This is a genomic window from Candidatus Agathobaculum pullicola, assembly GCF_052117205.1.
Classification (GTDB): Bacteria; Bacillota; Clostridia; order Oscillospirales; family Butyricicoccaceae; genus Agathobaculum; species Agathobaculum pullicola.
Map to the genome: position 1 here is coordinate 1 of NZ_JBQKJP010000017.1, position 52,844 is coordinate 52,844.

General features: G+C 55.7%; 50 protein-coding genes. 27 read left to right on the forward strand and 23 right to left on the reverse strand.

The features are described from left to right. Window positions 1-365: 365 nt before the first annotated feature. The 9 genes from ACTQ3V_RS07590 to ACTQ3V_RS07630 all read right to left on the reverse strand — a co-directional run bounded on the left by ACTQ3V_RS07590 (window position 366) and on the right by ACTQ3V_RS07630 (window position 8,662). Window positions 366-1,235, reverse strand: a complete 870-nt coding sequence (locus tag ACTQ3V_RS07590; protein ID WP_441467038.1) for a 3-hydroxyacyl-CoA dehydrogenase NAD-binding domain-containing protein — start codon at window positions 1,233-1,235, stop codon at window positions 366-368. Between the two features lie 41 nt (window positions 1,236-1,276). Continuing rightward, window positions 1,277-2,092: an enoyl-CoA hydratase-related protein gene (locus tag ACTQ3V_RS07595; RefSeq protein WP_441466992.1), complete on the reverse strand. Its 816-nt coding sequence runs from the start codon at window positions 2,090-2,092 to the stop codon at window positions 1,277-1,279. Between the two features lie 124 nt (window positions 2,093-2,216). After that, window positions 2,217-3,404: an acetyl-CoA C-acetyltransferase gene (locus ACTQ3V_RS07600; RefSeq protein ID WP_441466993.1), complete on the reverse strand. Its 1,188-nt coding sequence runs from the start codon at window positions 3,402-3,404 to the stop codon at window positions 2,217-2,219. Window positions 3,405-3,584: 180 nt separating this feature from the next. After that, window positions 3,585-3,839 carry a hypothetical protein gene (locus ACTQ3V_RS07605; RefSeq protein WP_441466994.1) on the reverse strand — a complete coding sequence of 85 codons (255 nt, stop codon included), beginning with the start codon at window positions 3,837-3,839 and terminating at the stop codon, window positions 3,585-3,587. 39 nt (window positions 3,840-3,878) lie between these two features. Continuing rightward, window positions 3,879-4,145, reverse strand: a complete 267-nt coding sequence (locus tag ACTQ3V_RS07610; RefSeq protein ID WP_441466995.1) for a hypothetical protein — start codon at window positions 4,143-4,145, stop codon at window positions 3,879-3,881. A gap of 85 nt (window positions 4,146-4,230) precedes the next feature. Then, window positions 4,231-5,676 carry a 4-hydroxyphenylacetate 3-hydroxylase family protein gene (locus ACTQ3V_RS07615; protein ID WP_441466996.1) on the reverse strand — a complete coding sequence of 482 codons (1,446 nt, stop codon included), beginning with the start codon at window positions 5,674-5,676 and terminating at the stop codon, window positions 4,231-4,233. A gap of 538 nt (window positions 5,677-6,214) precedes the next feature. Then, complete coding sequence (locus ACTQ3V_RS07620) at window positions 6,215-7,003, reverse strand: amino acid ABC transporter ATP-binding protein (protein ID WP_441466997.1); 789 nt, start codon at window positions 7,001-7,003, stop codon at window positions 6,215-6,217. Window positions 7,004-7,015: 12 nt separating this feature from the next. After that, the gene (locus tag ACTQ3V_RS07625) at window positions 7,016-7,732 is read right to left on the reverse strand and encodes an amino acid ABC transporter permease (protein WP_441466998.1); all 717 of its coding nucleotides are present in this window, start codon (window positions 7,730-7,732) and stop codon (window positions 7,016-7,018) included. Between the two features lie 84 nt (window positions 7,733-7,816). Further along, the gene (locus ACTQ3V_RS07630; protein ID WP_441466999.1) at window positions 7,817-8,662 is read right to left on the reverse strand and encodes a transporter substrate-binding domain-containing protein; all 846 of its coding nucleotides are present in this window, start codon (window positions 8,660-8,662) and stop codon (window positions 7,817-7,819) included. 206 nt (window positions 8,663-8,868) lie between these two features. On the opposite strand from ACTQ3V_RS07630, the gene ACTQ3V_RS07635 reads away from it, so the two are divergent. Together ACTQ3V_RS07635 and ACTQ3V_RS07640 are read left to right on the forward strand one after the other, a co-directional pair. Continuing rightward, window positions 8,869-10,209 carry a butyryl-CoA:acetate CoA-transferase gene (locus ACTQ3V_RS07635; protein WP_441467000.1) on the forward strand — a complete coding sequence of 447 codons (1,341 nt, stop codon included), beginning with the start codon at window positions 8,869-8,871 and terminating at the stop codon, window positions 10,207-10,209. A 165-nt stretch (window positions 10,210-10,374) separates the two neighbouring features. Then, window positions 10,375-10,929, forward strand: a complete 555-nt coding sequence (locus ACTQ3V_RS07640; RefSeq protein ID WP_441467001.1) for an ECF transporter S component — start codon at window positions 10,375-10,377, stop codon at window positions 10,927-10,929. A 50-nt stretch (window positions 10,930-10,979) separates the two neighbouring features. On the opposite strand, the gene ACTQ3V_RS07645 is transcribed toward ACTQ3V_RS07640, so the two are convergent. The 7 genes from ACTQ3V_RS07645 to ACTQ3V_RS07675 all read right to left on the reverse strand — a co-directional run bounded on the left by ACTQ3V_RS07645 (window position 10,980) and on the right by ACTQ3V_RS07675 (window position 19,048). After that, complete coding sequence (locus ACTQ3V_RS07645; protein WP_441467002.1) at window positions 10,980-12,278, reverse strand: peptidoglycan DD-metalloendopeptidase family protein; 1,299 nt, start codon at window positions 12,276-12,278, stop codon at window positions 10,980-10,982. Between the two features lie 135 nt (window positions 12,279-12,413). Then, window positions 12,414-13,316 (reverse strand): hypothetical protein, encoded by a 903-nt coding sequence (locus ACTQ3V_RS07650; RefSeq protein ID WP_441467003.1) that lies wholly within the window; start codon window positions 13,314-13,316, stop codon window positions 12,414-12,416. A gap of 223 nt (window positions 13,317-13,539) precedes the next feature. Beyond that, window positions 13,540-15,531, reverse strand: coding sequence for a carbohydrate-binding domain-containing protein (locus tag ACTQ3V_RS07655; RefSeq protein WP_441467004.1), 1,992 nt, complete (start codon window positions 15,529-15,531; stop codon window positions 13,540-13,542). Window positions 15,532-15,546: 15 nt separating this feature from the next. Continuing rightward, on the reverse strand, window positions 15,547-16,242 hold the full coding sequence (locus ACTQ3V_RS07660; protein ID WP_441467005.1) for a DUF4956 domain-containing protein: 696 nt from the start codon (window positions 16,240-16,242) through the stop codon (window positions 15,547-15,549). Continuing rightward, window positions 16,235-16,954, reverse strand: coding sequence for a polyphosphate polymerase domain-containing protein (locus tag ACTQ3V_RS07665; RefSeq protein WP_441467006.1), 720 nt, complete (start codon window positions 16,952-16,954; stop codon window positions 16,235-16,237). The genes ACTQ3V_RS07660 and ACTQ3V_RS07665 overlap by 8 nt, the downstream gene beginning before the upstream one ends. A 184-nt stretch (window positions 16,955-17,138) precedes the next feature. Then, window positions 17,139-18,377: a sensor histidine kinase gene (locus ACTQ3V_RS07670; protein ID WP_441467007.1), complete on the reverse strand. Its 1,239-nt coding sequence runs from the start codon at window positions 18,375-18,377 to the stop codon at window positions 17,139-17,141. After that, window positions 18,374-19,048: a response regulator transcription factor gene (locus tag ACTQ3V_RS07675; RefSeq protein WP_441467008.1), complete on the reverse strand. Its 675-nt coding sequence runs from the start codon at window positions 19,046-19,048 to the stop codon at window positions 18,374-18,376. The genes ACTQ3V_RS07670 and ACTQ3V_RS07675 overlap by 4 nt, the downstream gene beginning before the upstream one ends. Before the next feature lie 188 nt (window positions 19,049-19,236). Between ACTQ3V_RS07675 and ACTQ3V_RS07680 the strand changes: the two genes are divergently transcribed. Together ACTQ3V_RS07680 and ACTQ3V_RS07685 are read left to right on the forward strand one after the other, a co-directional pair. Continuing rightward, window positions 19,237-19,902: a GTP pyrophosphokinase gene (locus ACTQ3V_RS07680; protein ID WP_441467009.1), complete on the forward strand. Its 666-nt coding sequence runs from the start codon at window positions 19,237-19,239 to the stop codon at window positions 19,900-19,902. Window positions 19,903-19,922: 20 nt separating this feature from the next. Beyond that, a complete protein-coding gene (locus ACTQ3V_RS07685; protein WP_441467010.1) occupies window positions 19,923-21,191 on the forward strand; it encodes a DNA recombination protein RmuC in 1,269 nt (422 codons plus the stop codon). A gap of 292 nt (window positions 21,192-21,483) precedes the next feature. Here ACTQ3V_RS07685 and ACTQ3V_RS07690 read toward each other — a convergent pair whose 3' ends face one another. Beyond that, on the reverse strand, window positions 21,484-22,158 hold the full coding sequence (locus ACTQ3V_RS07690) for a winged helix-turn-helix domain-containing protein (protein ID WP_441467011.1): 675 nt from the start codon (window positions 22,156-22,158) through the stop codon (window positions 21,484-21,486). 170 nt (window positions 22,159-22,328) lie between these two features. Here ACTQ3V_RS07690 and ACTQ3V_RS07695 point away from each other — a divergent pair, with 170 nt between their 5' ends. The 5 genes from ACTQ3V_RS07695 to ybaK all read left to right on the forward strand — a co-directional run bounded on the left by ACTQ3V_RS07695 (window position 22,329) and on the right by ybaK (window position 28,520). Continuing rightward, window positions 22,329-24,161 carry a beta-barrel domain-containing protein gene (locus ACTQ3V_RS07695; protein ID WP_441467012.1) on the forward strand — a complete coding sequence of 611 codons (1,833 nt, stop codon included), beginning with the start codon at window positions 22,329-22,331 and terminating at the stop codon, window positions 24,159-24,161. After that, a complete protein-coding gene (locus ACTQ3V_RS07700; protein WP_441467013.1) occupies window positions 24,158-24,892 on the forward strand; it encodes an ABC transporter ATP-binding protein in 735 nt (244 codons plus the stop codon). Before ACTQ3V_RS07695 ends, ACTQ3V_RS07700 begins: the two co-directional genes overlap by 4 nt. Before the next feature lie 3 nt (window positions 24,893-24,895). Then, window positions 24,896-26,071, forward strand: coding sequence for an ABC transporter permease (locus ACTQ3V_RS07705; RefSeq protein ID WP_441467014.1), 1,176 nt, complete (start codon window positions 24,896-24,898; stop codon window positions 26,069-26,071). A gap of 13 nt (window positions 26,072-26,084) precedes the next feature. Next, a complete protein-coding gene (locus ACTQ3V_RS07710) occupies window positions 26,085-27,932 on the forward strand; it encodes an S-layer homology domain-containing protein (RefSeq protein ID WP_441467015.1) in 1,848 nt (615 codons plus the stop codon). Window positions 27,933-28,040: 108 nt separating this feature from the next. Then, window positions 28,041-28,520: a Cys-tRNA(Pro) deacylase gene (ybaK, locus tag ACTQ3V_RS07715; protein WP_441467016.1), complete on the forward strand. Its 480-nt coding sequence runs from the start codon at window positions 28,041-28,043 to the stop codon at window positions 28,518-28,520. On the opposite strand, the gene ACTQ3V_RS07720 is transcribed toward ybaK, so the two are convergent. After that, window positions 28,507-29,277, reverse strand: a complete 771-nt coding sequence (locus ACTQ3V_RS07720; protein ID WP_441467017.1) for a glycoside hydrolase family 18 protein — start codon at window positions 29,275-29,277, stop codon at window positions 28,507-28,509. The two genes, ybaK and ACTQ3V_RS07720, sit on opposite strands and share 14 nt — an antisense overlap. 128 nt (window positions 29,278-29,405) lie before the next feature. Here ACTQ3V_RS07720 and ACTQ3V_RS07725 point away from each other — a divergent pair, with 128 nt between their 5' ends. Genes ACTQ3V_RS07725 through ACTQ3V_RS07740 form a run of 4 tightly spaced genes read left to right on the forward strand, consistent with a single transcriptional unit; the run spans window position 29,406 to window position 32,277 of the window. Next, window positions 29,406-29,918 (forward strand): YqeG family HAD IIIA-type phosphatase, encoded by a 513-nt coding sequence (locus ACTQ3V_RS07725; protein WP_441467018.1) that lies wholly within the window; start codon window positions 29,406-29,408, stop codon window positions 29,916-29,918. Beyond that, window positions 29,911-30,771, forward strand: coding sequence for a TIM barrel protein (locus ACTQ3V_RS07730; protein WP_441467019.1), 861 nt, complete (start codon window positions 29,911-29,913; stop codon window positions 30,769-30,771). Before ACTQ3V_RS07725 ends, ACTQ3V_RS07730 begins: the two co-directional genes overlap by 8 nt. Continuing rightward, on the forward strand, window positions 30,768-31,202 hold the full coding sequence (gene aroQ, locus ACTQ3V_RS07735) for a type II 3-dehydroquinate dehydratase (protein ID WP_373163661.1): 435 nt from the start codon (window positions 30,768-30,770) through the stop codon (window positions 31,200-31,202). The genes ACTQ3V_RS07730 and aroQ overlap by 4 nt, the downstream gene beginning before the upstream one ends. A 10-nt stretch (window positions 31,203-31,212) precedes the next feature. After that, complete coding sequence (locus ACTQ3V_RS07740; RefSeq protein WP_441467020.1) at window positions 31,213-32,277, forward strand: aminopeptidase P family protein; 1,065 nt, start codon at window positions 31,213-31,215, stop codon at window positions 32,275-32,277. A 249-nt stretch (window positions 32,278-32,526) separates the two neighbouring features. Here ACTQ3V_RS07740 and ACTQ3V_RS07745 read toward each other — a convergent pair whose 3' ends face one another. The 5 genes from ACTQ3V_RS07745 to ACTQ3V_RS07765 form a co-directional block, all read right to left on the reverse strand. Further along, window positions 32,527-32,769: an HPr family phosphocarrier protein gene (locus ACTQ3V_RS07745; RefSeq protein ID WP_297274437.1), complete on the reverse strand. Its 243-nt coding sequence runs from the start codon at window positions 32,767-32,769 to the stop codon at window positions 32,527-32,529. Window positions 32,770-33,067: 298 nt separating this feature from the next. Then, window positions 33,068-34,477 (reverse strand): hypothetical protein, encoded by a 1,410-nt coding sequence (locus ACTQ3V_RS07750; RefSeq protein WP_441467021.1) that lies wholly within the window; start codon window positions 34,475-34,477, stop codon window positions 33,068-33,070. After that, window positions 34,458-34,994 carry an RNA polymerase sigma factor gene (locus tag ACTQ3V_RS07755; protein ID WP_441467022.1) on the reverse strand — a complete coding sequence of 179 codons (537 nt, stop codon included), beginning with the start codon at window positions 34,992-34,994 and terminating at the stop codon, window positions 34,458-34,460. The genes ACTQ3V_RS07750 and ACTQ3V_RS07755 overlap by 20 nt, the downstream gene beginning before the upstream one ends. A 187-nt stretch (window positions 34,995-35,181) precedes the next feature. Continuing rightward, the gene (gene aspS, locus ACTQ3V_RS07760) at window positions 35,182-36,507 is read right to left on the reverse strand and encodes an aspartate--tRNA(Asn) ligase (RefSeq protein ID WP_441467023.1); all 1,326 of its coding nucleotides are present in this window, start codon (window positions 36,505-36,507) and stop codon (window positions 35,182-35,184) included. Window positions 36,508-36,624: 117 nt separating this feature from the next. Further along, entirely contained in the window at window positions 36,625-38,070 is a 1,446-nt protein-coding gene (locus ACTQ3V_RS07765) for a lipopolysaccharide biosynthesis protein (RefSeq protein WP_441467024.1), read from the reverse strand. A 171-nt stretch (window positions 38,071-38,241) separates the two neighbouring features. On the opposite strand from ACTQ3V_RS07765, the gene csaB reads away from it, so the two are divergent. The 14 genes from csaB to ACTQ3V_RS07835 all read left to right on the forward strand — a co-directional run bounded on the left by csaB (window position 38,242) and on the right by ACTQ3V_RS07835 (window position 52,687). Then, window positions 38,242-40,482 (forward strand): polysaccharide pyruvyl transferase CsaB, encoded by a 2,241-nt coding sequence (gene csaB / locus ACTQ3V_RS07770; RefSeq protein WP_441467039.1) that lies wholly within the window; start codon window positions 38,242-38,244, stop codon window positions 40,480-40,482. Further along, a complete protein-coding gene (locus ACTQ3V_RS07775; RefSeq protein WP_441467025.1) occupies window positions 40,479-41,657 on the forward strand; it encodes a glycosyltransferase in 1,179 nt (392 codons plus the stop codon). The genes csaB and ACTQ3V_RS07775 overlap by 4 nt, the downstream gene beginning before the upstream one ends. Before the next feature lie 274 nt (window positions 41,658-41,931). Then, on the forward strand, window positions 41,932-42,423 hold the full coding sequence (gene purE / locus ACTQ3V_RS07780; protein ID WP_441467026.1) for a 5-(carboxyamino)imidazole ribonucleotide mutase: 492 nt from the start codon (window positions 41,932-41,934) through the stop codon (window positions 42,421-42,423). A 102-nt stretch (window positions 42,424-42,525) separates the two neighbouring features. Continuing rightward, entirely contained in the window at window positions 42,526-43,236 is a 711-nt protein-coding gene (gene purC / locus ACTQ3V_RS07785; protein ID WP_441467027.1) for a phosphoribosylaminoimidazolesuccinocarboxamide synthase, read from the forward strand. 25 nt (window positions 43,237-43,261) lie between these two features. After that, on the forward strand, window positions 43,262-44,737 hold the full coding sequence (purF, locus tag ACTQ3V_RS07790) for an amidophosphoribosyltransferase (RefSeq protein ID WP_441467028.1): 1,476 nt from the start codon (window positions 43,262-43,264) through the stop codon (window positions 44,735-44,737). A gap of 3 nt (window positions 44,738-44,740) precedes the next feature. Beyond that, window positions 44,741-46,162 carry an amidophosphoribosyltransferase gene (locus ACTQ3V_RS07795; RefSeq protein ID WP_441467029.1) on the forward strand — a complete coding sequence of 474 codons (1,422 nt, stop codon included), beginning with the start codon at window positions 44,741-44,743 and terminating at the stop codon, window positions 46,160-46,162. A gap of 36 nt (window positions 46,163-46,198) precedes the next feature. Further along, complete coding sequence (purM, locus tag ACTQ3V_RS07800) at window positions 46,199-47,236, forward strand: phosphoribosylformylglycinamidine cyclo-ligase (protein ID WP_441467030.1); 1,038 nt, start codon at window positions 46,199-46,201, stop codon at window positions 47,234-47,236. Between the two features lie 18 nt (window positions 47,237-47,254). Then, the gene (gene purN / locus ACTQ3V_RS07805) at window positions 47,255-47,878 is read left to right on the forward strand and encodes a phosphoribosylglycinamide formyltransferase (RefSeq protein ID WP_441467031.1); all 624 of its coding nucleotides are present in this window, start codon (window positions 47,255-47,257) and stop codon (window positions 47,876-47,878) included. 17 nt (window positions 47,879-47,895) lie between these two features. Further along, on the forward strand, window positions 47,896-48,621 hold the full coding sequence (locus ACTQ3V_RS07810; protein ID WP_441467032.1) for an IMP cyclohydrolase: 726 nt from the start codon (window positions 47,896-47,898) through the stop codon (window positions 48,619-48,621). Continuing rightward, window positions 48,618-49,793, forward strand: coding sequence for a phosphoribosylaminoimidazolecarboxamide formyltransferase (locus ACTQ3V_RS07815; RefSeq protein ID WP_441467033.1), 1,176 nt, complete (start codon window positions 48,618-48,620; stop codon window positions 49,791-49,793). The genes ACTQ3V_RS07810 and ACTQ3V_RS07815 overlap by 4 nt, the downstream gene beginning before the upstream one ends. Beyond that, window positions 49,790-50,377 (forward strand): hypothetical protein, encoded by a 588-nt coding sequence (locus tag ACTQ3V_RS07820; protein WP_441467034.1) that lies wholly within the window; start codon window positions 49,790-49,792, stop codon window positions 50,375-50,377. Before ACTQ3V_RS07815 ends, ACTQ3V_RS07820 begins: the two co-directional genes overlap by 4 nt. After that, window positions 50,374-50,913, forward strand: coding sequence for a hypothetical protein (locus ACTQ3V_RS07825; protein ID WP_441467035.1), 540 nt, complete (start codon window positions 50,374-50,376; stop codon window positions 50,911-50,913). The genes ACTQ3V_RS07820 and ACTQ3V_RS07825 overlap by 4 nt, the downstream gene beginning before the upstream one ends. Further along, entirely contained in the window at window positions 50,910-52,166 is a 1,257-nt protein-coding gene (gene purD / locus ACTQ3V_RS07830) for a phosphoribosylamine--glycine ligase (protein WP_441467036.1), read from the forward strand. Before ACTQ3V_RS07825 ends, purD begins: the two co-directional genes overlap by 4 nt. Further along, window positions 52,163-52,687, forward strand: a complete 525-nt coding sequence (locus ACTQ3V_RS07835; RefSeq protein ID WP_441467037.1) for a type III secretion system chaperone family protein — start codon at window positions 52,163-52,165, stop codon at window positions 52,685-52,687. The genes purD and ACTQ3V_RS07835 overlap by 4 nt, the downstream gene beginning before the upstream one ends. Window positions 52,688-52,844 lie beyond the last annotated feature (157 nt).

Below are 52,844 nucleotides of genomic sequence, written 5' to 3' on the forward strand. Positions count from 1 at the left end.
GTTCGTTCAGCGTCTCTTCTACGCTGCCTCGGACCAGTTCTTTTAGTTGGCCCTTGATTACTTCCTCGTTTAGCTGTACAATTTTCTCAGACATGGTTTACAGACTCCTTTCAGAATGGTGTGTGGTAACTTCATTCTACCAGAGATCTGCAAACCATGTCTCTTTTTATCCTCTATTCAATTTGCGCAACTTATCTTACATTATCCTGTTTGTTCGAGAAATGCCATAGATTAGCGTAAAATTTGTTGATTTTGCCAAACAAATGTTAGAAGAACAGAGTAAATGTGGATAAAGACACAAAAAATACGGAAAAAAAGGAGGCTACTGTGCGTTTTGCACAGTAGCCTTCTTTGGTGTGGATGAATTACTTCACAATTTCCTTGCCGTATTCGTCGTACTCAAAGAAGCCCTTGCCGGTTTTTACGCCCAGCCAGCCTGCACGAACCATCTTACGCATCAGCGGATGCGGACGATACTTCGGATCGCCAGTCTCGCGGTACAGGGTTTCCATGATTGCCAGGTTGACGTCATGACCAACCAGATCAGCGGTGTGGAGCGGGCCGGACTTCATGCCGGCACCCAGCTGCATTGCGATATCAATGTCCGCCGGGGAAGCGATGCCATCGGCAACGATACCCATAGCCTCGTTCATCATCGGGATCAGGATGCGGTTTACCACAAAGCCCGGGCCTTCCTGTACGGTAACCGGGGTTTTGCCCAGAGAAGCCATCAGCTCAAACGCGGTCTTGAAGGTTTCATCCGAGGTCTGGATTGCACGGGTTACCTCAACCAGCTTCATGATCTGAGCCGGGTTGAAGAAGTGGCAGCCGATAACCTTGTCCGAACGCTTAACGGAAGCGGCCAGCTCGGTCGGGGACAGGGCAGAGGTGTTGGTTGCAAAGATCGTGTGTGCCGGGCAGATATCGTCCAGCTCCGCAAGCAGTTCTTTCTTCAGATCCATACGCTCGAGGATAACTTCCATTACGAAGTCAGCATCCGCAGCGGCCTTGCGGTCGACCGAAGTCTTCAGACCAGCCAGCAGCTCATTCTTGTGCTCCTCAGTGATCTTTTCCTTCTTTACCATGAAGGACAGATCGTTGGTGATGGTCTTAACACCGCGATCGAGGAACTCCTGCTTGATATCGATCATGGTTACGTCATGGCCGTTGCTCAAAAATACTTCTGCGATGCGTGCACCCATGTTACCGGCGCCGAATACACAAACTTTCATGATAATATAACCTCTCTCTCACTCTTAACAATGCAAAAAACGGCTTACTTATTCTTAAATTCCTTAGAGGGCTTTTCCTTGTTCTTGTCGAGGAAGTATGCCATGCCGTACTTCTGATCTTCGGTAGCAAAGCACTGACCGAATACGTTGCCTTCAAACTTCAGGGCGGAATTCAGGTCGGTCTGCATGCCGACATTGATGGCTTCCTTGCACAGTGCAACCGCAATCGGAGCCTGCGCTGCAATCTCTTCCGCGAGCTTCATGGCTTCGTCCATCAGGTTTTCCAGCGGATATACGTAGTTGACCAGACCCATTTCCAGCGCCTGCTGTGCGGTGTAGTTGCCGCGGGCCGTATAGATCAATTCCTTAGCCTTGCCCAGACCCACAATGCGAGCCAGACGCTGCGTGCCGCCGCAGCCCGGCGTGATACCCAGACCGACTTCCGGCTGACCGAACAGTGCGTTGTCGGATGCCAGACGGATGTCACAGCTCATGGCAAGCTCGCAGCCGCCGCCCAGGCAGAAACCGTTGATAGCCGCGATAACCGGACGCTTAAAGTTTTCGATCTTCCAGCAGACACGGTTGGCGTCGTTGCCAAAGAACTTGCCTTCTTCCACGGTCATGGTAGACATCTGCGAAATGTCGGCGCCGGCAACAAAGGAGTTGACCGTCTTGCCCTTCTTGTTGACCATAGAGGAGCCGGTCAGGACAACGCAGTATACGTCGTCCATCTTGCCGACTTCATCAAACGCTTCTTCCAACTGGGCATACATATCGGTGGAAAGCGCGTTCATGGCCTGCATATGCTCGATCTTGACGACCGCTACATGGCCCTTTTTCTCAACTACTACATCAGTCATTGATAAAGACTTCCTTTCAATCGTTCTGACGAACCGGTATCCGTCAGAGCGAAAGAACTGACGGATACCCATTCAAATTACAGGAATCTATGCGGGGAGGACGCGAAAAGCTGTCTACCGGTTTTTACTTGCAGAGCTCGTCGCGCTCTACGATCAGGGCTTCGCCCATGCCGCCGCCGATGCACATAGTGGCAAGGCCGATGGTCAGGTCGCGCTTGATCATCTCGTGAAGCAGGGTGGTGGTGATACGGCAGCCTGCTGCACCGATCGGGTGGCCGAGTGCAATCGCACCACCGTTGACGTTCACCTTGTCCATATCAAAGCCCAGCTCACGGTTTACAGCAGCCGCCTGTGCCGCAAATGCCTCGTTGGACTCGATCAGATCCAGGTCTGCAACGGTCAGGCCGGCACGCGCCAGTGCCTGACGGGTGGATTCGATCGGGCCGATACCCATGATGGACGGATCACAGCCAACCGAGCCGAATGCGCGAATCTTGGCCAGCGGCTTGAGGCCGTGTGCCTTAACGAAATCCTCGGACGCGATAATCATGGCTGCGCCTGCGTCGTTGATGCCGGAAGCGTTGCCTGCGGTAACCGTGCCGTCCTTCTTGAAGGCCGGGCGCAGCTTTGCCAGACCCTCGAGCGTGGTCTGGGGACGGCAGTGCTCGTCGGTATCGAAGATAATGGTTTCCTTCTTCTTCTTGACCTCGATCGGAACGATCTCGTCCTTGAACTTGCCGTCAGCGATTGCCTTGGCAGCCTTCATCTGGGACTCATAGCCGATCTGATCCTGCATCTCGCGGGTAATGCCGTACTTCTCGGCAACATTTTCCGCAGTAACGCCCATGTGGTACTGGTTGAATACGTCGAATACACCGTCATAAACCATCAAGTCCACAAACTTCACGTCGTTCATACGAGCGCCCCAGCGCATGTTGCGGGAGATATACGGTGCGCCGGACATGGACTCGCAGCCGCCGACCAGCATCATCTGATCCTCGCCGGAGCGGATGATCTGAGAGCCCAGAGAGATAGCGCGCATGGAGGATGCGCAAACCTTATTCAGGGTCATGGCAGGAGTCTCAAGCGGCATACCGACGCCGAGAGATACCTGACGGGCTACGTTCTGGCCGACGCCGCCCTGCAAAACCTGACCAAACAGGCATTCGTCGATAGCAGCTTTGTCAACGCCAGCGCGTTCAATGGCAGCGTTGGCAGCAGCGATGCCGAGCTGAGCGGCAGGTACGTCGCGAAGGGTGCCGCCATAAGTGCCGATAGCGGTACGGGCAGCGGAACAGATGTAAACGTTCATTTGGCTGTTACTCCTTTTCTTCTCTGGCACCGGATGCACCGGTGCAGTTTATTGTCTCTTTCGAGTTCGTTAATATTTTATCAAAAGTGTGGAGAATTGCAAGAGGTTTTGCGAAAGTTTGTGGAGCGGTTGGCAATATACCCAACATCTGTACAATACACACACAGAAAAAAACGGAATTTAATCGTTCGCCAGACCCATCCATGCGTCACGAAAGATGTGGGCATCCATCCGCTTGATCGAGCCGTCCTCGACAGTCAAAGTCATCTTGTCTGAGATACCCTCTGCCGCCGCGACGTTAGCGATTTTCTCCGGTGCGCCGATGCTGTCGCGGTGGCCCTGACCGGCTGCGAAAAACAGAGTCACGTTGTTTGGATGACCGGTCTTGCGGCCTCTTCCGCTGCGATAATGCTTACTTTTTTCATGTTCTATCATACTCCCTTGCATGACGGACGCTTGGCGCGGCCGCCCAATTTACGCCAATTGCCGGATTGTCCGAATGGCTTCCGGGATGCCGTCTGCGGAGTCCATAATGACGCGATGATCAGCGTCAATTTCTTCATACAGATAGGGGCAACCGGTGCAGCCGCGGATAATCAGCAGTACGTCGTAATGGACGCCGTCCTCCGGATAGGAAAACGAAGCGGCATCCACAAGGGAGGTGCGCACGGTTTGATAGGCTTCTCCGCGGTCGTAGCGCGGATTGCAGCCGCCGCAGAATTTGACAGTGCAGCACAGCATGGTGCGGTGAGCCTCCTTTGGCTGAGTGAAATTGCAAACATAGGCACTCACAGTGCGCCATGAATGCCTATGCGATGCCCAGAGATTACTGGATACGAGCAATCTTCTTTGCCAGTTCCTTCTTCATTTCCAGATTGGACTGACGGGCAATCATGATGCGCTGCGCCTGAGGCGAGCCTGCGCCGTGCATGGATTCCGGCAGATAGCCGACAGCAGCAGTGCCCATCGTCATATTTTCAATCAAACGCAGTACGCGCATACGGTCCTCGGTGGGAACGGAAGCGACTCCCTTGAGATACTTCTCAATGTAGGGTTTCAGGGCCGGGTTGCGGTAGTCAGCCTCGGAGGGCTGTGTGACCATCAGGCCGCCGGCGAGATCCTGTGCCAGACGCGCGATTTCGTACGGGAAGCGGGTGACGTTCTGCTTGCAGACGTTGGCCAGCAGCAGATCGATGAGGTAGTTGCCCGCTTTGGTCTTGGTGCCATGGCTGGAGCATGCGATACCGCAGCAATACAGCGTCTCGTTCAGGTGGGTCATTTCGATGAGCTTATCCTTGACATGGGAAGCCTTGGCAGAACCAGCCATGTCGCCTGCCAGCGCGGTCGCGCCGATCAGAACGTCGCCCACGCCTACCTTGCAGCCGCCGTAGGACTGACGATGGTAGCCTGCAAAACGCTCTACGATCATGCCGGCAAACTTCACTTCGCCGTTGAGGAAAATGCGGTCGTTCGGCACGAACACGTGGTCAAAGATGACCAGCACTTCGTGGCCGCCGTAAATCTTGTTGCCCACGTCGATATCGTTGTATTCCTCAGTCTTGCGGGTGTCGCAGGACTGACGGCCGTAAATCAGCGTGATGCCTTCGGAATCGGTCGGAATCGCGAAGGAAATCACGTAATCCTCGTCGCCTTCACGCATGGAGATGGTCGGCATGACCAGCACTTCGTGGCTGTTTACAAAACCGGTCTGGTGCGCCTTTGCGCCGGTGACATATACACCGTCCGCGGTGCGCTCGACAACATGGAGGAACAGGTCGGGGTCGGCCTGCTTGGAGGGGGCCAGAGAGCGGTCGCCCTTAACGTCAGTCATAGCGCCGTCAACAGCCAGATCCTCGTCCTGTACGCGGGTGAGGAACTTGACAAAGTTCTCATGATACTTGGTGCCGCAGGCCTCGTCGATCTCGTAGGTGGAGGAAAATACCGCGTTCATTGCGTCCATACCAACGCAGCGCTGGAAGCAGGCAGCGGTCTTCTGACCAAGCAGGCGCTGCATCTTGACCTTTTTTATCAGGTCGTCGGTGGACTGGTGCATGTGGGTGAAGCGGTTGATCTTCTTGCCCGAGATGTGGCTGGTTGCGGTCATCAGGTCTTCATACTGGGGATCCTCTGCCAGCTCATAGGTAGCGGCAAAGGAGTTGAGGGAGGGGCGGATGATCGGGTTATCCACCGGATTGTCTACCTTTTCACCGAACATGTACAGGTTGAGCTTCAGCCCCCGCAGGGACGCGATGTACTGGTCTTTGGTCATCATAGCGATTAAGTATCCTTTCTTTTTCAAACTTTCTGAGCAACTTACCTTCTAAGAAAAACTGGGCGGGGAACGCGGGAGTTCCCGCCCTATTCAGGCGAAACGCTTACAGAAATCACAAGCACTCGCGATATATGCGCTCGCCAAATTTGAACTTTGCGGCAAAGTCACCGAAGTTTGAAAACTTGTAAATAGTCGGGGCGATTATGCTCGCTCTCTTGTCCTGCATCAGGGAGGCGATGAAAGCATCCATAGCCATAAATTGATATATCTCTACTCGATCATTTCATGAAAGGCCGTGCGAGCTTTAACATCTTTGGCAGATCAGAATCGTCCTGTGCTTTTATTGTAGCAAATTCATGCCACAACTTCAACACAAACAAACAAAAAATCATCAAAAAATAACCAGCGATTGCTATGTAAAAGACAATATAAAATCCCGTATTTTTAAGTACGGGATTGTCATATTGTATCTGAAAAGGGTTTATAAATGGGAAGATTGGTCGAAACGCTGAAAATCTCTTGTCGCAGCTGTTGTTCTTTAGTTGTTTTGTGAAAACCGGCTTAAAAATGCCTTGGTGCGCTCGTTTTGGGTATTTTCAAACAACTCGGTTGGGCTGCCCTCCTCGACGATCACACCGCCGTCCATGAACAGAATGTGGTCGGCGACATCACGGGCAAAGGCCATCTCATGTGTGACAATGATCATCGTGGTGTGCTGATCGGCCAGTGAGCGAATGACCTTGAGTACCTCTCCAGTCAGTTCGGGGTCGAGTGCGGAGGTCGGCTCGTCGAAGCACAGGATGTCCGGATGCAGCGCCAGTGCGCGCGCAATCGCCACGCGCTGCTGCTGACCGCCGGAAAGCTGGTGCGGATAATGGCTCATACGCCCCTCCAGACTCATCTGGCTAAGCAGTTCAATGGCGTGGCGTTCAATCTCTTCGTGGATGGCGCGCTTGTTCTGCTTATAGTCCGGCCGCTCCTTGGCAAGCAGCAGGCTGGCCAGCATAACGTTTTCCAGCGCGGTATACTGCGGGAACAGGTTGAATGACTGGAACACCATGCCGAAATGCAGACGACGCTTGCGGATTTCTTCATCGCTTTTGGAGGAGTGGTCCGCGGCATCAAACAGCGTATTGCCGTTGACAATGATGCGCCCTGCGTTGGGCGTTTCCAGAAAGTTGAGGCAGCGCAGCAGAGTGGTTTTTCCCGAACCACTCGAACCAATGATAGCCAGCGCCTTGCCGCGTTCGAGCGAAAAGCTGATATCGTCGAGCACCTTGGTGGCGCCGAAACTCTTGTTGATGTTTTGTACTTCCAGAATGGGCATTTCGGCACCTCCTTATACGCGGAAATAATCCATTTTCTTTTCCAGCCAGTTAAACAGCAGCGTAAGTATGCCGCAGAACAACAGAAAGAACAAAGCGGTGGAAAACAGCGGCCAGATCAGTCCCTTGGCGGCATACTCCTTGCTCATCATGATGATTTCCTTGGTGGCGATGACGTTGGCCAGCGCGGTATCCTTGATAAGCGTCATGAACTCGTTGCCCATGGGCGGGATCACACGTTTAATGACCTGCAAAAGTGTGACCTTGAAAAAAATCTGGCTTTTGGTCATGCCGAGCACCTGCCCTGCCTCATACTGACCGCGCGGAATGGATTGAATACCACCGCGGAAGATTTCGGAAAAATAGCAGGCGTAGTTGACGATAAAGGCCACGCAAGCGGCAGTGACACGGGGCAGCAGCTGGCCGTTCCACAGCAGGCCCGGACCGTAGAAAATGACGATGATTTGCAGCATCAGCGGTGTGCCGCGGATAATCCAGACAAATACCTTGACGATAAACGAAATAGGCCGCAGCTCCGCCAGCACCACGGCCCATTTCTTTTGAGCCAGCCGGGTGTTTTTCAGACGATGGAACGGCGCCCATTTGCTCATCGAGCCGAAGGAGATGATAAGCCCCAACGGCAGCGCGAACAGCAGCGTGACAAAAAAGATCTGGCAGTTGATGCCGAAGGTTTTTGTCAGGCTGGAAAAAATGACGGACATTGAAGTCATTGCAATTTCCTCTCCCCAAACAAAGGCAGGCGGGGCAGCATAAAAATGCTGTCCCGTCAGCGCTATCTTTCTTATTGTAATAGATTACTCGGCAAGACTCAGACCGTATTTCTCAGCCAGCGCGGGGAGCGTGCCATCCTGGACCAGCTCCGCCATGATCTTGTTGACTTCCGTGCAAAGGTCGCTGCCCTTGCGGAAGCCGATGCCGTACTCCTCAACCGACAGCTCCGCGCCCTCAATCATCATCAGGTCGGCAAAGTCGGTGCCTTCTCCGATCATGCTCTTGGCGAGCGTCCAGTCAAGCACCGCGGCGTCAGAGGCGCCGGACTCGATCTCCAGCAGCGCATCGGTCTGCTTGGTCACGGTGGTCAGATTGGCCTGCGACAGATTCTCGTCCGCCTCGATTGCCGACTGACCGGCCGAACCGGCCTCAGCTACCAGATTGGCGCCCGACAGGGAAGCGGTGTCGGTAAACTTATCCTTGTTGCTGTCCTTGATGACAACGACCTGCATGTTCTTGACATACGGATCGGAAATTGCAATATTTGCCTTTAACTCGTCCGTGATGGTCATACCGTTCCAGATGCAGTCGATGCTCTTGGCATCCAGCTCAACGACCTTGGTATCCCAGTTGATCTCAACAAACTCAGGTGTAACACCCAGCTTTTCGCAGACTGCCTTGGCAAATTCGGTATCAAAGCCGGTGAACTCGCCATTTTCATCGGTGTAGTTCATCGGCTCGTATACGGTGTAGCCGATTACCATTTTGCCGTTATCCTGCACATAGGCCAGATCGCTGGTGGTTTCCGTACCCGTATCGCCGTTGTTATCCGTGCCCGCATCCTCGGTTTTTTGGCCGCCGCAACCGGCTAACAGAGCAAGGCTCATCGCACCGGCGAGCATCAGCGCCAGCAGCTTTTTGGTTTTCATAAGGATCCTCCTAAATTCACTTTATCATACTGCGTTGTGAAAGTCATTTATCATTGTACCACTTTATTTCAGAAAATCAAGGAAAAGTTTTGGGATTATTATGGGGATGTTTTGGCATAAGGCAAACCTTTGCTTGACCTGCATGTGCAAATATAATATAATGGATAAAAATTGTTGAAGATAGACAATATGGAGGTTGTGGTAAAATGGATTATACAGCACTTTATCAAAGCAAACTGACAACAGCGGAAGAGGCTGTGCAGGTAGTGAAATCGGGAGACTGGGTAGATTATGGCTGGTGTGTCGGCACGCCGGACGTGCTGGATCAGGCGATGGCAAAGCGTCTGCCGGAGCTGACGGACGTCAATTTCCGCGGCGGTGTTTTGATGCGTGTACCGGAAATCTATAAGATTGAAGATCCCGCAGCGCATATGACATGGAATTCGTGGCATATGTCCGGCGCTGAGCGCAAGTTTGTGGCCACTGGCGCAGGCTTTTATTCGGCTATGCGTTATTCCGAGCTGCCGCGTTTTTACCGTGAGAGCATCGGTCACGTTGATGTAGCCATGATGCAGGTGGCACCGATGGACAGCCACGGCTTTTTCAGCTTTGGCCCGCAGGCGTCGCATCTGCGCGCGGTGTGCGATGTGGCGGATAAGATTATTGTAGAAGTAAACGAAAATATGCCGCGCTGCCTGGGCGGCATGGAGGATTGCATCCATGTCTCCGAGGTAGATATGATTGTCCAGGGAAATAATGCGCCCATGCCGGAGATGGGTGCGGCAGCAGCAACCGAGGTGGACAAAAAGGTTGCGGAGCTGATTGTGCCTGAGATCCCGAACGGCGCTTGCCTGCAGCTGGGTATCGGCGGCATGCCGAATACCATCGGCGCTATGATTGCGGAATCCGATTTGAAGGATCTGGGCGTACATACGGAAATGTATGTCGATGCGTTTGTTGACATCGCCAAGGCGGGCAAGGTCACAGGCCGCAACAAGAACATTGACCGTGGCCGTCAGGCGTACGCCTTCGCTGCCGGCACCAAGAAGCTGTACGATTATCTGGATAACAACCCGGAGTGCGCTTCCATGCCGGTCGATTACACCAATGACGTGCATGTGATCGCGGGTATTGATAATTTTATTTCCATCAACAATGCGGTTGACATTGATCTGTATGGTCAGGTCAACGCCGAGTCCGCCGGTACCAAGCAGATTTCCGGCACGGGCGGCCAGCTGGACTTTGTAATGGGTGCATACCTGTCCAAGGGTGGTAAGAGCTTTATCTGCCTGTCCTCCACTTTCAAGCAGAAGGACGGCACGATGGCATCCCGTATCCGCCCGACACTGGCAAACGGATCGACCGTAACCGATACGCGTTCGACCACACACTACGTTGTGACCGAGTATGGTATGGTCAATCTCAAGGGTAAGGCCGCATGGCAGCGCGCCGAAGCGCTGATTTCAATAGCGCATCCGGATTTCCGTGAGCAGTTGATTGCAGATGCGGAGAAAATGTGCATCTGGAAGCGCTCCAACAAGCGTTAAAGCAAACCATATATGCAGAAGGGCAGCCGTCCATAAGACGGCTGCCCTTTTATATGTACTTATCTGGCATTATATAAAATGCAAAAACTGGCGCTTTTTTAAATGCCACAATCGGATTATAATGGAGCCATCGGAACAGAAAAGCAGAAAGAAGGCGCTGATAACATGACCAATCATAAAACCAAAACCATCATCATCGCGGCGTTACTCGCGGCGTTGACTGCTGTTGCTACGATGATTATTAAAATTCCGACACCCACCCAAGGTTATATTCATCTCGGCGACGGTATGGTGCTCATTTGCGGTATCCTACTCGGACCGGGCATAGGCGCGGTGGCCGCAGGCCTTGGTTCCATGCTGGCCGACCTGTTTGGCGGTTATATGGCATGGGTGCCGGGCACCTTCGTCATCAAGGCGCTGACCGCATTGGTTGGCGGTTGGCTGTATCATCATATGGTGAAGCGGGAACACATGTCCACACCGGTGCGTGTGGCGATCTGCGGCATTCCGGCGGAACTGGTCATGGTTGCAGGGTACTATGTCTATGAAACCGGTATGGAACTGTTGATGGGCAGCACGGCTCAGGCGGCGGCGACCGCAGTGCTGGCAGGGGTGCCGTTCAACGCGGTGCAGGGGCTTGCAGGCGTGATTGTATGCGCGGTGCTGCTGCCGGTACTGAGCCATGCCAGTGCGGAAATGGGTGCGCGCATCCGCACCTGAAAGGTCGATAAGGACAAAAAACGAGCCGTTTTTACGGCTCGTTTTTTTGTTTAAGCAAGAGAGATATACTGCTGGGGATCGACCTTTTCATCACCTACATGGACTTCAAAATGCAGGTGCGGCCCGGTGGAGTTACCGGTATTGCCGGAAAGTGCGATTTTATCGCCCTTGGCAACGATATCGCCGACCGAAACCAGCAGCTGGGAGTTGTGTCCATAGAGGGTCTTATAACCGTTCTGATGGTCGAGGATGATATATTTGCCGTAGCCATTGCCTGAATCCTCGGCTACAATCACCTTGCCATTGTCCGCGGCATAAACCGGTGTGCCTTCGCTGGCCGCCAGATCAACGCCGCTGTGCAGTTTACCCCAGCGCCATTTAAAGCCCGAGGTGAAGGTGTAGTCGCTGATGGGCACCATAAATTCGCCCGTGCCGATGCCGATGTTGCGTGTGCCGACCTCAATAATCTCGTCGGTTGCATTGCTGAGTACGGTGCGCTCCAGAATGGTACGTCCGTGCTCCTGTCCGTCTACGGTCTGGATTTCAGCGGTGACCACCGCTTCGCCTTCGCTGCCCTCCTGAATGGTGGCGCAGTAGGTTTGATCCAGTTGGTCGTTTTCGCGGGTGATGGTTTCATAGGGAATGGACTCGGTATAAGTCACCGCGCGTGTGGAGGTCACATCCAGTCGAGGAGACAACTGCTCATAAAGTGCGGACAGGTCAGAGACTCGATCGGTCTCCGCGACTACCTCATCCACCCGCACGGTTTGTAGAAAATCCGTGTTTTCGTCCGCGGCGGTGGTGTATTGGGCTTTTACCCGGTCGAGCAGCGCCTGCGCATCCTCGGCAGAGCGGCATACGCCGGCGCGTTCGCCGTCAACCGAGATGACCGCCAGCGTGTCCAGTTCCCCGCTGGCATCGATAAGGTCGCTTTTCAACTCCTCCTCGGTTAGAAATTGGGATGCAGGTGCACGCAGGGTACAGGTTTCAATCGAGACCGGTAGGGTATATGCCCCGTCCGACAGTGTCGAAGCACTTTGCTCGATTTCCGCTACCGCTGCGGATAGCGTGTCCGAGTTTTCCACCAGACCGAGCGGACGATCGTTGGCATAGATCATCGTACCGCTTTGCGTGAGCAGTGTGCCGGGGACGAAAAATAGAGGCACAAACACAGCAAGCGCACAGACCGCACGCTGCCGTCCGACAGAGCGCACAGCGCGGCCGATGGCAGGCCACAGCGGCAGATCATACAGCAGGCAGATCAGTCGGTCCAGCAGCAGAACAGCATGGACCAGCCCGTACAGCAGTCGGGAAAACAAGCCGAAAATAACAGATAACAGGTTTCGCATGATGGTAGTATGGAGAAAAAGTACTCCCCATATTCCCTCCTTTCGCAATCCAAAGGTTACAGTTTGGTAACAATGGATAGCTTACGCAAACAGGAGGGCGAAGTCATACGAAACCTGTCGGAAGGTTTAAATATTTTATTTTTTTGGCACGTTACCGGTGAAATCAGTGGGGAAAAAGCGCGGATCGAGTGGTTTTTGCTGATAATATCGGTCGAGTACAGCGCGCTGCAACGAGACGGCCAGCGGCACGGCCGCATCGAACAAATCGAAGAAGGAATCCGTGCGCTCCTCGTCGTTTGCGGTCCAGACGCGGTGTTCCTGATTGGCGCAGTCGGCGGGCAGCGGCTCGTCTGGACGGATGAGCGCGGAGGCCAGACCGGTCTTGCCCATCAGTCGCTCCAGATGCAGCAGGCGACCGCGGATGTGGCTGCCGCTGTGAATCAGATGCAGGATACGGCGCATGTCGTGCAGCGAGCGGTATACCGCGGCCGGAGAGACGCGCATCCCATAGGCATCGCGCGCTGCATGCGCCAGCACACGAGCCAGAACCGTACATTCCGCGGCGTTGGGATCGAGCAGGCGGAACGCTTCATAGCCTGCGGGCTCGGCGGCAATGTAGCCGGCAATCATGATACCGTCGATATCGCTTTCAACCAGCTTGCGGCGGGCTTCGGTCGAATAGCCGGGCATATAGAGCGTCAGGCGGTCGGCCTGCGCCTCGATGAAGGCGTGGGTGACGCGGCTGAGCGCATAATTTGTGCAGAAACCGAACACATAGGCCAGCGCCGCGGTGTTGTGCTCCTGTAGGGCAGCCGCGCAAAGCGCTTCAAACAACGGCGCGGGCGGCTCGGTACAGATGCGATGGGCCAGTCGGCGCACCGGGCCGGGGAACGGCGCGTGATAGTAGGCGAGCGGGTCGGGCCCTTGTGCGCCCCAGCGGTAAGCCGCAGGGCAGGCATCCGCGATGTGCGCCACGGAATCCCCTGTGACACGCTGTACGGTTGTGGCAAAAATATGATGAGTGGCAAAAGACGGCATAACAGTTCACCTTCCGCAGACAGCTTTTCGGCAGTGCCGCAATTTATGCGGCGCAACCTTGACAAAATATTATCCATAGTATACCGCAATCGGCTGCAAAAAGCCAGCAGAAGCGGCATATATATTTTCTGTCAAAAATGGAAGGACATTTGCACGGAGCACAGAGGAGGGCCGGACGGAGGAAGCGCCGTCCGGCCCTTCAGGCTGGTTTGTGATAGGTGTATCAGGCTGCCGCAGCAGTATCCTGTACCGGTTCACCACGATTGCCGCGATTGCCGCCCATACCGCCGTGTCCCGTGCCGCCGCTGCCATACAGCGGGCCGTCCAGCGTGACCTGCGTGGAGGAGGTGCCGGCTGTGACGGTATAGGTGCCGTCAGCTTCCAAACCGGGGCAGCTGATGACAACCGAGCTGAAGGATTGCGGCGCCTCCCAAGAAGTCAGCACGTTGCCGGAACTGTCGCTCACGGAAACTGTGCTGCCTGCCGCCTGCGCGTCCACGGTCAGCAGAATTGCGCCCTGTGTAGAGGTTTCGCCAAAGTTCTGTGCCATACCGGACGAGCCTGCGCCGATTAGCGTACCACCGGTGATGGAGGCGCTGCCGTTGTAGTCAAGCGCCGAGTCTGCGCTTCCGTCCTTGGTGGAAACAAGAACCGTGCCGCCGCTGACCGTCAGGTCACCGTTGGAGTCCAATCCGTCGCCGCCCGCGTTGATGGTCAGGTTGCCGCCGGAGATGGTGATATACACACCGTTTTGTGCGGCAAACTGGTCCTGACCGTTGCCGCCAAAGCCGCTCTGGTCAGCGCCGCCCGCTGCGTTGACACCGTCATCGCTGGATACGATATTGATGTCGCCGCCGCTGACCGTGACGGTCAGACCCTCCAGCCCTTCGTAGCAGGTGGAGATGTCGATTTTACCGCCCGAGACGGTCAGTGCACCGTCCGCGTGGAAAGCGTCGTCACCGGTTTGAATGATTGCTGTACCGCCGCTGACGGCCAAGTCGCCGTTGGAGTGGAACGCGTCATCGGCGCAGTCGAGCGTGAAGCTGCCGCCCAGAATGGTCAGCGCGGTACCGGCTTTCAGGCCCTTGGTGCTGACGGTGTCGGTGGTGCTTGTGTCAGCGGAGTCGGCAGCGGCTGTGGTGGTATCTGCGGCAGCGTCGGATGCCATGGCGTTATCGGTTGGAGCCGCATCCTGCGGCATATCGGCGGGCGGCTCCATGCCATCCGGAGGCGTTTCACCTGTCGGACGCTCCGGCGGCTGTGTGCTGCCGTCCGGAGGGGCGGTGCCGTCATCGGTTAGGGGCATGCGGCCACCCTTTCCGCCGCCCATACCGCCGGGTGCGGTATCGCTGGTGTGCGTTTCGCCGTTTACGCTTCCGCCGCCGGTGGTGATGGTGCAGGCCGCGTCATCCACCTGCATCCAGCTGCTTGCGCTCATGCCGTCGCCTTCCGCGGTGATGGTAAAGGTGCCCCCGGCAAGGTAGACAAAGCCCTTGTCGGTATCCTCGGTGTTGTCGCTCTGTATAGCGTCCTTTCCGGTCGTCAGGGTGAAGGTGCCGTCCGCGATGCGCACGCTGTCCTTACCGGACAGGCCCTGACCGGTGGCGTTGACCACATAGGTGCCGCTGGTGATCGCAAGGTCGTCCTTGGTGACCACGCCATGTCCGGCGGGGGATTCCACGGTGAGTGTGCCGAGGCCGTTGAGTGTCAGATCGGACTTGGAGAAGATGACGCCGTCGATATTGTTGTCGTCGAGTGGGGTAAAGGTTTCACCGCCCGACAGCGTGTTTTGCGAGTCGGCCGCTGTGGTCACAAAGACCTTGTTGGCCTGCCGCACATAGAGAGCCGCGCAGTCCTCGCAGTGGATGCTCGCGCCGTCCAGCACAAGCTGAATTTTGTCCGTATCGTCGGCATCAACGATAATCATACCGTCGTCGAGCGTGCCGGACAGGAGATAGGTACCCTCGTCGGTGATGGTGATGGTGCTCCCGCTTACCGTGACCGCGTCGCTGTCGCAGGAGGCGGTGCTGCCGGAGAGCGTAATCGCGGCGGCGGTCGTCTCATCGTAGCCGACCTCCAAATCGCGGTCGGTGAACATGTCCGATGGGGTAACCGGTGCGGTCTGGCTGGTCGTGCTCGTCGCTTTAGCAGCTTGACAGCCGGATACCAATACGGCTGCTGCCACAAGCAGCGGCAGCAGATAATGTTTTTTCATCACAGATCGCTCCTTTTATAATTCGGCGGTGATGGTTTCCTGCTTGGAAACCGTGATTTCCAGATTGCCGTTACGGCAGCGCAGCTTATCAATCAGCTCTTTTTCCATGCTCGCGCTGCGCAGTGTGATGTTGTAGGTCAGCCGAAATAGACTGCCCATGTTGGTGGTTTTTACCTGTGTCAGCTCACAGGCCGAGGTGTACTCCCGCAGCAGTTCGTCAAAAACGCCGGTGTAGTCCAGATCCTCCGGGATGGTGATGTGCAAGGTGCGATACCGCGCGGCCTTTTTCCCCGCGCCGAAGTCGATGTGGTTATACAGCATGGTGGCTGCGCCCAACACGATGGCGAATAGAAACGCATATGCGATATAGCCCATTCCGATGATCAAGCCGGTGCCCATGGCCAGAAAGATGGCGCCTATTTCCTTGGCGGTGCCGGGTACCGAGCGAAAGCGCACCAGACTGAACGCACCGGCTACGGCGACACCCGCGCCGACATTGCCGTTGACCATCATGATGACCACGCAGACAATGGCTGGCAGCAGTGCGAGCGTGGCCACAAAGCTGCGGGTGTAGCGCGTGCGGTACATGTAGCAGGCCGCGAGCAGCAGTCCGGCGATCAGCGCGCTTGCCACGCAGAGCAAAAAGTCGGTCACCGGGATGACGGTGGTCATCTCCGTGTCAAACAGGCCGCGAAACAAATTGTCAAGCATAAAGCAGTCCTCCGGAAAGGTCAGTGTCCAGCATGTTTTGGTATGCTGCACCGTATTTGGAAAACGAGGTGGGGAAAATACCGTGTGCGGTCAGCGCATGTGTGATCCAGAGCGGCATGCCGCCTGCGGTTTTGATTTCCATGAGTGTCTGGCCGCTTGCCAGCAAAGGCGTGCCGTAAACCGGACTGCCGAGCGAGAAGTCGCGGCAGCGATACTGGATATTTTCGTCAAAGGTGATGCGGAAGTCGCTGCCGTCCAGCGCAAAGAATGCTTCGCGATCATAGGAGAGAAAGACTGTGGGATGCAGCGTGCGGTAATACGCCCGGAAATACTCGATTTCATCGGCAATCTGCGATTGTATCGGCAGCGCAGCGCCGGTGCGAAAGCTGGTCATGGCCTGTTCCTCCGGCAGTACGAGACGGCGCTTATAGACCACTGACTGAAACTTCTTCTTCAGTTCCACGAATACAGGGTCTCCCGGCCGCACCTGCTCGTAGCTGCGAATGCGCAGCTTTTCCTTGTAGGCGGGCTTTTCGAGCGACCGGCGAATCAGTCGAAAGGTGTCGGTATCATAGTAAATGTTGCGGATGGTACTGCGACCGAATTGATCCAGCTGCATACGTCCCCGCATGGCGCGCAGCAGCTGTTCTTTTTGCTGTGCGCTCAATAGGTATTTGATTTCGTATCGCACAAAGGTTGTCTGATACGCCATGAGTGTGACCTCCTTATTGCAGGCCTGCGATGCTGTGCGCCGCAGGCCATTCTGCTTATTGATCGTGTTTCAGTATACCGCCGCCGCCTTAACCAAACTTTAACCGAAACCTTAACCGAACTTAAAATTACCGATATATGCAAATAACAACACCCGCCTCAAGGGGCGGGTGTTGTATGGTTTGTTATGCAGGAAAGGTCACGGTGATGAGCAGAGAAGCTTCATCTGCCGTAGAAGCGGTGATTTTACCCTTGTGTGCAGTGACGATTGCCAGCGCAATGGAAAGCCCGAGACCATAGCCGCCGGTTTGCGAATTGCGGGACTGGTCGGTGCGGTAAAAGCGGTCGAACAGGTGCTCGGTCTGGGCTTTGGTGATGTGGTCGACTGCGTTCCAGACCGACAGTCGGATGAGGTTCTTTTGCTGTTCCAGCGTGCAGATAATGGTGCTTTGCGAAGCCGAATATTTGACCGCGTTATCCAGCAGGATGGAGAACAGCTTGCGTAGGGATTTTTCGTCCCCGCACATCGAGAGCATCGGCTGAATGTGCAGTTCCAGCGTTTTATCCTGCGTGCGTGCCACGGCCTGAAACGGTACGACGGTTTCTTCCGCAATGTCGGACAGTGGCAGCTCAAGCATTTGCAGTCGGGCTTGCTCCTCCTCCATGCGGGAGAGCAGAATGAGATCGTTTGTCAGGTCGGCCAGCCGTTTGGTTTGTGTCTGGATATCGCTGACCCATTCGTTTTCCCCGTAGTCCATGGCAAGAATCTCCGCATCGGCATTGAGGATGGTCAGCGGTGTTTTCAGTTCGTGTCCGGCATCGGTGATAAACTGCTTTTGTTTTTCGTAATTTTCCAGAAATGGCCGCACAATGCGTCCGGACAAAAAAATCAGCAGCAGCAGAACCAGCAGCGAACCGACAAACGACACGCAGATACAAGCAAGCAGCAGTGTTTTAAAGTTATCCAGTCCGCGGCTGCAATCGAGGAACAGGATGAGTGGCGCTGATGAGGAAGTATCTACCAGAAAGCGATATTGGTTGGCAAAGCCCTGTGTTTTGCCCTGCGCCCAGACAGTTTGCGCATAGGAAATAGCGTCCGAGGTGTCCACCGCGGCAATTTTGCCGGTATTGACCGACTGTACGCTGCCGTCCTGCGTGAGTGTGACAAAGAAATAGCGCGTTTCATAGGGAAGTTCGGGCGATAGAGGCGGTTCCTTTTTTGGGAAGGGTTCGTCCGGCGGCACGGCATGATTGGATTTCGGGAAAAATCCATTGTTGCTGGCCAGAAGCGAGAGCGTCGCGTCGGCATCCCGAACGATCTGACCATAGTAGACGAGATTGACAGCGCTCATGATGACCAGCAGCACAGCCAACAGCGAGACCATAGACGCGATAATCAGCTTGATGCGCAGTTTTCGGATCATGGCAGTTCCTCCAGCGAATAGCCCGCGTTTCGGGTGGCCTTGATTTGGATATTGGCTTGCAGCGCGGACAGCTTTTTGCGCAGATAGGAGATATACACCCAAACCACATTGATTTCCGCTTCGCTGTCATAGCCCCAGATTTTTTCCAGCAGGCGTTCGGATGTGATCAGGTTGTGCGGGTTGCGCATGAGCAGCTCGAGCACCTGAAACTCCTTGTTGGCCAACCGGAAGCTGCCTGCCGGGGTGGACAGCTCAAAAGTGGCGCAGTCCAGCGTCACGTTACCCATTTGCAGGCGCGAATCGGTCTGGGTGGTCTGTGTGCGGGTCATGGCCCGGATGCGTGCGAGCAGTTCCTGTGTGTGAAAGGGCTTGGTCAGGTAATCGTTTGCTCCGGCATCCAGCCCGAGCACCTTGTCGTCCACTTCCGCTTTTGCGGTCAGCATCAATACCGGAATCCGGTTGCCCTTGCTGCGGATGGTTTTAAGCACGGTGATGCCGTCAACCTTGGGCATCATGATATCCAGAATAACACCGTCATAATTGTCCGCCTCCAGATAATCCAGCGCGGCTTGCCCATTGTCCACGGCGTCCACGGAATAGTTATTCCGCTCCAGAATGGTAACCAGCGCTTTGGACAAGGCTTTTTCATCCTCGGCCAGTAATAACCTCATGTGTTCTTCTCCTTATCAGAGTATTCGATAGCCGTTTTGCGTCTTTTGCTTTTATTATACAATACCGGTGCAACTTTAAATAGAGTTAAAGTGCAGCGGATGATACAGCAAGGGCTGCCGATTGTGCGACAAGTGGAACTGTGGTATAATAATAAAAACATTGCATCGTTGTAGACGGAGGGAATAGAATGGATTTTGCGGATTTTTTTGCGATGGATAAATTGTCACAGCATGATGAGGAACAACTGCTCGAGTCCGCGATGCAGCTGCAACAGATGATGATGCTTTATGAGGCGGGTATCCGTGAAATCAAAACCAAGCTGGATATTTTAAGCGATGAGTCGCGCATTTCGGGCAAGCCCAGCCCCATCGACTCCATTAAAAGCCGTATCAAAACCCCGCGCAGTATCATCGGTAAGCTCAAGCGGCGCGGATATCCCATCTCGCTGCAATCCATGATGGAAAACCTTAACGATATCGGCGGCATCCGCGTGATTTGTCCGTTTATAGAAGATATTTACACCGTGGCCGATATGCTGATGCGGCAGGATGATTTGACGCTGATTGACCGGAAGGATTATATTGAAAATCCCAAGCCCAACGGCTACCGTAGCCTGCATCTGATTCTGGAGGTGCCGATTTTCCTGTCTGATCGCACGAAACCCGTGCGCATCGAGTTGCAGCTGCGCACGATTGCGATGGACTTCTGGGCAAGTCTGGAGCATCAGCTGCGCTACAAGTCCGATGTCAAGGTGCCGACCCATATCTCGGATGACCTCAAGGCCTGCGCGGATGTCATTGCCGCAACGGATGAGGAGATGCAGCGCATCGCCAAAGAATTACACGTACTCTGAACCGAAAGGAATTACTCTTTATGCAATACATACCCGTTATTACGCTGGCACTGGTCGTGGTGCTGCTGGTGCTTGTCCTTGTGCTGCTCACCAGACGGCCGCAGACGTCCGGCGGCAGCGACGCGAACAGCTCTATTACGGCGCTGGGCACGCTGGTCAACCAAAATCTGCGCGAGGGGCGCGAGGCGCAGATGAGCCAGCTGTCTGCAATGGACCAAAGCCTTGCGGGAAAAATGGGCGCGGTGACCGACCAGCTCGGTCAGTTTGAACGGCGACTGCACGGCTTCACCGCGGAAACCACGCAGAATCTGGAGAATATCCGTGTCACGGTGGATCAGAACCTGCGCGCTATGCAGGCGGATAACAACAAAAAGCTGGATGATATGCGGCAAATTGTGGACGAAAAGCTGCAAAAAACGCTGTCAGAGCGGATGAATGAGTCGTTCCGGCTGGTCAATGAGCGGCTGGAGCAGGTTTACAAGGGACTGGGCGAAATGCAGACGCTCGCGCAGGGCGTAGGCGATTTGAAAAAGGTGCTGACCAACGTCAAGACGCGCGGCATTGTGGGGGAAATTCAGCTTGGCGCGATTTTGGAGGACATCCTCGCGCCCGAGCAGTATGCCGTCAACGTCGCCACGCGACCGAACAGCCGCAACGTGGTGGAGTACGCGGTCAAGCTTCCGGTTGAGGATGGCGGACACGTCTGGCTGCCCATCGACTCTAAATTCCCGGGTGATACCTACGGTGCGCTGCGCGACGCCTATGAGGAGGGCTCGCGCGAGCAGATCGATGCCTGCGCAAAAGCGCTGATCGCTACGCTGAGGTGCGAGGCGAAGGATATTCGCGATAAGTATCTGGAGCCGCCGTATACGACGGATTTCGGCATCCTGTTTCTGCCGTTTGAGGGCCTGTACGCCGAGGCGGTCAGCCGCGGCATGGTGGAGGTGCTGCAGCGTGATTACCATGTCAATATCGCCGGGCCAAGCACGATGGCGGCACTACTCAACAGCTTGCAGATGTCGTTCCGCACGATTGCGATTCAGAAGCGCTCGGGCGAGGTGTGGAGCGTGCTGGGTGCGGTCAAGACCGAGTTTGACAAGTTTGAGGCATGTCTGACGCAGACGCAGACAAGGCTGGATCAGGCCAGCCGCGAGCTGGATAAGCTAGTCGGCACGCGTACGCGCGCAATTCGGCGTAAGCTCAAGGGCGTGACCGAGCTAAGCGAGGCGGAAAGCCAGTCGGTGCTCGGTTTGACGAACGGTGCCGATGTGCCAGAGGATGAGGAGTAAAGCAAGGGGGCTGTCCGGTGGAGGGACAGCCCCTTCATAAATTCTTAAGAAAGATTTCACAGTTTTGTGAAGGACAGGCAGTGCAAAACAGGATAAAATAAAATCAGAAATACAAAGGAGGATCGTGGTATGAATCAGGACAACGAAAAAGCAAATGGACTGTGGGATTGGTTTCGGCACTGGACAGATGTCCTGTTCGGCCCGATCGAGCGCGGCAAATACCGCGGCTGGTAACGTGGAAAAAGCGTCCCGGCGGCCCATGCGAAAGCATGTGGCTGCGGGGACGCTTTTCTTATGCCTCGATGTAATAGCCCACGCCGCGTTCGGCATGTATCTGCGTATCCGAGCCGATGGTGCGCATCTTGCGGCGCACCAGAGATAAGTAGACCTCGATGGCGTTGTAGGCGGATTCACTGTCGATGCCCCATACCTTTTGCCGCAGGGTTTCGCGCGGCAGCACCTGACCGGTGTGCAGCAGAAACAGTTCGATAAGCTGCATTTCCTTGCAGGACAAGCGAACCTTACCCTCCGGTCCTTGCAGCATGCAATGCCCGCGATCAAGCGATAAATCGCCGGCCTGTAGGATGCGGGGCTGCAATACCGGACTGCGTCGGCTGAGCGCGCGGATGCGTGCCAGCAGTTCTCCGATCAGGAAGGGCTGGGTCAGCACATCGTCCGCGCCGGCGTCCAGCACCAGAATGCGGTCGCGCGCGGACAGACGCGCCGCCACAATCAGCAGCGGCACGGACATACCGTCCTCCCGCAGTGCGGGCAGGAGCGCGGTCAACTGCTGCGCTGCAGCCTTGCCTGCACTGTCAATTAACAGGACTGCGACGTCATACAGCCCTTCCGGGCAGAGAAGCGGCTCCGTGCCGGGCATGCGGATATGGTCGAATAAAATGTGCTCGTGACGGAGCGCTTGCGGAATCTTTTTGTTGTCGGTTTCCCCAATCAGAAGAATACGCATGAAGAATCTCCTTTCGTTTCAGGGGTGCTTTTTATTGTGCGCGACATATGTGGAGTTTTTGTGTAAGAGCGGTGGAAAAATTGTTAAGTTGCGGTTTCTTCAATCTTTCTTCAAACAGTTGCGCTTATGATGATACGCGGCAATAAAACCTGAGCAGGAGGGAGCAAAGATTGAAACTGCTGTTTGATAAATTGCGCGATAAAAAGCCCCAAAAGGGGAGCAAGACGCTCTCTGCGGGCAGCGAAGTCAAGGCGGAGTATTCCGCGGAAAGCGTGCCGCCCGGTGCGCACAGCAAAAAGAAAAAACGGAGAACATGGAAAAAGAAGGTGGTCATTCCGGCCGCGCTGATCGTTGTGCTTGCCGGTGTGTTCGGCGTGCGGCACTTTTTACTGTCCGGAAAGGGAGAGGTGACGCAAGCCTTTACCGAGAGCCAAGCTGCAAGGCAGGACATTCAGCTGACTTTGTCCGCGACCGGCACCATTGAACCGGCCAATCAGTATGATGTCACCAGTTCGGTGCAGGGCGAGGTGCTCTCCTGCACGTTTGAGGAAGGCGATCAGGTGAAAAAGGGCGATACCCTGTATCAAATCGACAGTACGGATGCACAGAATTCGATTGAGCAGGCGCAGCTCTCGCTCCAGCAGAGTCAGAACAGCTATAACCAGACGGTGGAGAGTCTGGATGATCTCAATATCAAGTCGGACAAATCCGGCGTGGTGACCAAGCTGTACGTCGAGGTGGGCGATCAGGTGCAGGCTGGCGCGACGATTGCGGATGTGCGCGATGCCTCGTCCATGGAGCTGACCGTGCCGTTTAATGCCTCGGATGCGACCGGATTTCGTGTGGGAGCAGCGGCGACGGTGACGATGGATAGCTCGTTTGAAACGCTGACCGGCACCGTTACAGCGATTGATGCGGCGGATACCGTGCTGGACGGCTATCAGATTGTCCGTTATGTGACCATTCAGGTAAGCAATCCGGGCGGTCTGTCCACTTCCTCGGCGGCAAGCGCGACAATAAACAGCGTGGGCTGCAATCAGGGGGCAAACTTTACCTATCTGTCTGAATTTACCATCACGGCGGGCACTTCCGGCAAGGTGGCGAGCCTGTCTATGCAGGAAGGAGCGTCTGTGTCGGCGGGGCAGACCGTAGCGACGCTGTCCTCCACTTCGGTGGAAAATCAGGTGGAAAACAGCAAGCTGTCGCTTGCCCAGCAGCAGCTTTCCTATCAGAATACGGTCAATAAGCTGGATGATTATACCATCACCGCGCCCATAGACGGCACGGTGATTACCAAGAACACCAAGGTGGGGGACACGCTTGACGCAACCAACGGCCAGACGACATTGGCGGTCATTTATGACCTGTCCTATCTGACCTTTGATATTTCGCTTGATGAACTGGACATCAACCAGGTGCAGGTCGGTCAGACGGTTCATATCACCTGTGACTCGCTCGAAGATGCCGGCACCATCGAAGGCGTGGTGACCAAGGTCTCGGTCGCAGGGACGACGGAAAACGGTGTGACCAGCTATCCGGTGACCGTACAGATCGACAACCCGCCGGAGGATTTGCTGCCCGGGATGAACGTGGACGCAACCATTGTGGTGGATGAGGCATCCAATGCCGTCGCCGTGCCGATTTCCGCGGTGCAGCGCGGAAATATCGTCTATGTCAAGGATGACAGTGCGAAGAATACAGACGAAACCATGGTAAACGGCACGCTGCTGCCCGACGGCTGGAAAGCGGTCGAGGTGGAAACCGGCCTGTCGGATGACAATTACATCGAGATTGTCTCCGGTATTGCGGAAGGAGATACGGTTTATGTGCCTCAGGTGATGCGCGACACTTCCGGTGAGGAGAGCGAGATGGGCATGATGCCCGGCGGTATGGGTGGTATGTCCAGCGGTGAGATGGGCGGTATGCCCGGCGGCGGAGGCGGTATGCCGACCGGCAACGGTGGAGGCGGCAGACCTTCCGGCGGCGGAGGCGGTATGCCATGATGAATACGCAACAGGATATAACCGGAACGCCGCTTATCGAGCTGCGCGACGTTTATAAGATCTATCATATGGGCGACACGGATGTGCATGCTTCGGACGGGGTTTCGATGAAAATTTACAAGGGCGAATTTGTGGCGATTGTGGGTCAGTCCGGTTCGGGAAAAAGTACGCTTATGAATATCATCGGCTGTCTGGACGTGCCGACGAGCGGACAATATTTTCTGAACGGCGAGGATGTTTCCGAGCTGACGGATGACGAACAGGCCGAGATTCGGGGCAAAACGCTGGGGTTTATTTTTCAGCAGTACAACCTGATTCCCAAGCTGAACGTGCAGGAAAACGTGGAGTTGTCGCTGCTGTACGCGGGCATGCCAGCGGACGAGCGTGCCGAGCGGGCACAGTTTCAAATTGCGCGTGTGGGTCTGGCGGGTAAGGAGAAAAACCTGCCAAGCCAGCTCTCCGGCGGTCAGCAGCAGCGCGTTTCCATCGCCCGCGCGCTTGCGGGCAACCCTTCGGTCATTCTTGCGGATGAGCCGACCGGCGCGCTCGATTCGCGCACCAGCCGTGAGGTACTGGATTTTCTGCAAAAGCTCAACGACGAGGGCAACACCATCGTTCTGATTACGCATGACAACAGTATTGCACAGGAGGCAAAGCGCGTCATCCGCGTGGCGGACGGAAAAATCATCTTTGACGGCCCGGCGCGCGAGGCATTTCCGAGAGGAGACTGACAGATGGGATTTACACAGGCGTTTAAACTGGCGCTCAAAAGTCTGGCTGGCAGTAAGTTGCGTGCGTTTCTGACGATGCTGGGTATTATCATCGGCGTCGGATCGGTGATCATTCTTGTCTCGCTCATGCAGGGCATGACGGGCGAGGTTACCTCGATGTTTGAGGATATGGGCACCAATATGCTGACTGTCAATGTTACCGGCCGTGGTTCGTCCCGCACGGTAGATGTGGATGATATGTATGAGCTGTACGAGGGCAATACCGATGTATTCATGGGGATGAGTCCGACCGTATCCGTTATGGGTTCGGTCAAGACCGCAGCCGATTCAGACAGCTTTTCGTCCACCTCGGTCAGTGGTGTTTCTGAACAGTATGCGGAGATCAACGGTCTGGGCCTGCAAAGCGGCCGGTTTATCAGCTATGCGGATTTGGAGGCGCGCAGCAAGGTTGCCGTGGTCGGTACTTATGTGGCGAATATGCTGGGCGGGAATGCAGTCGGGCAGACAGTTAAGGTCAACGGAAACGCGCTGACCGTTGTCGGCGTGATTGAGCAGCAGGATGACTCGACGGAAGGCTCACCGGACGACTGCATTTACCTGCCCTATACGACCGCCTCCAAGCTGATCTTCGGGCAGATTGCTACATATACCTTTGCCACATGGGATTCCTCGCTCAATGCGCAGGGTACGACCATTCTGGATAACGCTTTGTATGCGGTGTTTGAAAACGAGGATTTTTATACCATATCCGATATGCAGGAAATGATTGACTCGATGGAGGAGATGACCGGCATGATGACCATGGTGCTGGTCGGCATTGCGGGCATTTCGCTGCTTGTGGGCGGTATCGGCATCATGAATATTATGCTGGTATCGGTCACCGAGCGCACGCGTGAAATCGGCATCCGTAAATCTCTTGGCGCGAAAAAACGCGATATCATGCGGCAGTTTGTCATTGAAGCGGGTACCACTTCGGCACTGGGTGGTGTGATTGGCATTGTGTTCGGTGCGGCGGTAGCGCTCGCGCTTGGGCAGGCAATCGGTATCAATGCGGCGCCGTCGGTCAGTGCGGTCGGCGTTAGCTTTGGCGTTTCGGTGTTCATCGGTGTATTTTTCGGCTTTATGCCGGCCAATAAGGCGGCAAAACTCAATCCGATTGACGCGCTGCGCTATGATTAAAAGGAGGAGAAGCATGAAAAAGATACTTTCGCTGCTGTTGACGGCGACGGTGCTGCTCGGCTGCCTGCCGTCGGCATTTGCCGCGTCAGCAGTGTCGGAAAGCGTGGTGGAGCAGATCATCCGCTCGACCGGCATCATGGTGGGCGACACAAGCGGCAATATGAATCTGGACAAAACAGTCACCCGCGCGGAATATGCCAAGATGCTGGTCGCGGCATCCGGCTACAAAGACAAGGTGACGGGCACGTCCAATGTTTCGCCGTTCAAGGATGTGCCCTATACGCACTGGGCGGCGGGTTACATTAAAACAGCAGTGCAGCAGGGCTGGCTGACCGGCTATCTGGATGGCAGCTATAAGCCGAATCAGACGGTAACGCTGGAGGAGGCGGCTACCGGCTGTCTCAAGTTGCTCGGCTACACCACCGAGGATTTTTCCGGCTCTTATCCGTATGCACAGCTTGTGCTCTATCAGTCGCTGGGGCTGAACACAGGCGTAACGGCGTCGCAAGGCACGACCATGACCCGCCGCAACATGATGTATCTGTTTTATAATCTGCTCAATGCCGACACCAAGGACGGACAGGTCTATGCGCAGGCGCTGGGCTATACCCTGAACAGCAACGGAGAAATCGACTATCTGGGTATGGTGTCGGACACCATGGAAGGGCCGTTTGTGATAGAGAGCAGCCTGTCAGAGCTAGTTTCGAGCGAAAACAAGACGGTTTATCGCAACGGCTACGCATCCACGGCCGATATGGTGCGGAAGTATGATGTCATTTACTATAATGACTCGACCATATGGGCTTACGCCAATGCGGTCAGCGGCACCTATCAGTCGGCGTCGCCTTCCACTTCTTCGCCGACATCGGTCACGGTTGCGGGCAATACCTATGAAATCGAGACGAGCGAAGCGGCCTATGCGCTGTCGGCGCTCGGCGGGCAGAACATCGGCGATGTGGTCACGCTGCTGCTCGGTCGAGACGGTAAGGTAGCCTATGCACTGCCCGCAGAGGACTATGCCGCATCGGTTGCCGGTGTAGTCACCGCGGTTGGCACAGGTACCTACTATAATGCGGTCGGCAATGCGTATACCGCCCGCACCATCACCGTCACAGCGACTGACGGCGGCAGCTATGTATATCCCTGCTCCAAAACCACGATAGAAGAGGGCGATTTTGTTGCAATCGGTTTCGGTTCGTCCGAAACCGATGTTTCTATCCTGCAATCCGCCTCCCTGACCGGTACGGTATCGGGCCGCACCATCGGCAGCCGCACCATGGCGGATGATATCCGGATTCTGGATGTCAACGATACCGCTGCAGTGCGCGTTTATGATTCGCGGTTAGACGGTGCGGTGCTGGAAAGCGGAGATGTGCGCTATTGTGCGGTAAACGACGCGGGAGAGATTACGGATTTGATTTTGCGGGACTTTACAGGCGATCTGTATGAGTACGGCATTATCACCTCGGCCAAAAATGAGTCGAACGGTATGAGCACATCGGGCGAGTACACTTATTTGGTAAATGGTGAGGAAAAAACGCTGACCACCAGCGGCAGCTCGCTCGGGGCATCAGCCGGACCGGCGCGCCTGACGATGGAAAACGGGCAGCTGCAATCCGTGCGTGCGCTCAATCAGATCAAAAATCCGGACGGTATCACGCAGCTTGGCGTGACAAAGGATGGGGAAAGCTGGCTATTCTGGGATGACTGCGCGGTGTATCTGTATGAGAACGCAAATTATAGCCTCCTCTCACTGACCGAACTGCGCAACAATTTTGATGTATATAACGTCACCTGCTATTACGATAGGGATACCGACGACGGCGGACGTATTCGTATTGTGATTGCGCGTCCTGCATGATACCGACAAAAAGGGTTTCTCTCTCGGAGAAACCCTTTTGATATTTCTTGCGCTTTGCACAAATGGAAGCTATAATAACTGTATAAAACGCAGATTGGAGCGAGAAAAATGGCTTCGGATAAAACCAATGTGATGCGCGTGCTGGAACAGCATAAAATCGCGTATACCGCACATGAATATCCGCACGGCAAGGAAGCGGTGGACGGCGTGACGGTGGCCGAATTACTCGGCCAGAACGTGGAACAGGTGTTCAAAACGCTGGTCGCGCGCGGCCGTTCGGGCAGTTATCATGTGTTTGTCATTCCGGTGGCGAAGGAGCTTGACCTGAAAAAAGCCGCCAAGGCTGCAGGCGAGAAGTCGGTCGAGCTGGTGCATGTCAAGGAGCTGCTGGGACTGACGGGATATGTGCGCGGCGGCTGCTCGCCGGTCGGTATGAAAAAAGCATTTGCGACGGTGTTTGACGAGCGTGTGAACGGCATCCCGACCGTGATTGTATCGGCCGGTAAAATTGGATACCAGATTGAGTGCGCTCCCGCAGACCTGATTGCGCTGACGCGGGCTACAACGGCGCCCATTACGACGGATTGAGCAACTCCTCGGCATCCGGAAACAGCGCGAATACGGTCTGCACGCCGCAGCCGGTCAGCTGCGCGAGCTTGGCCTCCAATGTGGAGGCGTCATCGAACAGCACAAAATGCGCGCGGCCGTCGGTGTCGGTGTAGGTGAAGTATTTGGCGCACAGCTCGCGGGAGAAAAATGGCTGCGCGCCAGTGTGCATGAGCAGCGCCTCGCGCTCAACCTTGGTCAAAGTCTTACCGTTCGGTGTGGTAGAAGGCAGGGTGAAATCCTGCGAAACCGGCTGTAAAAACGCCGCAACGCGCGCCGCGCCGTAGATGCCCTGCAAGGACGAGATATAGGCCGTCAGGCTGCCGCCTGAAAGTGCGGTCGGTGTGGTCAAAACCGCATGCGTCAGCTGGCGGCCACAGGATAGCGGGACAAAAAACGGGATATCCGCCTCATGCAGCGCGGTATCAAAAGCGCTCAGCAGCGCGCGGCCGCGCGGGGTATCATGTTCAAAGTCCGCAAATACGCCGGGAGCGCCGGTGCGCTTGGCTTCAAAAACCAGATCGGCTGCCAGCCGGTCCGGATTGCACATCGCCAGATCGAGCGGCGGGTCGCATAAGCCGAGCAGACAGTTTGCCTGTGCGGTGGGCAGCTGCAAACGCTGCAAGGCGCCTTTGGGCGTAATGCCCAGGCAAAGGTGAAGTACGGGCATGCCTTGCCCGGCTGCGCGTGCCGTATCCCGGCCGGTGCATACCAGCACCAGATTTTTCGTATATACCATCATGATCGACTCCCTTGTGTTCGGGACAGCGCGCAAAGCGGAGGTTGCGGCGCTGCACTGGACTTTTTGGACAAATTCTATTACACTATATGTGGCATCCGCCAAAGTGAGAACGCAGGAGTGAACGAATGAACAAACTGATTCCGGATTATGTGTTTGACTCTATTTATGATATTACGCCCGCGCTGCTGGGGCAGCATGGGATTCGCGGCGTGCTGATTGATCTGGACGGCACGATGGCCTCGCACAAAGCGGCGCTGCCGCCGGACACGCTCGCGCCTTTCGTGCGCACGCTGCGCGAGGCCGGCATGCAGGTGCTGGTGTTTTCCAACAACCGAGAGCGGCGCGTAGGAAAATTTTGCGACGCGCTCGGCGCGGACTATATTTGCCGGGCGACAAAACCGCTTTCGTTTGGCTTTCGCCGCGCGGCAAAGCAGCTTGGTCTGCCGCTTAGCCAGATTGCCGTCGTGGGCGATCAGATTTTTACCGATGTGCTTGGCGGGAACTGCGTCGGTGCACTGACCTGTTATGTGCAGACACTGGATCGGCATTATTTCTGGGTGAACGTGCGCTATCAGATTGAGCGCGGCTTTATCGAGCGCGGCAAGCGCAGAATGGAGGCAAGAGGACGACATGAATGAGGCAAGATTCGGCCCGGCGGGCAATTCCGAGTCCTTTGCTGCCGAGGGCTTCAAAAAAAGTGAGGACGCGCCTGCATGGTTGGCCGCCAAGGGCCTGACTGCGTTTGAATATCAGTGCGGCCGCGGTGTGCGCTGCGGGGAGGAGACCGCGCGAAAAATCGGCGCGGCGGCAGCACTGCATGGTATCCGTATGAGCATCCACGCGCCGTATTTTATCAATCTGTCCTCCGAGGAAACCGAACGGATGGAAAAAAACATTGGCTATGTGCTGGAAACAGCGCGGCTGGCCGTGCCGCTGGGCGCGACGCGCATGGTGGTGCACTGCGGAGGACAGGGCAAACTGACGCGTGAGCGCGCGATGCGCAATACGCATGAAAATGTCAAAAACATTCTGCGCGCTTTGGAGCAGGAGCACTTGACCGGCTGTACGGTTTGCTTGGAAACTATGGGCAAGAAAAGTGTGCTCGGCTCGGCGGAAGAGGTTTGCGAGCTGGTTGCAGCGGACGAGCGTCTGCTGCCTTGCATCGACTTTGGCCATCTCAACTGCCGCACGGACGGCGGCATGTCGACGCGTGAGGATGTAGTGCGCCTGTTTGATCGGATGGAGAACACCATCGGCGTGGAGCGTACGCGCGTGCTGCATGCGCATTTTTCACATATTGAATACAACGCAAAGGGCGAGGTGCGGCATCTGACCTTTGCCGATACGGAATACGGGCCGGACTTTACACCGGTGGCGCAGGAAGCTGCGGCGCGGGGCTACACCCCGACTTTTATTTGTGAATCGGCCGGAACACAGGCCGAGGATGCAGTGACGATGATGCAAATTTTTCACAAGGAGATAGAAAAATGAAAAAAGTGCTGCTGATTCATGGACCCAATCTCAATCTGACCGGTCAGCGTGAGCCGGGGATTTACGGCTCGGAGACACTGGCCGCCATCAACGCAGAGGTGGTCAACAAATGCCAGCGTCTGGGGATGGAGTGTACGGTGTTCCAATCCAACTCGGAGGGCGCGCTCATTGACCGTATTCACGCGGCGCGTGAGGACTGTGACGCCATCATCATCAACGCGGGCGCATATACGCATTACAGCTATGCGCTGCGCGACGCCATTGCCGCAGTGCGTCTGCCTGCTGTGGAGGTACACATGTCCAATGTACATGCGCGCGAGGAATTTCGGCATAAGTCTGTCATTGGGCCGGTGTGCGCGGGCGTGATTGCGGGCTTTGGCAAGCATAGCTATCTGCTGGCTGTGGACGCGGTCAAAGCAATCATCGGATGAGGCGATAGGAATGAAACGAAAGCAATTGCAGGAGCTGCTGCTGGAAGCGCCGTATGATGCGCTGGTGCTGACAAGCGAGGTCAACCGTCGCTATGCGACAGGGTTTCACTCGTCGGCGGGTGTGGTGTATCTGTCCGCGGAGCAGGCGGTGTTCTATACGGATTTCCGTTATGTGGAAGCAGCACGCGCAGCAGTCACGGATTTTGAGGTGCGCGAGATTGGTGTGGGCCGCAGCTACACCGCAGCCGTCAACGAGCTGATTGCGCAGGACGGTGTGCGGACAGTGGCGCTGGAGGACGAGACGCTGACGCATGCCGAATATACCAGATGGGCGACTGCGCTGCATGCCACGGCCAAGCGTCTGGAGGATAGTATTGCCCGTTTGCGCGTGACCAAAGAGGATGACGAGGTAGAGAAGATTGTCGCGGCGCAGCGCATTGCTGAGCAAGCGCTGGAGGAAGTCATGAACGATATCCGTGTTGGCGTAACCGAGAAAGAGATCGCCGCGCGCTTGACTTATCTGATGCTGCACTACGGAGCGGAGAATATGTCGTTTGACCCAATTGTGGTGTCGGGAGCGAACAGCTCCAAGCCGCACGGTGTGCCGACCGATAAAACGATTGCGGCGGGAGACTTCGTAACGATGGATTTCGGCTGCATTGTGGACGGCTATTGCTCGGATATGACGCGCACGGTTGCGGTTGGGCACGTGACTGAGGAAATGCAGCGCGTGTACGATATTGTGCTGGATGCGCAGCTGGCGGGTATCGCGTGCTGTAAGGCGGGTATATCCGGCCGGGAGGTGGACGGCGCGGCGCGCCGTGTGATTGAGGCGGCGGGTTACGGCGATGCCTTTGGCCACGGCTTTGGTCATGGCGTGGGACTGGAAATTCACGAGGCGCCGACCGCGTCCTCGCGTTCCGATGCGCTGCTGCCCGCCGGGAGTATTCTAACGGCTGAGCCGGGCATTTATCTGCCCGGGAAATTCGGCGTGCGTACCGAAGACATGCTGTATGTCATTGAGGATGGCTGCATCAATCTGACTGAAGCGCCAAAGACGCTGCGCATTTTGTAAAAAGTGAATATCAGATAGAAAAAAGCACCGGAAACGCTTGTGTTTCCGGTGCTTTGCTGTTAAGGCAACACCGCACAATTGCATCTTCGATGCTTTGCACAAATTTTGTGCCCAGATTTTGTTGCGATTTCTTGCAATACATCAAGTGTTGCTGCAAAACTGTGCCGCATCTGGACGCAAAATTGACACGCAAATCCTTCTTGCTGAATGATGTGGTATTGCCTTAAGTATTTCGGATACGGAAGGAGATTACTCCTCGTCCTCGATTTCCAGATAGTCAGCCAGATCCTTAAACAGGGCAGTCGGATCGACATCATCCTCCAGCACGATCTGTAGCGGCTCGTTGAGGGAGAGCAGGAACATGCCGAGCAGGCTCTTGGCGTCTACCATGCCGCTCTTGCCATGAATCCAAATGTCAAAGCCGTACTTGGTGACAATTTTGTTAATCTTCTGAATATCATCCGTATTCTTTACGCGGATACCTCTGGTCATAATGATTACCTCCATTTCTAAAGCACTGTGTTCTTTTCTGCTATCATTATAGCATAAAAATATGGAAAGGAAAGAGTTTTTTACGTTATCCGGTATTTTTCATCATTATGAAGCGGGGAAAGGGATGTGTTTCGTGATTCTTGTGTTTAATGCACAAATGATACGCGGTAAAACTGTGCAATGTGAAAATTTCATATAAATATAACCAAAAAAGAACAGCCTGCGTATCAGCAAGCTGTTGTATGCCGAGCCGGAACAGCCCCACACCGTCCGGCCTCATTTACCCCCACAGGGCTTTCTACTCTTCTATCGAAATGGTGATATGATTGATTCGGATAGCTGCAATTGTTTCGGTTTGCAGGAAACGACGGCTTTCAGAATCGTTCTGGTATTGGTATTCGATGCCGAGCTGCGCTGTTGTTGTATCAGAGCTGTCCAAGCTGAGCGAGTTTCCGTGCGAAAGTGTCTGCACGGTGGTGCCGTCTCGCAGAACAAGCGTTACAACCGGTGTCTCACAGTCGTCGAAATATAGTGGATCCTCGGATGTAGGATCGATCGGCATGGTGCCGGAAAGTTCCACGCCCAGAGGCGTAATGGTGAGCTGCTCGAGACGAATACCGTCCGCCATGGTCAGGCCTAACTCACGCGTCAGCGTTTTTACGCTTGGCGCGCTGAAAGAAAACGACCAGCCGGTTTCGGTCAACGGCGTATAACGTCGGTAAGAAATTTGCGGCTCCAGATAGGGCAAATCAGCCTCTGTTAGCCCCTTAAACTGGGTTTCGCAAAGTTCAGTGGCCTGGCCTGCGTCTCCGTAGCTGTGCAAAGAGCCATAGTACAGATGATTGTTGCGGATATCCCGTAAGGCATCGATTTGTGCGGTCACGCTGTCATAGGAATCATATTCGGGCATGCGGAGCGAAACGCACAAAGTGTCGCCCTCAAAGGCGACGCCTGCAAATTGGATTTCGGGGGATGGATAGGACTGCGGCAGGATAGCGCTCGTGCAGTCCTGCTGTTGCAGGGCGGTGAGCCGCTCGGCTCCGCTATCCTCCGCCTGATAAGAAACCGGATGAGAACGATAGATAGCGGCAAGATTCACAGGGACAGACAATGTATCGGTCTGCTCCATGCAGGATGCTGGATCGATGGTCAGAGTCAGCTGACGGTCGCCGGGATCCTCGGTCAGTGAGAATGCCTCATAGTAATACTCTACCGAAGGATCCTGACTGTCCATCGAACCCATCCCGCTGGAGGACACGCAGTATTCATCCGAACCGTCCATCAGCAGGTTGGAATTGCCCAAAAGGGTGATGCGTGAATCGGTGTTGACGATGGAGTTATCCGCATAGCGGAAAGAATAGAGGACCGCCACGTCGTCCTCGCTGACGATAGCGTCTTCCAGCGTGATGGTGCATCCCTCGATCGTCTGCGTTTGCCGCACGGGAGTGGCCAGACCGTCCGGTATCATTACGTTCTGTCCAAAAAGTGCGTTCCAGCCGCCGGAGAACTGCACCACAGCCGCGGCGGCAGTTGCGGTCAGCAAAACCGCGGCAAGGATAGCGGCCAGAAAGCGCTGTGGGCTGCGCAGCGGCATGCGGCGGCTGCGGCGGGCGCGCTGCTCACGTACCGCACCGACAATATCATACATCGGCGTTTCGATCTGCTCCAGCGCTTGGCGGATGCGCAGATCATCCGGTGTGAGTTTCATATTCCTTGCTCCTCCTCTCTGCTGGTGTGCCTTGCAATGCTTGGGCCAGCTTTTTTCGTGCGCGCTCATACCGTTTGCGAAGGGTTGCGGCCTGTTTGCCGTAAATAACGGCAAGCGCATCAAAACTACGCTGCTCGATGACCCGGCTGTATACCAGCGCGCGCTGTTCAGGCGATAGGGTTTCGAGTGCGCGACGCAGGTCCTCGCCGATATAATCCGGGTCGGTGGCCATAGGCGGTGGCGTGACAAGCTGGCGCTTGCGGTGGCGCAGCAGGTCGACGCAGGTCGTATAGGCAAGGCGGTACAGCCATGCGCTCAGGCTAGTGCCCGGACAAAACCGGTGATGGTTGTCATAGGCTTTGATAAACGTGGTCTGCACGGCATCCTGTGCTTCGTGATAGTCGCATAGAATGTGATGACAATATCGCAGAAGTGGCTGACCGTACAGCGCGATGGCATCTGCGAGCGCTGTCTCGCTGCCTTCAGCAAAGCGCTCGTCGAGTGGGCGGGCGTCCATGACTGCGCCCCCTTTCTTAGGAACATGTTCACCCTTTATAACGGATGTCAGGCACATTTTGTGACAGTGTTTCCGGAATTTTTCCGTTTTGTTACTAAAATCCTATGAAATGGGATGGGGTGGGGAAATAAATAAACAAAAAAACACCGTCGGAATTGTACATTACGACGGTGTTTGCGGTTATATTTTACGGCTCGAGGCGGTTCATGTCGCGCGGGAACATGGACGCATCACGCACGTTGGTGAGTTTCAAAAGCTGCATGGTCAGACGCTCCAGACCGATGCCCAGACCGCCGTGCGGCGGCATGCCGTATTTGTGCAGCATGGTGAACGATTCAAACAGCTCGACATTCATCTTGCGTGCTTCCAGCTTGGCAATCTGCTCCTGATAATCGTGGATACGCTGGCCGCCGGTGGTGATTTCCAGACCGCGGAACAGCAGATCGAACGACAGGGCGAGCTTGGGATCCTCCGGGTCGTCCATCGCATAGAACGGACGCTTGGCAGACGGGAAGTGAGTGACGAATACGAACTCGCTGCCGTACTCTTCCTTAGCCCACTGGCAGAGCAGCACTTCCTCGTCCGGGTTGAGGTCGTAGCGGTTTTTGGACTTGTGGCCGTACTTCTCCTCCATAATCTGCTTGGCCTCATGGAAGCGGATGGTGGGAATCTCAGTGATTTCCGGGATATCCGCCTTGAGCAGAGCAAGCTCTTCCGGACAGTGCTCCTTGACATAAGCCATGACCGATTTGAGCATGCCGGTTTCCATCGCCATGACATCGTACATCGAGTCAATGTATGCCATCTCAAAGTCCAGACCGATATATTCATTCAAATGACGCGAGGTGTTGTGACGCTCGGCGCGGTATACGCTGCCGACTTCAAATACACGACCGAACGCGCCGGCGAGATACTGCTTGTGGAACTGCGGAGACTGCGCAAGGTAGGCCGGCTGGCCGAAGTAGTCGAGCTTGAATAGGTTTGCGCCGCCTTCCGCACCCGCAACCACAATCTTGGGTGTGTGGATGTGGGTAAAGCCTTGCGACTGCATATACTGTGCAAAGCCGTCCGCGATTGCACCCTGCACGCGGAACACCGCTTGCTTGATAGGATGGCGCAGCGTAATCGGACGCAGCGGCAAATCTACATCGAGCGACAGGCCCATATACTTCTTGCCCAGCGGTACCGGCAGCTGGTCGTACGGACGACCAATCACCTGGATAGCGCTTAGCACAACCTCGATGCCGTGCTCCGCGCGCGGCTCTTCGTGTACCGCACCGGTGACCTCAAGCACCATGGCATCCTTAATTTCGGCGCGCTTGATGCCGCCGATTTCGTCTCCCTGAAAGGTGCACTGGATGAGACCGCGCTCAACACGCATGATGACGAACGCAAAGTCCGACATATCGCGCACGCGGTGCACCGTACCGCGGAAGGTGACTTCGCCGCCGACTGCATCACACACACGCTTTACGGTATCGACATACTGGCCCGCTTCGTGAATCATTTCCATAATTATTAACGCCTCTCTGTTTCAGCATTTTCATACAGGGTCATATTATACCATTGATTTGCAAAATAGACAAGTTTTTTGCGAGAAAAAGGTGAAAAAGCAACGGATAAAATGGTCTTATCGTTTGAGCTTGCGCAGCACGGCCTGCATTTCCGCGCGGCCTTCGCCGCTGGCGACAATGCACACGGCGTAGACGATTGCGCCCGCAGGTACGGCGCAGACCAGCTGCAAGAGGTTGCCCACCGGAAGAAGAGTGCAGCCGAAGGCTGCCGCGCCGCACAGCGCGGCGCTGACGATGATGCGGGTCAGATTTTTGGCAGGCACATGGAACAGAAAACGCCGCCGCACTCGCACACAGGTGATGATAAAGTAGGACGCAAATGCAACAATCGAGCCCATGGCGCCGCCGGTAAATCCGAACGCGCGCAGCAAAATAACACTGGAAACCACCTTGATAACCGCAGCCACCGCGCTGTTTTGCAGCACATGCACGGTAGCTTGCTCCAGCTCGTACGCCTTGTTGGCGTATTCCGTCAGCCCCATAAACAGCATGGCAAATGCTGTGTACGCAATGACCGGCGCGCCTGCGTCATACCCTTTGGCAAACAGCACACGCGACATCGGCAGCGCGACCGCCGTCAGGCCGGCGACTGCCGGTACAGCGATCAGCAGATACAGCCGTACGCCCTGATCGAGCAAGGGCTTGGCCGCGGACTGTCCGCCCTCGCGCCACGCGCGCAGCACAGCGGGGTATACGCCGCGCATGATGCCGACCGAAATCATGGTGAACAGGCCGGAAGCAATAGAGTTGTTGGATGAGTAGATGCCGTAGGAATCCATATCGAAAAAGCCGACGACAAGATACTTGTCGATCTGATTGAGCAACGTGACCGAGATGGAAACGCCCATCAGCGGCACGCCGAAGCGCAGGAATTTGCCGAACAGTTCGCGCGAGAACCAGCGCAGTCGCGCAATCGACGGAAGCCCGAGTGCGATCACCGCGCCAATACCGGCCACACCGTCCGCCACCGTGTTGGCACAGATGGCAGGGAAGGGGGAGGCCGGGTTGCGCATACCGAACACCAGTCCGTAAGCAACCAGCAGTTTGAGCACGGCGGAGGTGAGGCTGAGCGTAATGGAGGCACGCATACGGCCGAGCTGAATGAGCGCGGAATTGAGAATCTGAAAGACCGTGTAGCTGAAAAACATGGTCATAAAGCCCAGATACAGGGGGTCGTGCAGGATCACGGCAGCGCCGCAGCAGAAGACAGCAACCGCCGCGCAGATGATAAGGTATACGGTCGAGACGGTCGAGAACAGGCCGCGTCCCTGATCCTTGCCGAACTCTTCCCCGACATAGCGGGTGGCGGCGTTTGCCATCCAGCCGGCCAGAATCAGATAGGCGATCTGCACGTTGAAGTTGATAAAGTTGAACGTGCCGACGGTGGACTCGTAAAACAGGTGCGTATACAGTGATGTGCATGCAATGACCAGCAGGCCTTCGATGACCTTGGCCGGCAGGAACAGCATCGCATCGCGCGTCATGGTATTTTTGGAGGACAAAGGAAAAACCCTCGCTTTCGGTCAGATAAATATAGTATAACATGGTTTTTCGGGAAAAACAAATAACGGTTTGTAAACAGTGGCACTTGCGTTTTGCATTTACACGGTATCCATGGTATACTGTCTATATCTGTGAGAAAATGTCCTTTGGAGGAATCTGTTTTGCGAGTGATGCATGTGATGGGCGGCGGCGACGTGGGCGGCGCCAAGACCCAAATTATGAATACCGTCACCGGACTTGCCAGACGCAATGAAGTGATGCTGATTTCCTTCCGCGCAGGCCCGTTTGCGGATGAGGCACGCGAGCGCGGCATCGATGTGCGCGTGATCGAGCGGCACAACCCGTTCCGCGCAGCACGGGCGATGCGTGATTTGGTCGATCAGTTTCAGCCGGATATCATCCATTGTCACGGCGGCCGCGCCAACCTGATGGGGGCGATGGTGCGCCGCACGCGCCGCGTGCCGGTGCTGACGACCGTGCACTCGGACTATAAGCTGGATTATCTGGGTAACCCATTCAAGCAGCATACCTTTGGCGCAGCCAATGCGGTGGCGCTGCGTTTTCTGGATTTCTACCAGCCTGTGGCCGACCGCATGGCGCGCACGCTCATTGAGCGCGGCTTCGATCCCGAGCGCATCGTCAAAATTTATAACGGCATGGATTTTCACCGCCCCGAGGGCGAGTTTGACCGTGCGCAGTATCTGAAAGAGACCTACGGCGCGGAAATCCAGGATGGCGACGTGTTATGTGGCATCGCCGCGCGCTTGACGGCCGTTAAGGATATCGCGACCACTGTGCGCGCCTTTGCCGCGGCGCTACAGGATGCGCCGCAGCTGCGCCTGTTCATCGCAGGCGAGGGTGAGGATGAGGAGATGCTAAAAAGGCTGTGTGCACAGCTGCATGTTACCGACCGCGTGACGTTTTGCGGCTGGGTGTTGCCGGTCGAGCCGTTTTTCCGCGCAATGGATATCAATTTGCTGTCCTCGGTATCCGAGACCTTCCCGTATTCCATTCTCGAAGGCGTCTGCGCGGGCTGCGCGACCATCTGCTCGGATGTGGGTGGTATGTCAGAGCTGATTGACACGGGCGAAAACGGTTATATTTTCCCAATTGGAGATTATAAAAAGCTCAGCGAATACATGGTGCGGCTGGCAAACGACGCGGAGCTGCGCCAAACCTTTGCGCAGGCGCTGTACGAGAAAGCATCGCGCGATTTCTCCAAGGACAAGATGTGCGAACGGCAGGAAGCCAATTACCGTCACCTGCTGGCGCGCTTTCATCGCCCGAAGGATGAGCGCGAGAGCATCGTTGTCTGCGGCGCATACGGACGCGGCAATGCGGGCGACGACGCGATTTTGGAGGCAATTGTGCAGGAGATGCGCGCGCTCGCGCCCGAGCGCACGATCTGCGTTATGTCCCGCCGCCCGCAGGAGACCCGCCTGACTTACCGCACGGGTGCGGTATACACCTTTAACATCTTTTCGATCCTGCGGCGATTCCGCCGCGCGGCGCTGTATATCAACGGCGGCGGCACGCTGATGCAGGACGTGACCTCTACCCGCTCCATCTGGTATTATTGCTATACGCTGCGCGCCGCAAAAAAGCGCGGCTGCAAGGTGATGATGTACGGCTGCGGCATCGGCCCCATCAACCGCGCGGGCAACCGCAAGATGGCGGCGAAGACGATACAGGGGTCGGTCGACCGCATCACACTGCGCGATGAAAACTCCCGGCAGGAGCTGGCGCGCATGGGCGTGACCCGGCCGGACATCCGCGTATCCGCCGACCCGACCATTATTCTGGACGCCGCACCGTATGAGGTGGTGTCGCTGGCTATGGAGCAGAGCGGCATCGACCCGAACGGGCGCTATATCGGCTTTGGTCTGCGCAACTGGAAAGGACTGGACGCGGCGCTGCCTGCGATTGCGGCGGCGGCGGATTACGCTTATGAAAAGCATGGCCTGACGCCGGTATTTGTGCCGATTGAGTTTCCCAGCGATTTGACGCCCGCCGAGCGGGTGGGCGCGCTGCTGCACTGTCCGTGGTATGCGGTGAGAACCCGCCAGCCCATTGAGGTTACCATCGGTATCCTCGCACGAATGAAAACTGTGGTTGGTATTCGCCTTCATTCGCTGATGTTCTCGGCGGGGCAGAGCGTGCCGGTTGTCGGCATGAGCTACGATATCAAGGTGGACAGCTTTCTCAAATATATCGGCAGCAGCACTTGTTTGCAGCTGCGCGAGGTGCGCGCGGACGAGCTGTGCGGCCTGATCGATAAGTGTCTGTCCGGTGCGCTGGATGAGGAAGTGCGGCGCAACGCTAAGCTGCTGCGTGAGCGTGAGCATGAAAATGTGCGCGGCGCGGCAATTCTGCTTGGCATTGAAGAAGAAAAGGAGGAGGCAGAAGAGTGAAAAACCATATCGTTTGCCTTTCAACCACCAACTATCACCCGTTACCGACGCGCAAGCAGAATGTGATGAGCCGCCTGCGGAATAGTGAGGTGCTGTACTTTGACCCGCCGGTGTCGCTGATTGCGCCCCTCAAGGACAAAAAAGCGTCGGCTTATATCAATAAGTATAAGCAGCCGGGGGAAAAGGTCGAAGGGCATGAAAATATCACAGTATATGCGCTGCCGCCCGTGCTGCCGTTTTTCAACAAGTTCCGCTGGGTGAACAAAATCAACCAGAAGCGGCAGGCGGCTTTTGTGCGCAAAAAGATGCGCGAGCATGGCTTTGGGGATGAAACCGTGCTGTGGTGCTATTCGCCGTCCTCGTGCGATATTGTCGAGCATGTGCCGCACTGCGCACTGGTGTACGACTGCGTAGACCGCCACTCGGCCTACAAGGGCCACATCAACCCGGCGGTGGTCGATCAGATGGAGCGCGATTTGGCAAAACCCGCCGATCAGGTGTTTGCGACGGCAGTTGGTTTGGCCGAAACGCTCGAAAAAATCAATCCGACAACCAGCATGATTCCAAACGGTGCGGCATACGAGATTTTCTCACGTGTGCAGAAGGAAAAGGACAGTTTGCCGTGCCCGGCGGATATGAAAGACCTGAAGCATCCGGTATTCGGCTTTGTCGGCATGCTGCAGGAGTGCATCGACTATGCGCTGATCGAAAGGCTGGCAAAGGAGCGGCCGGACGCGACCATTTTCCTCATTGGCCGCACGCTGCCGGGGGTAGACCTGACGCACTTGCAGCAATATCCGAATATTGTGTTTCACGGCCTTGTGCCGCAGCCCGAGCTGCCCGCATACCTTGCGCAAATGGACGTGTGCCTGAACGTATTTCGTGCGGGCGCGTTGAGCAAGGACGTGTCACCGCTCAAGTTCTATGAGTACCTCGCCACGGGAAAGCCGATCGTTTCCACGCGCGAGCCGCTGCAGGTGGAGGATTTCAAGGACGTGGTTTATATTGCGCACAACGCGAATGAATTCCTTTCGATGTGCGACATGGCCGCAGCGGAAAACGACCCGGAGAAGGTGCAGAAGCGGTTGGACTATGGTGCGCAGTGCTCTTGGACCGAGCGGGTGCATCAGATGGAGGCTGTGCTGTATGCCGGGGGCGTTCTGCACGAAAGCTGACGCATGGGACGAATATCTTTGGGCATTTGCACAAAAGAGGAAAAAAGAGTGTAAAATGCTTGCAATGCACGGGCGTTTTGGATAAAATAATAGTGTATCTTCACCGACCGCCTGATAGAAAGAGGTGCGCATATGACCGGCAGTGTTTTCTTGATGCAAACAACAGAAAAGTCCGGGCATTGGTGCACGGTTTCGGGCATTGGTGCAGCACATTGAACGCATATAGGACACGGGTATACCCGTGTCCTCATTTGTTTTTGAGGAGGAATTGCAGATGAAAAAAGTTCTGGTCATCATGGGCTCGGACAGCGACCTGAAGGTGATGGAGAAGTGCATCGACCGTTTAAAGTCGTTTGCTATCCCGACCGAAGTGCGCATTTGCTCTGCACACCGCACGCCGGCGGTGGCCGAGCAGCTGGCTAAGAACGCCAAAGAAGATGGCTTCGGCGTTATCATTGCAGCAGCGGGCAAGGCAGCCCATCTGGGCGGCGTGCTGGCGGCCAATACGATCCTGCCGGTTATCGGCGTGCCGATGGGCACAAGCGTGATGGGCGGTATGGACAGCCTGCTGTCCATTGTGCAGATGCCCAAGGGTATTCCCGTGGCGACGGTTGCAATCGACGGCGCGGACAATGCCGCGATTCTGGCGGCGCAGATGATTGCGCTGTCGGACGACGCGCTCGCGGACAAGCTCGCGCAGTTTAAGGCGGACATGGCAAGCGAGGTCATGGCCAAGGATGAAAAAATCAAGGCGCAGTTTGCATAAAAGGGTAAAGGCGCGGCAGGCGTGACCATTGCGTCGGTCGGGTACAACCCAAAACAAAACCGTTTTGTTTTAAATTACACACATAAATGGAGGAATATGAACATGGAAAAGAAAGAACAGCTCTACGAAGGCAAGGCTAAGAAGGTTTTTGCAACCGATGACGCAAATCTGGTTATCGTGGACTACAAGGATGACGCGACTGCCTTCAACGGCGAAAAGAAGGGAACAATTGCCGGCAAGGGTGTCATCAACAATGTGATGAGCAACCATATGTTCCAGCTGCTCGAGCAGCAGGGCGTGCCGACGCATTTCGTCGAGCAGCTTTCCGACCGCGAGACCGTGGTAAAGAAGGTGTCCATCGTACCGCTTGAAGTGATCATCCGCAATATCTCGGCCGGCTCGTTTGCCAAGCGTTACGGCGTAAACGAAGGCATTGTGTTTGACGAGCCGACCATCGAATTCTCCTACAAAAACGACGATCTGGGCGACCCGCTCATGAACGCTTATCATGCAATCGCGCTCAAACTTGCCACCCGCGAGGAGATTGAGCGCATCAAGACCATGGCCTTCAAGGTCAACGAAGTGATGAAGCAGTATTTTGATACGCTGAACGTCACGCTCGTAGACTTTAAACTCGAGTTCGGCAAGACCGCGGACGGCACCATCGTGCTGGCGGACGAAATCAGCCCGGACACCTGCCGGCTGTGGGACAAGACCACGGGCGAAAAGCTGGATAAAGACCGCTTCCGCCGCGATATGGGCGGCGTGGAAGAGGCCTATGAAGAAATCATGAAGCGCGTAATGAGCAAATAAACCCCGATTAGAAAAAGGCAAATTCATGAAATATCGAATTTTAAAGCAGAGTAAAACCCCATTTGATAAGGTGCACGAGGAGTGCGGCGTGTTTGGCATCGCCGCCCCTCCGGGCAAAGAGATTGCGGCCGCGCATGAAGCCTATGTCGCGCTGTTCGCCCTGCAGCACCGCGGGCAGGAAGCTGCGGGCATCGCGGTCAACAACCGCGGCGTTATCCGCTGCCATAAGGATGTTGGCCTGGTCAGTCAGGTGTTCGGTCAGGATATTTTGGACGGCATGCCCGGTTCGATGGCCGTCGGCCATGTCCGCTATTCGACAACGGGCAACCAGTCAAGAGAAAATGCGCAGCCGATCGCGATTACGCATGTCAAGGGCAACCTTGCCGTGGCGCACAATGGCAATCTGGTCAACGCGGGCGAGTTGCGCCGCCGTATTGAGTTAAACGGCGGCATCTTCCGCTCCTCGAACGACACCGAGGTGCTGGTGTATACCATCGTTAACGAACGACTCAAATGCGGCAGCATTGAAGAAGCGGTCAAAAACACCATGAGCATCATCGAGGGCGCGTATTCGCTGGTCGTGATGAGTCCGCGCAAGCTGATTGCCGCGCGCGACCCACACGGGTTCCGTCCACTGTGCATTGGCCTGCTGGATGGGGCGTATATTTTCGCCTCTGAAACCTGTGCGCTCGACGCATTGGGCGCACAGTTCGTCCGCGATGTGGAGCCGGGCGAGGTTTGTGTGGTGGAAAACGGTGAGCTGCGCTCGATGCACTGCGGCGTGCAATGCAAAAGCACGGCCTGCGTGTTCGAGTATATCTACTTCGCCCGTCCGGACTCAATTATCGACGGAGCAAGCGTGGAGCTTGCCCGGCAGGAGGCCGGCAAATACCTGTCCATTGAGCACCCGGTCGGTGCGGATGTGGTCATCGGTGTGCCGGATTCCGGTATCCCTGCCGCTATCGGCTATGCAAAGTTTTCCGGTATCCCGTATGGCGTCGGACTCATCAAAAATCGTTATATCGCCCGCACGTTTATCCAGCCGGGGCAGGACAAGCGGGAGCGCTCGGTGCGGCTCAAGCTCAACGCGCTGCGCACGGCGGTAGAGGGCAAGCGCGTCATCATGGTCGATGATTCCATTGTGCGCGGCACGACCTGTGCGCGGCTGGTAAAGCTTCTGCGTGACGCGGGCGCGGCCGAGGTGCACATGCGCATCTCCGCGCCGCCGTTCCGGCATCCCTGCTTTTTCGGCACGGATATCCCGGAGCGCAGCCAGCTTTTGGCGCATGGCCGTACGGTTGAGGAAATGCGCGAGATCATCGGTGTGGACAGCTTAGGCTTCCTGTCGCTTGAGGCGGCGCGCAAAATTGCGGTCGGCTGTAAGCTCGGTTTTTGCGACGCCTGTTTCTCGGGCGAGTATCCGGTTCCCGTGCCGGAGCAGGCGGAAAAAAATATGTTTGAAAATGAAATACCGCTCGATAGGAACAAAGACAAGGAGTAAGAAATGGGAGGATTTTTCGGCGTAGTCTCCAAGCAGGACTGCGTGCTGGATATTTTCTTCGGCGTGGACTATCATTCACATCTGGGTACGCGCCGCGGCGGCATGATCCTGTACGATAAGGAGCGCGGCTTTCAGCGCCAGATCCACAGCATCGAAAACACCCCTTTCCGCACGAAATTTGAAAAAGACCTGCCGGACTTTTCCGGTTGCAGCGGCATTGGCTGCATCAGCGACACCGACCCGCAGCCTCTGCTTGTGCGCTCCCATCTCGGTCTATATGCGCTGACGACAGTTGGCATCATCAACAACGCGGAGGAACTGGTTTCCCGGTATTTTTCCGATCATGGCCATCAGTTCATGGCAATGAGCTCGGGCAAGGTCAACTCCACCGAGCTGGCGGCGGCACTCATCAACCAGAAGGGAGATCTGGTTTCCGGAATCCTGCATGCGCAGGAGTTGATTGACGGTTCGCTGACCGTTCTGGTGCTCACGCCGGACGGCATCATTGCCGCGCGCGACCGTCTGGGTCGGCTGCCGGTGCTGATAGGTCGAAATGAGGATGGCAGCTGCATTTCATTTGAATCCTTTGCGTATCACAAACTCGGCTATGAGGACGCTTATGAGCTTGGGCCGCGCGAAATTGTCAAGGTGACCGAGGAAGGTTTTCAAACGCTCTCGCCTGCGGGCGAAGAGATGAAAATTTGTTCCTTCCTGTGGACGTATTACGGTTACCCCAATTCCAACTATGAAGGCGTCAATGTTGAGGTGATGCGTTACCGCAATGGCGCTATTATGGCGCAGGACGACCAGAAGCGCGGTCTTGCGGGAGATGTGGACTATATTGCAGGTGTACCGGATTCCGGTGTGCCGCACGCAATCGGCTATGCCAACGAATGTGGCAAGCCGTTTGCCCGCCCGTTTGTCAAGTATACCCCCACGTGGCCGCGCTCGTTCATGCCGACCAACCAGAAGGTCCGCAATCAGGTTGCTAAGATGAAGCAGATTCCGGTTCCCGAACTGATCGAAGGCAAAAAGCTGCTGTTTGTGGATGATTCCATTGTGCGCGGTACACAGCTGCGTGAGACAGTCGAGTTCCTGTATGAGTCAGGTGCCAAGGAAGTGCACATGCGCTCGGCCTGTCCGCCGATTATGTACGGCTGCAAGTATCTGAACTTCTCCTCCTCCAATTCCGAGATGGAGCTGCTTGCCCGCCGTATCGTGCAGGAGCTGGAAGGCGACGAAGGGGAGAAACATCTGGAGGAATATGCGGACGCCAATACCGAGCGCGGTCAGTGTATGCTGAAAACCATCTGTGAGAAGTTCGGTTTCAGCTCGCTGGGGTATCAGTCGCTTGACGGCCTTTTGGAGGCCATCGGGCTGGACCGCGACAAGGTTTGTACCTATTGCTGGAACGGCAAGGAATAAGCCGTTTCGCTGAAATAAAGACGAAGGAGTATTACTATGAGTGAGAGCCGTTCTGAAAGCTACAAGGCAGCCGGTGTAGACGTTACCGCCGGTTACGAGGCGGTCAAGCTGATGAAGCCGATGGTTGAATCGACCTTTACGAAGGGCGTGATGGGCACGCTCGGCGGCTTCGGCGGCCTGTTCCGTCCGGACTTTAAGGGCATGGCTGATCCCATTCTGGTTTCCGGCACGGACGGCGTGGGCACCAAGCTCAAGTTGGCCTTTTTGATGGATAAGCACGACACGGTCGGCATCGACTGCGTGGCGATGTGCGTCAATGACATCGCTTGCTGCGGTGCGCAGCCGCTGTTTTTCCTGGATTACATCGCGGTCGGTAAGAATCACCCGGCTAAGATTGCGCAGATGGTCTCCGGCATCGCGGAGGGCTGCCGTCAGGCAGGCTGCGCGCTAATCGGCGGCGAGACCGCCGAAATGCCCGGCTTTTATCCGGAAGATGAGTACGATATGGCAGGCTTCTCGGTCGGTATGGTCGATAAGGAAAAGATGATCGACGGCACGAACATTCGTCCGGGCGACGCGCTGATCGGCGTTGCCTCCTCGGGCGTACATTCCAACGGCTATTCGCTGGTACGCAAGACGCTAGGCATCAACGAAAAGTCCGTGCGCCGCTATATTGACGAGTTCGGCAAGACGCTGGGCGAAGAGCTGCTGACTCCGACCAAAATTTACGTCAAGGCAATTCAGGGCCTCATGGGTAAGGTCGAGGTTAAGGGCATCAGCCACATCACAGGCGGCGGCTTCTATGAGAACGTGCCGCGTATGCTGCCGGACGGCATCTGTGCCAAAATCGAAAAGAGCGCGATGCCGGTGCCGCCGGTGTTTGACCTGATTGCAAAGACCGGCAAGATTCCGGAGCGCGATATGTACAACACCTTTAACATGGGCGCGGGTCTGGTGCTCGCTGTGGCGGCAGAGGATGCGTCCCGTGCGGTGGCTGCGATTTCGGCCGCAGGCGAGAAGGCATACATCATCGGTGAGTGTGTGGCTGGTGAAAAAGGCGTCGTGCTCGAGTAAAAGAGTGGAGAATCAGTTATGATAAACATCGCAGTTTTGGTTTCGGGCGGCGGCACGAATCTTCAGGCACTGATTGACGCGCAGGCCGCAGGTCAGATCGAAAACGGCCGTATCCGGCTGGTGATTTCCTCCAATCCGGACGCATTTGCGCTGGAACGTGCGGCAAAGGCGTCCATTCCGTCCGCTGTGCTGCGCCGCCGCGACTTTGACAGTGCGGAGGACTACGGCGCGGCACTGACTGCGCTGCTGGAGGAATACGAGATTGGTCTGATCGTGCTCGCGGGCTTTATGACCGTGCTGCCGGACAGCTTTTGCAGCCGCTATGAAAACCGTATCATCAACGTACATCCGTCGCTGATTCCATCCTTTTGCGGAGCGGGTTTTTACGGCCTGCGCGTGCATGAGGCTGCCCTTGCCAAAGGGGTTAAGGTGACCGGTGCAACCGTGCATTTTGTCTCAGAAGTGGTGGATGGCGGCGCAATCATTGCGCAAAAAGCGGTTGAAGTGGAGGAAGGCGATACGCCGGAGACGCTGCAGAAGCGCGTGATGCGTCAGGCCGAGTGGATTCTGCTGCCGCAGGCTGTCAGCGATTTCTGTGCGGGAAGACTTCACGTACACGGCGCATGGGTCGCCAGAAAATAAGGAGGAAGGAAAGCGTTATGAGCAAGAATGTGTTCGATATCAGCAATGAGCTGATAAGCAATGCCTATCCGGGACGCGGCATCATTTTTGGCCGCACACAGGATAATAAGCAGAACGTAGTGGCCTATTTTATCATGGGCCGTTCGGAGAACAGCCGCAACCGTGTATTTGTGAAGACCGATGACGGCATCCGGACCGAGGCTTACGACCCGTCCAAGATGACCGATCCCTCGCTCATCATTTATCATCCGGTGCGTCAGTGCGGCGGCAAACTGGTTGTCACCAACGGCGATCAGACCGATACGATTTGTGAATATCTCAAAGCAGGGAAAAGCTATATCGATGCGCTGCGTACCCGTCAGTTTGAGCCGGACGCTCCCAACTATACTTCGCGCATCTCGGGCGTCGTCAACGAGGACGGTTCCTACAGCCTGTCCATCCTCAAGAATTTCACGTCCGACCGTACCTCCAACAAGCGCTTTTTCTATGAATATGACAAGCCGGTGCCGGGTCTGGGGCATTTTATTCACACCTATCAGTGCGACGGTGACCCACTGCCGCCGTTCCGCGGTGAGCCAAAGTGCATTCGGATTGAAAAACCGATAGAGCAATTCACCGAAATGCTCTGGTCGAGCATGAACGAGCAGAACAAGGTCGCTCTGTTTGTGCGCTATATCGATCTGGAAACCGGCGCATACCGTCAGGAGATCCGCAACAAGCACGAGGAGGGCAAGGACGCATGAAAGAGCTGGCACTCAAATACGGCTGCAACCCTAATCAGAAGCCCGCGCGCATCTTTATGACCGAGGGCGAGCTGCCTATCGAAGTATTAAACGGTAAGCCGGGCTATATCAACTTTTGTGACGCATTTAATTCATGGCAGTTGGTAAAAGCGCTCAAAAAAGCGACCGGTATGCCGGCGGCGGCGTCCTTCAAGCATGTGTCGCCTGCGGGCGCAGCGCTGGGAAAGCCGCTGACCGAGGTCGAGAAGCAGATGTACTTCGTCGAGGCCGACCATGAGCTGTCGCCCGTCGCATGTGCCTATATCCGCGCGCGCGGCGCGGACCGCCTGTGCTCCTACGGCGACTGGGCGGCGCTCTCCGACGTGTGCGACGCGGATACTGCATCCTACCTCGCGCATGAGGTGTCTGACGGCATCATCGCGCCGGGTTACACGGATGAGGCGCTCAAAATTCTGAAAACCAAGCGTAAAGGCAGCTATAATGTGGTTCAGATCGATCCGGACTATGTGCCCAAGCCGATCGAGCAGCGCGATATTTTCGGTATCCGTTTCGAGCAAGGCTATAACGATTATGAGATCAGCGAAGCGCTGCTGAACAATATCGTCACCGATAACAAAGAGCTGCCCGAGAGCGCTAAGCACGACATGATCCTGTCGCTCATTACGCTCAAGTACACCCAGTCCAACTCGGTTTGTTATGTCAAGGACGGCATGACCATTGGTGTCGGCGCAGGCCAGCAAAGCCGTATCCATTGCACGCGGCTGGCAGGCAACAAGGCGGACAACTGGTTCCTGCGGCAGCACCCCAAGGTGCTCGGCCTGCAGTTTGTGGATGGCATCCGCCGTCCCGACCGTGACAATGCGATTGACGTATACATTTCGGATGAGTACGAGGATGTGCTGGCGGATGGTGTCTGGCAGAATACCTTTAAGGTCAAGCCTGAGGCGCTCACGGCTGAGGAAAAGAAGGCATGGATTGCGAAGAACACGGGCGTGACCGTTGGTTCGGATGCGTTCTTCCCGTTTGGCGACAATGTCGAGCGTGCGCGTAAGTCAGGCGTGCAGTATATCGTGCAGCCGGGCGGATCGATTCGGGATGACAACGTCATTGAGACGGCGAACAAATATGGTATTGTCATGGCGTTTACCGGCATGCGCCTGTTCCACCATTGAGTCGAGAAAACGCTGCATCTGCGGCAAATTGGATACTGGCAGCATTGATTGTGCAGGTCGCAGCCGCGGCCTGCGTCGGCATGGCGGGCGCATGGACCGGGGCGGCGCTCATGGCATTGTGCTATCTGATGAACGCATGGGCCGCGTGGCGGCTGCGCTGCCTCTTGGCGCTGAGCGCGGCGCTCATCGGCTGCGTGCTGACTTTGCTGCTGCCCAACGGCACTCATCCCGACTGGATTGGCAATATTCTGGTCAACCTGTTGTTTTTGGCGATGTATCTGCCCATGCAGAGCGGTTTTGACCGGAAATTTCGCGCCTTGGATGCGTCCGCGCAGACGCTTCGGCTGGGGCGGACATGGTCGATGACCACGCTTATCCAGCGCGGCGCGTCTATGATGGGCTTTTTGCCGTTGTTTGCCGGGCAGGCGGAGCTGTCGGCTGCGCAGGGGGCGTACACCACGCTGTTTACCTTGCAGATTACGTTGGAAATGATTGCGCTGCTTGCGGCAATCGTGTCCTATATCTGGATGGTGCGCTATTTGTGGCGCGCCAGAATACTGCTGAAAGCGCAGGTGGAAGAATGAAGCTAATTCGCGGCTATTATGCCTATCTTGCCATCGCCGGTGGACTGTTGCTCGGTCTGGTATTGCAGAACAACTGGATGCTGCAGATTGTGGCCTATGCGCTGATTTCTGCGGGCGCACTGTCTTTGCAGCAGGTATCGCGCTGGTTTTTGCGCGCAAGCATTACAGCTGATGTGTGTATCGGCTTTGAAGTCGTCTGCGGGCCGGCTGTGGTGCCGCCGGGATTGTTTCGCATGGTGCTGGAATATGCTTCGCTTGTGCCGCTGCTGATGGTCGGCTGCATGTTGCTGATGGCGTTTATGGCGCAGATGCGGGACGCAGGGCGCGGAACAGGCATCGAATGGGTGATTTTTGTTGTATGGAGCGCGGGATTCATCCTGACGCTGCTCATGGCGCCCGGCTGGCTCAACGACATGGCGCTGTCGCTGACCATGACCGCAGTCAATACCCTGACGGTGCTGGGATACATTGCGCTGCTGGCAGACACATTCCGCGCGCAGAAAGAATACATCCGTACGGAGGGAGAAAAACCATGAAAGTACTGGTTATCGGCGGCGGCGGGCGAGAGCACGCCATCGTTCATACACTGAAGAAAAGCCCCAAGGTCGACCATATCTGGTGCGCCCCGGGCAACGGCGGCATCGCGCAGGAAGCAGAGTGCGTGGACATTCAGGCAACTGATATTAACGGCGTGGTGGCCTTTGCCAAGGAGCACAAGCCCGACCTTGTGATGGTCGCGCCGGACGATCCGCTGGCACTCGGTATGGTGGACGCGCTCGAGGAAGCGGGTATCCGTGCCTTTGGCCCGCGTAAGAATGCGGCTGTGATTGAGGGCTCCAAGTCCTTTGCCAAGGAGCTGATGAAGAAATACGGTATTCCAACCGCAGGCTATGCCGTGTTTGAGGATTCGGCGGCAGCGATTGCGTATATCAAGGAGCAGGGCGCGCCGATTGTCGTTAAGGCAGACGGTCTGGCGCTCGGCAAGGGTGTCACGGTCGCTATGACCGAGGATGAGGCTGTTGCAGCGGTTAAAGATGCAATCGACGGCGGCGCGTTTGGCGGCGCGGGTGTGCGCGTCGTCATTGAAGAGTTCTTAACCGGCCCGGAGGTTTCCGTGCTGGCGTTTGTGGACGGCAAGCATCTCAAGACCATGCCGTCCGCGCAAGATCATAAGCGTGCCTACGACCATGATGAGGGGCCGAATACAGGCGGCATGGGCGCGTTCTCGCCCTCGCGGTTCTACACCGAGGATGTGGCTGACACCTGTATGGAGACGATTTTTAAGCCCACGGTCAAAGCGATGGCGGCGGAAGGCCGCCCCTTTAAAGGCGTACTGTACTTTGGTCTGATGCTGACCCCCAAGGGCCCCAAGGTGATTGAGTACAACGCGCGCTTTGGTGACCCGGAGACGCAGGCGGTACTGTCCCGGCTGGAAACCGATCTGTTTGATATTTTCAACGCTGTTATCGACGAAAAACTGGACGAAATCGACATCCAGTGGTCGGATAACGCGGCTTGCTGCGTATGTATGGCATCGGGCGGCTATCCAAAGGCTTACGAGAAGGGCAAGGTCATCACCGGTTTGGATGATGTGACCGATTCGTTTGTGTTTCATGCAGGCACAGCGGTTAAGGGCGGTGCATTTGTCACCAGCGGCGGCCGTGTGCTTGGCGTGACCGCGACAGCCCCCACACTGGATGAGGCAATCGTCAAAGCATATGCGGACGTCAAGAAGATTCATTTTGAAAAAGCGCATTACCGTACGGATATTGGAGTGAAAAAGGGATGAAGATAGAACAACAGGAACAGATTCTTGCCTGCATGGCTGATGTTTTGAACCAGAACGGCTTTCGCGCCGAGGTGATGCGTCAGGAAGGCGCGCCCACGCTGCTGCGCTGTGAGGCGATGCGGCAGGGAAAGGTTGCCAAGGACGTTGTGATTGAGACGTGCTTTATCCCGCTTCAGCTTCCGAGCGAGGATAGCGGGTTGCTGCAATTTTTCGTCACGCTGTTTCAGGGTGCACCGGATACCAATGCAAACCAGCTGCGCCGCGCATGTGCATATTGCAACGACTTTTGCGCGTTGGGTGCGTTCGGCTTGTATGAGCAAGCGGGGCAGATTTACCTCAAGCATAATACGCTGCTCGACGGTTCACTGGAGCTGGAAAAGATCATTCCCTTTGTGGCGGACAACATTTCTGTGTTGCTCGCAGCGGTTGGGCGGTTTATTGATGGATTGGCGCAGATCGCTTACGCGGATATGACGCTCGACACGGTAATCGATCAGGAGCTGTTCCCGAAAATGGGCTAAAGGATTGCAAAGTGCGCTTTGCAATCGGAAAACAAAAAAGGCCGCGTTAGCGGCGGTGAATTAGGAAAACAGCAAAGTAAGGAATGGTATAGTCAAACGGCTATACCATTCTTTTCTGTTTTAGCAGTTTTTGTTTTGGTCATTGCGTGTTCAAAAT

Excerpts from the sequence above, each read along its gene's own strand:
- ACTQ3V_RS07595 (WP_441466992.1), bottom strand. The coding sequence starts at position 2,092 with ATGACTGATGTAGTAGTTGAGAAAAAGGGCCATGTAGCGGTCGTCAAG.
- ACTQ3V_RS07600 (WP_441466993.1), bottom strand. The coding sequence starts at position 3,404 with ATGAACGTTTACATCTGTTCCGCTGCCCGTACCGCTATCGGCACTTAT.
- ACTQ3V_RS07605 (WP_441466994.1), bottom strand. The coding sequence starts at position 3,839 with ATGATAGAACATGAAAAAAGTAAGCATTATCGCAGCGGAAGAGGCCGC.
- ACTQ3V_RS07610 (WP_441466995.1), bottom strand. The coding sequence starts at position 4,145 with ATGCTGTGCTGCACTGTCAAATTCTGCGGCGGCTGCAATCCGCGCTAC.
- ACTQ3V_RS07615 (WP_441466996.1), bottom strand. The coding sequence starts at position 5,676 with ATGATGACCAAAGACCAGTACATCGCGTCCCTGCGGGGGCTGAAGCTC.
- ACTQ3V_RS07620 (WP_441466997.1), bottom strand. The coding sequence starts at position 7,003 with ATGCCCATTCTGGAAGTACAAAACATCAACAAGAGTTTCGGCGCCACC.
- ACTQ3V_RS07625 (WP_441466998.1), bottom strand. The coding sequence starts at position 7,732 with ATGACTTCAATGTCCGTCATTTTTTCCAGCCTGACAAAAACCTTCGGC.
- ACTQ3V_RS07630 (WP_441466999.1), bottom strand. The coding sequence starts at position 8,662 with ATGAAAACCAAAAAGCTGCTGGCGCTGATGCTCGCCGGTGCGATGAGC.
- ACTQ3V_RS07635 (WP_441467000.1), top strand. The coding sequence starts at position 8,869 with ATGGATTATACAGCACTTTATCAAAGCAAACTGACAACAGCGGAAGAG.
- ACTQ3V_RS07640 (WP_441467001.1), top strand. The coding sequence starts at position 10,375 with ATGACCAATCATAAAACCAAAACCATCATCATCGCGGCGTTACTCGCG.
- ACTQ3V_RS07645 (WP_441467002.1), bottom strand. The coding sequence starts at position 12,278 with ATGCGAAACCTGTTATCTGTTATTTTCGGCTTGTTTTCCCGACTGCTG.
- ACTQ3V_RS07650 (WP_441467003.1), bottom strand. The coding sequence starts at position 13,316 with ATGCCGTCTTTTGCCACTCATCATATTTTTGCCACAACCGTACAGCGT.
- ACTQ3V_RS07655 (WP_441467004.1), bottom strand. The coding sequence starts at position 15,531 with ATGAAAAAACATTATCTGCTGCCGCTGCTTGTGGCAGCAGCCGTATTG.
- ACTQ3V_RS07660 (WP_441467005.1), bottom strand. The coding sequence starts at position 16,242 with ATGCTTGACAATTTGTTTCGCGGCCTGTTTGACACGGAGATGACCACC.
- ACTQ3V_RS07665 (WP_441467006.1), bottom strand. The coding sequence starts at position 16,954 with ATGGCGTATCAGACAACCTTTGTGCGATACGAAATCAAATACCTATTG.
- ACTQ3V_RS07670 (WP_441467007.1), bottom strand. The coding sequence starts at position 18,377 with ATGATCCGAAAACTGCGCATCAAGCTGATTATCGCGTCTATGGTCTCG.
- ACTQ3V_RS07675 (WP_441467008.1), bottom strand. The coding sequence starts at position 19,048 with ATGAGGTTATTACTGGCCGAGGATGAAAAAGCCTTGTCCAAAGCGCTG.
- ACTQ3V_RS07680 (WP_441467009.1), top strand. The coding sequence starts at position 19,237 with ATGGATTTTGCGGATTTTTTTGCGATGGATAAATTGTCACAGCATGAT.
- ACTQ3V_RS07685 (WP_441467010.1), top strand. The coding sequence starts at position 19,923 with ATGCAATACATACCCGTTATTACGCTGGCACTGGTCGTGGTGCTGCTG.
- ACTQ3V_RS07690 (WP_441467011.1), bottom strand. The coding sequence starts at position 22,158 with ATGCGTATTCTTCTGATTGGGGAAACCGACAACAAAAAGATTCCGCAA.
- ACTQ3V_RS07700 (WP_441467013.1), top strand. The coding sequence starts at position 24,158 with ATGATGAATACGCAACAGGATATAACCGGAACGCCGCTTATCGAGCTG.
- ACTQ3V_RS07705 (WP_441467014.1), top strand. The coding sequence starts at position 24,896 with ATGGGATTTACACAGGCGTTTAAACTGGCGCTCAAAAGTCTGGCTGGC.
- ACTQ3V_RS07710 (WP_441467015.1), top strand. The coding sequence starts at position 26,085 with ATGAAAAAGATACTTTCGCTGCTGTTGACGGCGACGGTGCTGCTCGGC.
- ybaK (WP_441467016.1), top strand. The coding sequence starts at position 28,041 with ATGGCTTCGGATAAAACCAATGTGATGCGCGTGCTGGAACAGCATAAA.
- ACTQ3V_RS07720 (WP_441467017.1), bottom strand. The coding sequence starts at position 29,277 with ATGGTATATACGAAAAATCTGGTGCTGGTATGCACCGGCCGGGATACG.
- ACTQ3V_RS07725 (WP_441467018.1), top strand. The coding sequence starts at position 29,406 with ATGAACAAACTGATTCCGGATTATGTGTTTGACTCTATTTATGATATT.
- ACTQ3V_RS07730 (WP_441467019.1), top strand. The coding sequence starts at position 29,911 with ATGAATGAGGCAAGATTCGGCCCGGCGGGCAATTCCGAGTCCTTTGCT.
- aroQ (WP_373163661.1), top strand. The coding sequence starts at position 30,768 with ATGAAAAAAGTGCTGCTGATTCATGGACCCAATCTCAATCTGACCGGT.
- ACTQ3V_RS07740 (WP_441467020.1), top strand. The coding sequence starts at position 31,213 with ATGAAACGAAAGCAATTGCAGGAGCTGCTGCTGGAAGCGCCGTATGAT.
- ACTQ3V_RS07745 (WP_297274437.1), bottom strand. The coding sequence starts at position 32,769 with ATGACCAGAGGTATCCGCGTAAAGAATACGGATGATATTCAGAAGATT.
- ACTQ3V_RS07750 (WP_441467021.1), bottom strand. The coding sequence starts at position 34,477 with ATGAAACTCACACCGGATGATCTGCGCATCCGCCAAGCGCTGGAGCAG.
- ACTQ3V_RS07755 (WP_441467022.1), bottom strand. The coding sequence starts at position 34,994 with ATGGACGCCCGCCCACTCGACGAGCGCTTTGCTGAAGGCAGCGAGACA.
- aspS (WP_441467023.1), bottom strand. The coding sequence starts at position 36,507 with ATGGAAATGATTCACGAAGCGGGCCAGTATGTCGATACCGTAAAGCGT.
- csaB (WP_441467039.1), top strand. The coding sequence starts at position 38,242 with ATGCATGTGATGGGCGGCGGCGACGTGGGCGGCGCCAAGACCCAAATT.
- purE (WP_441467026.1), top strand. The coding sequence starts at position 41,932 with ATGAAAAAAGTTCTGGTCATCATGGGCTCGGACAGCGACCTGAAGGTG.
- purC (WP_441467027.1), top strand. The coding sequence starts at position 42,526 with ATGGAAAAGAAAGAACAGCTCTACGAAGGCAAGGCTAAGAAGGTTTTT.
- purF (WP_441467028.1), top strand. The coding sequence starts at position 43,262 with ATGAAATATCGAATTTTAAAGCAGAGTAAAACCCCATTTGATAAGGTG.
- ACTQ3V_RS07795 (WP_441467029.1), top strand. The coding sequence starts at position 44,741 with ATGGGAGGATTTTTCGGCGTAGTCTCCAAGCAGGACTGCGTGCTGGAT.
- purM (WP_441467030.1), top strand. The coding sequence starts at position 46,199 with ATGAGTGAGAGCCGTTCTGAAAGCTACAAGGCAGCCGGTGTAGACGTT.
- purN (WP_441467031.1), top strand. The coding sequence starts at position 47,255 with ATGATAAACATCGCAGTTTTGGTTTCGGGCGGCGGCACGAATCTTCAG.
- ACTQ3V_RS07810 (WP_441467032.1), top strand. The coding sequence starts at position 47,896 with ATGAGCAAGAATGTGTTCGATATCAGCAATGAGCTGATAAGCAATGCC.
- ACTQ3V_RS07815 (WP_441467033.1), top strand. The coding sequence starts at position 48,618 with ATGAAAGAGCTGGCACTCAAATACGGCTGCAACCCTAATCAGAAGCCC.
- ACTQ3V_RS07825 (WP_441467035.1), top strand. The coding sequence starts at position 50,374 with ATGAAGCTAATTCGCGGCTATTATGCCTATCTTGCCATCGCCGGTGGA.
- purD (WP_441467036.1), top strand. The coding sequence starts at position 50,910 with ATGAAAGTACTGGTTATCGGCGGCGGCGGGCGAGAGCACGCCATCGTT.
- ACTQ3V_RS07835 (WP_441467037.1), top strand. The coding sequence starts at position 52,163 with ATGAAGATAGAACAACAGGAACAGATTCTTGCCTGCATGGCTGATGTT.